At 36.0% G+C, this 57,671-nt stretch carries 57 protein-coding genes and 1 pseudogene (1 of these 58 only partly in view); 14 read left to right on the plus strand and 44 right to left on the minus strand.

Annotated elements, in window-relative coordinates:
* From WAK64_RS06395 to WAK64_RS06420, 6 genes are all read right to left on the minus strand, one after another.
* Positions 1-197, minus strand: partial view of a response regulator transcription factor gene (locus tag WAK64_RS06395; protein WP_336586121.1) — the 5' portion only. The gene continues 511 nt to the left of window position 1, outside the view; 197 of the gene's 708 nt are visible here — the first part of the coding sequence; the start codon lies at positions 195-197; its stop codon lies beyond the left edge, outside the window.
* A gap of 20 nt (positions 198-217) precedes the next feature.
* On the minus strand, positions 218-952 hold the full coding sequence (locus WAK64_RS06400; protein WP_336586122.1) for an urease accessory protein UreH domain-containing protein: 735 nt from the start codon (positions 950-952) through the stop codon (positions 218-220).
* Between the two features lie 734 nt (positions 953-1,686).
* A complete protein-coding gene (locus WAK64_RS06405) occupies positions 1,687-2,415 on the minus strand; it encodes an amino acid ABC transporter ATP-binding protein (RefSeq protein ID WP_336586123.1) in 729 nt (242 codons plus the stop codon).
* Positions 2,412-3,059, minus strand: coding sequence for an amino acid ABC transporter permease (locus WAK64_RS06410; RefSeq protein WP_336586124.1), 648 nt, complete (start codon positions 3,057-3,059; stop codon positions 2,412-2,414). The genes WAK64_RS06405 and WAK64_RS06410 overlap by 4 nt, the downstream gene beginning before the upstream one ends.
* 258 nt (positions 3,060-3,317) lie before the next feature.
* The gene (locus WAK64_RS06415) at positions 3,318-4,721 is read right to left on the minus strand and encodes a sensor histidine kinase (RefSeq protein ID WP_336586125.1); all 1,404 of its coding nucleotides are present in this window, start codon (positions 4,719-4,721) and stop codon (positions 3,318-3,320) included.
* Complete coding sequence (locus WAK64_RS06420; RefSeq protein WP_336586126.1) at positions 4,718-5,380, minus strand: response regulator transcription factor; 663 nt, start codon at positions 5,378-5,380, stop codon at positions 4,718-4,720. The genes WAK64_RS06415 and WAK64_RS06420 overlap by 4 nt, the downstream gene beginning before the upstream one ends.
* Positions 5,381-5,733: 353 nt before the next feature.
* Between WAK64_RS06420 and WAK64_RS06425 the strand changes: the two genes are divergently transcribed.
* Entirely contained in the window at positions 5,734-6,705 is a 972-nt protein-coding gene (locus WAK64_RS06425) for an ABC transporter substrate-binding protein (RefSeq protein ID WP_336586127.1), read from the plus strand.
* A 437-nt stretch (positions 6,706-7,142) separates the two neighbouring features.
* Positions 7,143-8,042, plus strand: a complete 900-nt coding sequence (locus tag WAK64_RS06430; protein WP_336586128.1) for a 5'-nucleotidase, lipoprotein e(P4) family — start codon at positions 7,143-7,145, stop codon at positions 8,040-8,042.
* Positions 8,043-8,410: 368 nt separating this feature from the next.
* On the opposite strand, the gene WAK64_RS06435 is transcribed toward WAK64_RS06430, so the two are convergent.
* The 10 genes from WAK64_RS06435 to WAK64_RS06480 form a co-directional block, all read right to left on the minus strand.
* Entirely contained in the window at positions 8,411-11,020 is a 2,610-nt protein-coding gene (locus WAK64_RS06435; RefSeq protein ID WP_336586129.1) for a Vps62-related protein, read from the minus strand.
* 1,488 nt (positions 11,021-12,508) lie between these two features.
* Positions 12,509-13,453, minus strand: a complete 945-nt coding sequence (locus tag WAK64_RS06440) for an alpha/beta fold hydrolase (protein WP_336586130.1) — start codon at positions 13,451-13,453, stop codon at positions 12,509-12,511.
* Positions 13,454-13,547: 94 nt separating this feature from the next.
* A complete protein-coding gene (locus WAK64_RS06445) occupies positions 13,548-14,477 on the minus strand; it encodes a helix-turn-helix transcriptional regulator (RefSeq protein ID WP_336586131.1) in 930 nt (309 codons plus the stop codon).
* 399 nt (positions 14,478-14,876) lie between these two features.
* Complete coding sequence (locus WAK64_RS06450) at positions 14,877-15,236, minus strand: YrdB family protein (RefSeq protein ID WP_336586132.1); 360 nt, start codon at positions 15,234-15,236, stop codon at positions 14,877-14,879.
* 46 nt (positions 15,237-15,282) lie between these two features.
* On the minus strand, positions 15,283-15,864 hold the full coding sequence (locus WAK64_RS06455) for a TetR/AcrR family transcriptional regulator (protein ID WP_336586133.1): 582 nt from the start codon (positions 15,862-15,864) through the stop codon (positions 15,283-15,285).
* 4 nt (positions 15,865-15,868) lie between these two features.
* The gene (locus WAK64_RS06460) at positions 15,869-16,582 is read right to left on the minus strand and encodes an MBL fold metallo-hydrolase (protein ID WP_336586134.1); all 714 of its coding nucleotides are present in this window, start codon (positions 16,580-16,582) and stop codon (positions 15,869-15,871) included.
* Between the two features lie 464 nt (positions 16,583-17,046).
* A complete protein-coding gene (locus WAK64_RS06465; protein ID WP_419465905.1) occupies positions 17,047-17,640 on the minus strand; it encodes an SCO family protein in 594 nt (197 codons plus the stop codon).
* Positions 17,641-17,755: 115 nt separating this feature from the next.
* Complete coding sequence (gene coaW, locus WAK64_RS06470; protein WP_336586136.1) at positions 17,756-18,556, minus strand: type II pantothenate kinase; 801 nt, start codon at positions 18,554-18,556, stop codon at positions 17,756-17,758.
* Entirely contained in the window at positions 18,557-18,847 is a 291-nt protein-coding gene (locus WAK64_RS06475; protein ID WP_336586137.1) for a hypothetical protein, read from the minus strand.
* A 321-nt stretch (positions 18,848-19,168) separates the two neighbouring features.
* Positions 19,169-20,113 (minus strand): helix-turn-helix transcriptional regulator, encoded by a 945-nt coding sequence (locus WAK64_RS06480; RefSeq protein WP_336586138.1) that lies wholly within the window; start codon positions 20,111-20,113, stop codon positions 19,169-19,171.
* A gap of 115 nt (positions 20,114-20,228) precedes the next feature.
* Here WAK64_RS06480 and WAK64_RS06485 point away from each other — a divergent pair, with 115 nt between their 5' ends.
* Both WAK64_RS06485 and WAK64_RS06490 read left to right on the plus strand, forming a co-directional pair.
* The gene (locus tag WAK64_RS06485; RefSeq protein ID WP_336586139.1) at positions 20,229-21,071 is read left to right on the plus strand and encodes an alpha/beta fold hydrolase; all 843 of its coding nucleotides are present in this window, start codon (positions 20,229-20,231) and stop codon (positions 21,069-21,071) included.
* A 249-nt stretch (positions 21,072-21,320) separates the two neighbouring features.
* Positions 21,321-21,467 (plus strand): hypothetical protein, encoded by a 147-nt coding sequence (locus WAK64_RS06490; RefSeq protein ID WP_336586140.1) that lies wholly within the window; start codon positions 21,321-21,323, stop codon positions 21,465-21,467.
* On the opposite strand, the gene WAK64_RS06495 is transcribed toward WAK64_RS06490, so the two are convergent.
* The 6 genes and pseudogenes from WAK64_RS06495 to WAK64_RS06520 form a co-directional block, all read right to left on the minus strand.
* Entirely contained in the window at positions 21,456-22,457 is a 1,002-nt protein-coding gene (locus WAK64_RS06495) for an alpha/beta hydrolase (protein WP_336586141.1), read from the minus strand. The genes WAK64_RS06490 and WAK64_RS06495 overlap by 12 nt on opposite strands.
* 129 nt (positions 22,458-22,586) lie before the next feature.
* Positions 22,587-22,715 (minus strand): annotated as a pseudogene (locus WAK64_RS06500) (helix-turn-helix transcriptional regulator); the annotation flags it as partial.
* Between the two features lie 356 nt (positions 22,716-23,071).
* A complete protein-coding gene (locus tag WAK64_RS06505) occupies positions 23,072-23,605 on the minus strand; it encodes a hypothetical protein (RefSeq protein WP_336586142.1) in 534 nt (177 codons plus the stop codon).
* Positions 23,606-23,798: 193 nt separating this feature from the next.
* Positions 23,799-24,260 carry a GNAT family N-acetyltransferase gene (locus WAK64_RS06510; protein WP_336586143.1) on the minus strand — a complete coding sequence of 154 codons (462 nt, stop codon included), beginning with the start codon at positions 24,258-24,260 and terminating at the stop codon, positions 23,799-23,801.
* A 131-nt stretch (positions 24,261-24,391) separates the two neighbouring features.
* The gene (locus WAK64_RS06515) at positions 24,392-27,523 is read right to left on the minus strand and encodes an AAA family ATPase (RefSeq protein ID WP_336586144.1); all 3,132 of its coding nucleotides are present in this window, start codon (positions 27,521-27,523) and stop codon (positions 24,392-24,394) included.
* On the minus strand, positions 27,520-28,665 hold the full coding sequence (locus WAK64_RS06520; protein ID WP_336586145.1) for an exonuclease SbcCD subunit D: 1,146 nt from the start codon (positions 28,663-28,665) through the stop codon (positions 27,520-27,522). The genes WAK64_RS06515 and WAK64_RS06520 overlap by 4 nt, the downstream gene beginning before the upstream one ends.
* Positions 28,666-28,881: 216 nt before the next feature.
* On the opposite strand from WAK64_RS06520, the gene WAK64_RS06525 reads away from it, so the two are divergent.
* From WAK64_RS06525 to WAK64_RS06540, 4 genes are all read left to right on the plus strand, one after another.
* On the plus strand, positions 28,882-29,100 hold the full coding sequence (locus WAK64_RS06525) for a DUF1659 domain-containing protein (RefSeq protein ID WP_336586146.1): 219 nt from the start codon (positions 28,882-28,884) through the stop codon (positions 29,098-29,100).
* Positions 29,101-29,135: 35 nt separating this feature from the next.
* Positions 29,136-29,354, plus strand: coding sequence for a DUF2922 domain-containing protein (locus WAK64_RS06530; RefSeq protein WP_336586147.1), 219 nt, complete (start codon positions 29,136-29,138; stop codon positions 29,352-29,354).
* Positions 29,355-29,463: 109 nt separating this feature from the next.
* Positions 29,464-29,601 (plus strand): YvrJ family protein, encoded by a 138-nt coding sequence (locus tag WAK64_RS06535; protein WP_336586148.1) that lies wholly within the window; start codon positions 29,464-29,466, stop codon positions 29,599-29,601.
* A 136-nt stretch (positions 29,602-29,737) separates the two neighbouring features.
* Positions 29,738-30,151 carry a hypothetical protein gene (locus tag WAK64_RS06540; RefSeq protein WP_336586149.1) on the plus strand — a complete coding sequence of 138 codons (414 nt, stop codon included), beginning with the start codon at positions 29,738-29,740 and terminating at the stop codon, positions 30,149-30,151.
* Between the two features lie 167 nt (positions 30,152-30,318).
* Here WAK64_RS06540 and WAK64_RS06545 read toward each other — a convergent pair whose 3' ends face one another.
* Together WAK64_RS06545 and WAK64_RS06550 are read right to left on the minus strand one after the other, a co-directional pair.
* Complete coding sequence (locus WAK64_RS06545; RefSeq protein ID WP_336586150.1) at positions 30,319-30,861, minus strand: hypothetical protein; 543 nt, start codon at positions 30,859-30,861, stop codon at positions 30,319-30,321.
* Between the two features lie 179 nt (positions 30,862-31,040).
* Positions 31,041-31,544, minus strand: coding sequence for a hypothetical protein (locus tag WAK64_RS06550; RefSeq protein ID WP_336586151.1), 504 nt, complete (start codon positions 31,542-31,544; stop codon positions 31,041-31,043).
* Positions 31,545-31,661: 117 nt separating this feature from the next.
* Here WAK64_RS06550 and WAK64_RS06555 point away from each other — a divergent pair, with 117 nt between their 5' ends.
* On the plus strand, positions 31,662-32,510 hold the full coding sequence (locus WAK64_RS06555) for an alpha/beta fold hydrolase (protein ID WP_336586152.1): 849 nt from the start codon (positions 31,662-31,664) through the stop codon (positions 32,508-32,510).
* Between the two features lie 451 nt (positions 32,511-32,961).
* On the opposite strand, the gene WAK64_RS06560 is transcribed toward WAK64_RS06555, so the two are convergent.
* The 3 genes from WAK64_RS06560 to WAK64_RS06570 form a co-directional block, all read right to left on the minus strand.
* A complete protein-coding gene (locus tag WAK64_RS06560) occupies positions 32,962-33,666 on the minus strand; it encodes an alpha/beta hydrolase (protein ID WP_336586153.1) in 705 nt (234 codons plus the stop codon).
* Entirely contained in the window at positions 33,659-34,300 is a 642-nt protein-coding gene (locus tag WAK64_RS06565; protein WP_336586154.1) for a histidine phosphatase family protein, read from the minus strand. The genes WAK64_RS06560 and WAK64_RS06565 overlap by 8 nt, the downstream gene beginning before the upstream one ends.
* A gap of 392 nt (positions 34,301-34,692) precedes the next feature.
* On the minus strand, positions 34,693-35,157 hold the full coding sequence (locus WAK64_RS06570) for a VanZ family protein (RefSeq protein ID WP_336586155.1): 465 nt from the start codon (positions 35,155-35,157) through the stop codon (positions 34,693-34,695).
* 191 nt (positions 35,158-35,348) lie between these two features.
* Here WAK64_RS06570 and WAK64_RS06575 point away from each other — a divergent pair, with 191 nt between their 5' ends.
* Complete coding sequence (locus WAK64_RS06575; protein WP_336586156.1) at positions 35,349-35,771, plus strand: DUF2621 family protein; 423 nt, start codon at positions 35,349-35,351, stop codon at positions 35,769-35,771.
* Between the two features lie 248 nt (positions 35,772-36,019).
* On the opposite strand, the gene WAK64_RS06580 is transcribed toward WAK64_RS06575, so the two are convergent.
* From WAK64_RS06580 to WAK64_RS06595, 4 genes are all read right to left on the minus strand, one after another.
* On the minus strand, positions 36,020-36,814 hold the full coding sequence (locus WAK64_RS06580) for a divergent polysaccharide deacetylase family protein (protein WP_419465900.1): 795 nt from the start codon (positions 36,812-36,814) through the stop codon (positions 36,020-36,022).
* A gap of 88 nt (positions 36,815-36,902) precedes the next feature.
* A complete protein-coding gene (locus WAK64_RS06585) occupies positions 36,903-37,364 on the minus strand; it encodes a CcdC family protein (protein ID WP_336586157.1) in 462 nt (153 codons plus the stop codon).
* A 100-nt stretch (positions 37,365-37,464) separates the two neighbouring features.
* Positions 37,465-37,827: a response regulator gene (locus WAK64_RS06590; RefSeq protein ID WP_336586158.1), complete on the minus strand. Its 363-nt coding sequence runs from the start codon at positions 37,825-37,827 to the stop codon at positions 37,465-37,467.
* A gap of 106 nt (positions 37,828-37,933) precedes the next feature.
* Complete coding sequence (locus WAK64_RS06595; protein ID WP_336586159.1) at positions 37,934-38,638, minus strand: cytochrome c biogenesis CcdA family protein; 705 nt, start codon at positions 38,636-38,638, stop codon at positions 37,934-37,936.
* 204 nt (positions 38,639-38,842) lie between these two features.
* Here WAK64_RS06595 and WAK64_RS06600 point away from each other — a divergent pair, with 204 nt between their 5' ends.
* Positions 38,843-39,019, plus strand: a complete 177-nt coding sequence (locus tag WAK64_RS06600; RefSeq protein WP_336586160.1) for an aspartyl-phosphate phosphatase Spo0E family protein — start codon at positions 38,843-38,845, stop codon at positions 39,017-39,019.
* 236 nt (positions 39,020-39,255) lie between these two features.
* Here WAK64_RS06600 and WAK64_RS06605 read toward each other — a convergent pair whose 3' ends face one another.
* From WAK64_RS06605 to yneA, 10 genes are all read right to left on the minus strand, one after another.
* Complete coding sequence (locus WAK64_RS06605; RefSeq protein WP_336586161.1) at positions 39,256-40,020, minus strand: N-acetyltransferase; 765 nt, start codon at positions 40,018-40,020, stop codon at positions 39,256-39,258.
* A gap of 421 nt (positions 40,021-40,441) precedes the next feature.
* On the minus strand, positions 40,442-42,238 hold the full coding sequence (locus WAK64_RS06610) for an ABC transporter ATP-binding protein (RefSeq protein WP_336586162.1): 1,797 nt from the start codon (positions 42,236-42,238) through the stop codon (positions 40,442-40,444).
* A gap of 3 nt (positions 42,239-42,241) precedes the next feature.
* On the minus strand, positions 42,242-43,990 hold the full coding sequence (locus WAK64_RS06615) for an ABC transporter transmembrane domain-containing protein (protein WP_336586163.1): 1,749 nt from the start codon (positions 43,988-43,990) through the stop codon (positions 42,242-42,244).
* Positions 43,991-44,321: 331 nt separating this feature from the next.
* Complete coding sequence (locus tag WAK64_RS06620) at positions 44,322-45,332, minus strand: NADP-dependent oxidoreductase (RefSeq protein WP_336586164.1); 1,011 nt, start codon at positions 45,330-45,332, stop codon at positions 44,322-44,324.
* 339 nt (positions 45,333-45,671) lie between these two features.
* Complete coding sequence (locus tag WAK64_RS06625; protein ID WP_336586165.1) at positions 45,672-45,884, minus strand: YneF family protein; 213 nt, start codon at positions 45,882-45,884, stop codon at positions 45,672-45,674.
* An 81-nt stretch (positions 45,885-45,965) separates the two neighbouring features.
* Positions 45,966-46,409, minus strand: coding sequence for a sporulation inhibitor of replication protein SirA (gene sirA / locus WAK64_RS06630; protein ID WP_336586166.1), 444 nt, complete (start codon positions 46,407-46,409; stop codon positions 45,966-45,968).
* Positions 46,410-46,666: 257 nt separating this feature from the next.
* Positions 46,667-48,667, minus strand: coding sequence for a transketolase (tkt, locus tag WAK64_RS06635; RefSeq protein ID WP_336586167.1), 2,001 nt, complete (start codon positions 48,665-48,667; stop codon positions 46,667-46,669).
* A gap of 212 nt (positions 48,668-48,879) precedes the next feature.
* Positions 48,880-49,113 carry a DUF896 domain-containing protein gene (locus WAK64_RS06640; protein WP_336586168.1) on the minus strand — a complete coding sequence of 78 codons (234 nt, stop codon included), beginning with the start codon at positions 49,111-49,113 and terminating at the stop codon, positions 48,880-48,882.
* Positions 49,114-49,193: 80 nt separating this feature from the next.
* On the minus strand, positions 49,194-49,844 hold the full coding sequence (locus WAK64_RS06645; RefSeq protein ID WP_336586169.1) for a YneB family resolvase-like protein: 651 nt from the start codon (positions 49,842-49,844) through the stop codon (positions 49,194-49,196).
* On the minus strand, positions 49,841-50,191 hold the full coding sequence (yneA, locus tag WAK64_RS06650) for a cell division suppressor protein YneA (RefSeq protein WP_336586170.1): 351 nt from the start codon (positions 50,189-50,191) through the stop codon (positions 49,841-49,843). The genes WAK64_RS06645 and yneA overlap by 4 nt, the downstream gene beginning before the upstream one ends.
* Before the next feature lie 153 nt (positions 50,192-50,344).
* Here yneA and lexA point away from each other — a divergent pair, with 153 nt between their 5' ends.
* Both lexA and WAK64_RS06660 read left to right on the plus strand, forming a co-directional pair.
* Positions 50,345-50,965: a transcriptional repressor LexA gene (gene lexA / locus WAK64_RS06655; RefSeq protein WP_336586277.1), complete on the plus strand. Its 621-nt coding sequence runs from the start codon at positions 50,345-50,347 to the stop codon at positions 50,963-50,965.
* Between the two features lie 381 nt (positions 50,966-51,346).
* Complete coding sequence (locus WAK64_RS06660; RefSeq protein WP_336586171.1) at positions 51,347-51,841, plus strand: L,D-transpeptidase family protein; 495 nt, start codon at positions 51,347-51,349, stop codon at positions 51,839-51,841.
* 107 nt (positions 51,842-51,948) lie between these two features.
* On the opposite strand, the gene WAK64_RS06665 is transcribed toward WAK64_RS06660, so the two are convergent.
* Complete coding sequence (locus WAK64_RS06665; RefSeq protein WP_336586172.1) at positions 51,949-53,715, minus strand: M3 family metallopeptidase; 1,767 nt, start codon at positions 53,713-53,715, stop codon at positions 51,949-51,951.
* A 171-nt stretch (positions 53,716-53,886) separates the two neighbouring features.
* On the opposite strand from WAK64_RS06665, the gene WAK64_RS06670 reads away from it, so the two are divergent.
* Entirely contained in the window at positions 53,887-54,792 is a 906-nt protein-coding gene (locus tag WAK64_RS06670) for a winged helix-turn-helix domain-containing protein (protein WP_336586173.1), read from the plus strand.
* 298 nt (positions 54,793-55,090) lie between these two features.
* Here WAK64_RS06670 and WAK64_RS06675 read toward each other — a convergent pair whose 3' ends face one another.
* Both WAK64_RS06675 and WAK64_RS06680 read right to left on the minus strand, forming a co-directional pair.
* Positions 55,091-55,651 (minus strand): hypothetical protein, encoded by a 561-nt coding sequence (locus WAK64_RS06675; RefSeq protein ID WP_336586174.1) that lies wholly within the window; start codon positions 55,649-55,651, stop codon positions 55,091-55,093.
* Positions 55,652-56,059: 408 nt separating this feature from the next.
* Positions 56,060-56,926: an aldo/keto reductase gene (locus WAK64_RS06680; RefSeq protein WP_336586175.1), complete on the minus strand. Its 867-nt coding sequence runs from the start codon at positions 56,924-56,926 to the stop codon at positions 56,060-56,062.
* Positions 56,927-57,671 lie beyond the last annotated feature (745 nt).

Below are 57,671 nucleotides of genomic sequence, written 5' to 3' on the forward strand. Positions count from 1 at the left end.
CTTTCGCATACTTCCCATCCATCCATCTCTGCCATCATAATATCCAAAATGACTAAATGAATGTTAGCAGTAAATTTGGCTAACGCCTCTACTCCATTCGATGCTTCGATAACGACATACTGCTTAGCAAGATGAATTTTAAGTAAATTCCTCATTTTCCATTCATCATCCACTAGTAAAATTGTTTTCTTACTCATATTCACCAGCCTTTAAAAAATCAAATTGACCAATAAGTGATAGTATCTAGTATCCCCAAGACTATCATAAAAACACCAGCCGTGTTTTGAACAAACTTTCCTAACTTCCTCCCCTTTTTCATTAGCGTCCCACTAAACCCTAAGTACCAAATAATTCCTAAAATGATGATCAAAGGGAGAGCGGTTCCAATGGCAAAAAGGGTTGGCATGATGAACCCCATTGGGCTCGAAAACACTACTGGCATTAACGTAACAAAGAATAAAACAAACATTGTCGGACAAAAAGCGAGTGAAAAACTCATTCCTAATAAAAAGGAGCCAATCGCACTTTCTCCTTTTAGATTCTTTGGTAATGAAAAAAGTTTTAACGTTCCTGAAAAGCGAATGAAGCCTATCATAAACAATCCAACGACAACTAAGACTGGCCCCATCATTTTTCTTAGCCAAGGAAAATAAAGCGTTAATTCTTGTTGAATCTCTTTTCCAAACAACCACACTAAGAAACCTAATAAAGAAAAGGCTAGCATTTTTCCGAAAATAAAGCTTAACGCATTTCTCCAACTCATCTTTCGTTGAATGGATTGATTCCCGTAAAGCATAATGGCACTAATGTTCCCGGTAAACTGACAAGGAGCTAGCGCCCCTACAATACCTAAAACAAACGCATAAACGAGCGGAAGTGACTCCAATCCATATAATAGATTAATAAAGGGATCCATTAACCAAGTACTAATTTGACTAAACACACTATACATATTCATCACCTATACTTTGCTACTTCTCATAAGGTTATCATTAATTTTTGAAGAAATATTGAAGATTACTATTTTTTGTTATTCGGATACTTGTCCCAACTTATATACTACCATTTCACTTTTGTAACAGTCATTCATTGAATACAGCGAACGAACAACGGTTCTATAATATATGAAAAAATACTAATTGACGGAAATCATCCAAGAAATAAAAAGCTATGCACACAATATGTGGCGACATAGTCCTCCATCATTATTTGAGCTCCTTAACCAAATAATAATGCCAACAGAGCCTTCAGGAAAATGATGTTTGATTTGACGAACTGGTTAAGGGTCTGGAAATTTTCGTAAAGGACATATAATATGATTCCAAACGGTGAATTTAAACAAGCTAAGTCATTTTTTCAACTTGTTCGTTCACACGAATTCACTCAAACAAATAATAGTTAATGATGTCTTTACCTCGATGTATTCATTCTATATTATAGTTTCTTATAGGTATAAGAGGAGAATCATTTGAGAGGTGATGGTATTGTTATTCAAATGGCAATCGGTAGTCGCTTCTATAACGAGCTCAAGTTAACAGGAATAAGGGAGCTCCTGTTAATTAGGAGCTCCCTTTTACCTTGAGTGCTACAAAAATCTAAGAGAATTTGATAATGGGACAATCCATTTCGTAGCGGAATATTGTTCAACACTACCATTAGAACTAAATGTTTACGCCTTCTTTATCATTAAAAGACTGTTTGTAGAAATTGTTTCGTCCGTTCATTTTTTGGGTGATCAAATAGAGAGATTGGATCACCATACTCCACTATATGTCCATTATCCATGAACAACACTCGATCACTTATTTCTTTTGCAAACCTCATTTCATGTGTAACGACAATCATCGTCATTCCATCTTCCGCCAACATTTTCATAACATCTAATACCTCTCCAACCGTCTCAGGGTCTAAAGAAGAGGTCGGTTCGTCGAATAAAAGAATTTTTGGGTTCATTGCCAATGCTCGTGCAATGGCAACCCTTTGTTTTTGTCCACCAGATAGTTCATTAGGATACGCAGTCGCCTTTTCTTCCAAACCAACCTTTTCCAATAAGCCTATCGCTATTTCCTGCGACTGTTTTGTACCCACATACTTCACCTTCTCTTGAGCTAACGTAATATTTTTAAGAACTGTTAAGTGTGGAAAGAGATTGAAATGCTGAAAAACCATACCTATCTCTTCACGGATCTTGTTCAGGTTATGTTTGTTATTCATTAAATTATAACCGTTGACTATCACTGTTCCACTTGAGACATTTTCTAGTTTATTTAAACACCGTAACAGGGTGCTCTTACCAGACCCTGAAGGACCAATGATACTAACTACTTCCCCTTCTTCAACCGTCAAATTCACATATTTTAATACATCTAACTCACCGAAAGATTTCCTAACATCTTTTACTTCAATAATATTCATTGTAACTGTAGCTTCCTTTCTAATAAATGTGAGACTTTAGTTAACCCATACACCATCACAAAATACGATAAAAGGACAATGCTCCATATTTCAAAACTTGCATATGTTCTTCCGATAATAATGAATCCTTGTTGTGTTAATTCGGCCACTCCTATTGTATAGAGTAGAGACGTATCTTTCAGTGTAATTGTCACTTGGTTCATAAAGGCAGGGATCATTCTTCTAAAAGCCTGTGGTAAAACGATATACCTCATAGTTTTAAACTTTGATAAACCCAGTGTTCGAGCTGCCTCGGTTTGCCCTTTATCAATCGATTCAATCCCAGAACGAATTATTTCTGAAAAGTACACCCCCGCATTTACAGTAATTCCTATCATCCCAGCAGTTAATGGCGCCATTGTAATCCAACTAAAAGAGTTTAATCCAAAATATAGAAAGAAAAGCTGAATGAGTACTGGCGTTCCCCTTATTACATTAATGATTGTAAGTGCTAACCACTTAAATGGTTTAAATTTATGTGAACGAAGCCAAGCAAGTACGAGTCCAAGAATAAAACCTGCTAATAATGTCACCATTGTGACGTATACCGTAACTTTCAGTCCCTCGTAAAAAAATGGCCAGTTACTTATGAATAGATCCTTCATATTATTGTCATCACTCCTCCATTTTCGCTTATAAACAGATCATAAATGATTATCCTGGAGTTTATATGAAGTTGATGTGGAGTTGATGTGGAGTTGAATTCTCGTATTAGTAATCGAGGGAAAAAGATGGAGTGTCTAATTCCAAATAGAATTTTATTTCACAGCTCGAACCTCCATCTCATATCTGAAATGGAGGTCTTAGAGTGGGCTCGTTCTCTTTCACTACTAATATTTTTTAAGCATACTAAATGACGATACTTAGATTGATTCTCTTTGACCCTTCGGTATTTTAATGGTAAACAAAACACCATTATTCTCATTCTTTAAATGATAATCTATGTGAAGAACGGTAAAAATACGCTTTACAAGATGCAGTCCAAGTCCACTCCCACCTGTGTGCTTATTACGAGATTTCTCTACTCGCTTAAATGGTTCAAAAAGATCCTTTAGCTGGTCGTCCTCAATGACTACATCTGAATTAAATACATCAATTTGAATAGTAGATTGGTCTTGCGTACAAGATAGGATGACTTCTGCCCCTTCAGGAGAATACATCATTGCATTATGAATAATATTACGGAGGGATTTATCTAACAACATCCGGTCTGTATAGACGAGGTACTCTTCTTCCATCTTTACAGTTACTTTCAGTTGTTTTTCCGATGCAAAATAATGAAAGGATTGAATAATATTTGTCAGCATGTTAGACATATTGATTTCCTGAAAGACGGGATTAAAACCAACTCGATCAATCTTTGACAAATACAGAATTTCTCTTACTAATCCTTCCAATTCTTCTACACTCTTAAAGGAGCGTTTCAAATACGTATCTCGATCCTTATAAACCCCTATATTATAGAGCATCCCTTCTAATTGGCCCTTCACAACGGTAATCGGTGATTTAAGTTCATGTGAGATAGCCGCAAACAAATCCTTTCTCTCCGCTTCAAGTTTTCTCTCGTGCTCAATATCTTCTTTTAACTTTTCATTCGCCTTGTGAAGATCTGTCATAACTGCTTGCAAGTTATTCGACATCGTGTTCAAGTTCCGCCCTAATTCACCGAGTTCATCCTTTGATAAATAGTTGCTTTTCACAGAAAAATCCAAGTTAATCATTTTTTTTGATACCTCATTTAGTTCAAGGAGAGGCCTCGATAACATTCTTGCATAAAAGAAGGAGCCTATAAGCGCAATAAGGAATATGATGACGACCATATAAGGGAAGAAACGTAAAATGGCTGTTTGTGCTTCTTCGACTGATTGCAATGTTTGAGTGACTTCAACTAGAAAATCACCTTCTTCTAATGAGACATCTTGACGAACATTATTAATTTCAATATCGTCAACTAGCTTTATTTCGTACACAGAATTTTGTTGTAGTTTATATTTTTTATCAGGAGTATACACGTTGACAATGACAAGATTCTCTCGCTCAAAGCTTCCTATTAAAGAGACAAAATCATCTAGAGAACCACCCTCACTTTTATCTACTAGTTCTTGTAAATTAGAGCGTAATTGTGTCATCTTCATATCCTTGTAGAAATCAGGCAGTAGATAATATAAGGCAAAAAAGATGACAAACGAGGCGATTATTAGCATCGCAGTTGTAATACTAAAAATTTTAAATACGATACTCCTACGTAGATTATGAAGATGCTTCATACTATTTTGTACCCTAACCCTTTTATCGTTTGAATATAATCTCCCTCTAACTTTTTTCGAAGGTTTTTAATATGAGTATCAATTACCCTTGTGTCACCGTAATACTGGCTCTCCCAAAGTTTATCCATGATTATTTCTCTCGTTATAACAATCCCTTTATTCTCCATTAATAACTTCAATATTTCAAATTGTTTCAACGTTAGATCTACAAGGCGCTTATTTTCATAAACCTCACACGATTGCAAATAAAGCACAAGATCTTTAACAACTAGAACGGAATCTTTCTTCCCTTTTGTTTTCCTGCTCCTTTTTAATACAGCTTCTACTCGCTTAATAAGGATTTGAAAAGAAAATGGCTTTATCATGTAATCGTCGACCCCTAAATCAAACCCTTTTATTTGGTCCACGTCATCTTCTAGAGCCGTTAACATAACAATCGGCACATCAGATGTATGACGCACAAGCTGACATAGTTGAAAACCATCCATATTGGGCATCATGATATCCATCAAAATAAGATCAAATTCTTTCTTCTGAAACTGAGTGAAACCCTCTAATCCATCCTCTGCAACTTCTACTACATACTGTTGCGTCAACAAAAATTCCTGTATTAATTGACGAATATCTTTGTCATCTTCTACTACTAAAATGGAATACATTAAAACCACCCTATCTATCTACTCGAATTCATCTATTTTGTCCGATTAACTTCCTTTATGCTATTCTCTCATACCAATCTGGAGTTTATGTGAAGTAGTTAAAAACAATCGTTAAAAAAACGTACCCTAGATATCCCCTATGCATGGTCCTATATTCACCTGTACTCCTTTGTTGTTTACATGACCTTTTAAACTTCACGAGAACGACAGTTTACCTTCACGGGAACTACAGATTCCCTACCTATAATGGTACTCATATCAAATAAATAAGGTTGATTTCATCGATTCATCTCAATTTTAAAGGTAAAAAAATGTTCTAGTAAGCGAATCAACCGAAAAAGGAAGGTATGTTCATGAAAAAACTATTCGTCATTTTATCTATTTGCTTTACGATTATTCTGTCAGGCTGTCGGTCTGGTGGAGGAGATAGGATAAATACAGATGGTCAGCAAACTGATAAAGGAAAGGGATATTCGAGTAATAGCAATACCATTATCGTAGGAGTAGAAAATGCAAATTACCCTATCTCCTTTATTGACGAAGATGGTGAACCGGCTGGAGCTGATATCGATTTAATCAAGGCGATTGCAGAAGATCAAGGACTAGACATTGAATTCAAACCGATGAACTTTAATGCCATTATCCCCTCTCTCCAAACCGGACAGCTAGATGCAGCTATATCAATGACTTCATTAGGACCTACAACAGCTAGAGAAAAAGAAGTCGATTTTGGAGATGCCATTACAGCTGCGCGAACTGCTATGATTTCCAAAAAAGGGAGTAATCTAAACAATATAAAGGACCTTAATGATCATCATATAATTGCGGTAAAGTCAGGATCGCTAGCTGAATTAGTAGCTGAGGAAGTAGCTGGGGAAACAGGAGCTGAATTACGACGTTTTGATACAACCGATAAAGTTCTTCAGGATGTCGAAAATGGGCAGTCTCATGTAGCCATTGAATCTTCAGATGTACTTTATTCACTTTTATGGGAGAACCCAAATGATAGCATTCAATTTTTAATTGGCGATCTAATGGGGTTTGTATTCGAAATTATGGAAGACCGAATCCAAGATGAAGGAAATGGTTTTAACTCTGTGGACATAGTAAACGCGATTGCTGTTAGAGAAGGAGACAAAGAATTACTGGATATTGTGAATGCTGGCCTGAATAATATAGAAGAAAATGGAAAAATCCACGACATAGAAAGTAAGTGGCATGTTGTATTGAGTACTGATGCTTGGGCTGACCCAGAATGGAATGAATTTAAAAGACGAGTGAACCCTAATGTTGCCTCAGGTTCGGTAAGTGGTGTTAATGAATAGACTTTAATGATTAATTTCATCTTCATACGCTTAAAAGGGAGAACCATATGATTGGCGCTCCCTTTTTTGTAATGGAGCTTCCTATTGTCATAACAACACACGGTACGTAGTGCTGATTATTTTTTAATTGGTTCTTCAGATGAGAAACGTCCTCTAGATTAAGAATGATATCTCGAGCAATTTCATTTCCTTTACCTTTTGAAAGGAAGATAGAATCATTCTCCGATTAAGGTAGGTAAAGCCTGTAATAATGCTTTCTTCTTCGTTAATCTAGGCATTTCTTGTTCAAGTCTACTATAATCTAATTTTCTAACCTTTCACAAAAGGAAAACGAACAAAGTACAGAAGTTTAATTTCTAGTCTATTTGCATTCATAATTTTCTACAATCGGTTAATAATATAGAGGTCTTTTTCACACTAAACTTGAAGGAGCTGAAATGGCAGTGTTACAAAAATACTTATTTCGTTTTGGGATTATAACAACATTATGCTTTTCCGTCATAAGTGGTTGTGCTGATACTGATACGACGGATGAGCAAAATGAAACTACTACTGATGAAACAAAACCGCCGGAAAATGAACAGAATAATGAAACAGCAGAAACTGCTGCAACTGTTAAAATCCCTGAGCAAAATGTTATGTCTACATTATGGCATCAAACATCCGGTGAACGGAATGCGTTATATTACCAAGGATACTATATTAGCAAAATGATGTTAGATCAAAAATTAACAGAAAATACGGAGAAAAAACGTGCAGTTGTGTTGGATTTGGATGAAACCGTCTTAGACAATGACCCATATCAAGCATATGCAGCTGTTAATGGCGTTGAATACCCAGAAGGTTGGGACCAATGGATTGAAGCAGCCAATGCACCTCTATTACCTGGAGCACTTGAATTTTTAAAATATGCTGATGAACAAGGTGTTGATATTTATTACATATCAAACCGAAAAGAGGAACAAAGGGAAGCGACGATTAAAAACATGGAGCTACACGGCCTTCCACAAAGTACGGATGATCGTGTGCTATTAAAAACGGAAGAATCAAGTAAAAAAGCAAGAAGAGATCAAGTGCTGACAGATCACGAGATTATTCTCCTCCTAGGAGATAATTTAGCTGACTTTGCAGATGTTTTTGATAAGCAAAACGTACCAGAACGAAAGCAATCAGTAGATGAATTAAAAGACGAATTCGGTTCAACCTTTATTGTATTCCCTAACCCAATGTATGGAGATTGGGAAGGGGCCGTATATGAGTATAATTGGGACCTCACCCCAGAAGAAAAAGATGCTAAAAGGAAAGAGGCAATGGAGCCATTTGAACCTGCAAGCTAAAATAAATAAAGGGCTCTTTACGAAATAAAACATCTTATTAAGAAACTCCACTAATGGGTAGAACCCAATCATTTAGTGGAGTTTCGCTTTTTTTCTTGAGTATTAAATATTCCTTATTTGACGAATGCAAACTATTAATTTGTTGAATATCACAATTTCCGTTAACCTACTCATTCCTTGATTATAGGTAAAGTAAGTCAATGTCTTGATTTTCAACTCTTATACCCTATGTTGGAATAACCATTGTAGTCCCTTCGGATTCATATCCATAGGGGAAAGTGTCGTACCTTTTTTATATCGTAACTTTTTAGAAACAACAGCAGGTATCATTCACTTGCTGTATATTAGAAAATACCTCATTGTTCATTTCAGTTTTTTAAGTAAAGATTAGGTCCCGAAGCATGTACAGAATGGGTTGTCCCATTATGTTTTCCAGGCCAAATGACTAGTGTAAGACCATCATCTGTGGTAAAAGCATTCTCAGTTGTTATGGTGAAATATTTCCAAGAGTTTGTCACTTCAACCACTGCGCCTGTTGATTCTGTATTGCTTGTATTTTGTATTTTTATTTGTGCTTCATGAGGTACATCGGCTTTCATCCATACACCAAAAGTATATTTGTTCCCTTTTTGATTAATATCAATATCATACAAAGATACCTTACCATTGATAGTAGATGGTGTTAATGTCTGTGCAAAACTCCCATCAGGTGCAAACATAATACTACGAGCATCCACATCAACACTATTTTTCCTCCAATTATTAAAATTCATAAAATTAGAATCTACTAAATTTTGATAGGTATATGCTGTTACGACTGGACTTTTATATGATTGTGCTAAGACCGATGCATTCCATCCATCGTTCTCATAATCATAAGAATACATAGAATGGACTCTATATGTGTACTGTTTATTTGGTTCAACCGTATCATCTATAAATTGAATACGGTGCGTACCTTCTGCATCTAATGAAATTCTTTCAATCCGTTTCCCATCGCGCTCTATCACATAATCTTCTATTGTCAAATCTTCATATACTGGACTATCAATAGTAAGGGTAATAGCATCTGTAGATGAATTTGATACGGATACAGTTGGCATGGTAATTTCTTGAGTATCTTCAATTATAATAGAAGAAATTTTATCGTTTAAGTTTTCATCTGAAAAGCTTTCGTCATTATAATTGAAAGTATGTGATCCCCCTTTAAAATCTTCATCCTCAAATACTGTTACACGATAATTATAATTAATAGCCATAGAAGAAAGACAATTGTTTGCTGTTACATCCCCTAATGGAATATCGGCTAGAGATGGGTACTCTCCTGGTTCTAATTTTATATATTCGCCTAAATAATTGTTATCTTTGTATAAGAATACTCCAAGGTCACCTCTAACACTTGATGCAATCCATGTATTATCAATAAAATAAATCCCTGCTGAGAGCGACGTAGCATTTGCTGAAAGTTTATTACGAACCCCCTCTGATTTTAATTCATAATTATAAGTCTGCTCTTTCACAACATCAAAATCAGTAAAAGACGTTTGATCAGATGTTACTCGACCAATCTCCTTCCCATCCCTATAAACTACATAGCCATTAATACCAAATTGATGAGATTGTGAGGCAAGTGGGACCTCGTCCCAGCGTAATTTAATGCCAAAGCCGGATGATTCATCTCCCACTAATTGACTCGTTACATTCTCTGGGGCTGGGGGTGCTGGCATAGTATAATACTCCACAGGTGTCTCATATAGAACTTTGTCCTGATTTTCAACGAATAGTGTTACTCGGTAGTCAGTATCCCAATCTGACTCCTTCTCCCAATGAGTCAGGCCTGTGACGTCATAGTTTGTATATCTCCATACTCCATCAGGATACAACTTTTCACGCTTCAGAGTTAAGGTATTTGCGGACCCGAGTGGTTGAATGATCGACCAATCCACCTCCATGATATTTCCATCATTCGATATACCCTCTAGCTCTATTGGATATACAGGTGGCATCTCCTTTCCTACTAATGACCACTTATTTACTGAACCTTTTGGAATGAGCTCTTCAGTTATTTCAACTAAACTTCCAGCCAATGATGACACATAATACTTATTTAATGAACTGGCGGCAAGAAAAGCCTCAACTGAGGATGGACCATAGGGGTCTTCGTCATGTAAATACACATTGGGTGCAAACTGTCTAGCATAATACATTGCTAGATCCCTATTTTCTACGACTAAATCTGTTATTTCACTACTGTTAGAAGCGCCTGCTTCATTCCTAAACCAAGCATTACCTAATCCAAATTTAGGGCTTTCCGTACCAATGAGAGCACCAGGATCAAAGGGTGGCGTAACTTCCGATCCTGTTGCTCCCCAATATCCTTTAAAGTCCATCCATGGATGTTCGGAAGTATCAGAATTGGGCAGAAGAGCAATCTTATTCTTGATATCCCATAAAGGGCCTTTATTGGTATGATCATCAGGTAAAATAAAATCAACGCCACCGAGTTTCCTTGTATGCGTTCCAATAGTAGGATAATTTGCATGTGAATACTTAGCAGAATAGACATTAAACCTACCATTCGTAAATGAGAATTCACTTGGATTTAACCAACCATTTTCACTTCCATGAGCACTAGGTTTAATTTGAATGATCTCTTCGGCTTCTTTGTCAATAATGACTTTAACCCCTTCCCAGTCTCCTTCATGATAACCCGCAGATCCACCGAGAGGGCCGTTTACGGGGTAAAAAAATCGATAATCAATACCTATTTTCCCATTATACTCAAACACATGTGTGTATGATGGGGCAGAGTCAATATCTCCACTTTCTATTCTTTCATCTTCGATTTTTAGAAAGATCCTTTCAGTCCCCTCTATTATTTCAGCAGAAACAGAGGGAGGATTTAGGTATGAAAAGAGTACTATAGTAATAATTAGTGATAAAACTAGTCTAGGTTTATATTCTTTTATCATTTGCATAAGCTCAACTCCTTAGTAATCGTTTATTTTCCCCATAAATCACGTAATACAATTGAATGAAATGACAAGACCAAACTTGCTAGGAAAACTCAGAGTTTAACTAATTTACCCTCTACATCACAACCACCTCCCCTAATAATTGCTTTATTCTAGTTTCGAAAATCGAATATCTATTTATTTTTTTAAGGAATGTCATAGTAAACGTAATCTGATTCGTATAATCGTACTATGTCAAAAATTAATGGCTCATTTACTAGGACTTTCACACGCTATTATGTGTTACACTCGGACCCTTCTTCCAAGATGCAGGATTATGAAAATAATGCGATATACCGTTAAGAAACAACTTTTCATGCCTTAAAGTCCCAGATTACTCACTTTTAATATTGATAAAACACATAGAATAACTTGGATTTAATTTTTTTTTTAATGGCTTTCTTTAAATAGAAAGCCATTGTAATACATCAATTAATGAGTTTGTTCTCACTAACTTTATTGTTAATATAATTTAATACGGTTTTGGGTACTATCGCGAAAATTAACTTTGCCAGTAGTTACAAGAATGCTGATATTAGTCTTAGAATTACTTTTCGGTCATTACAGCAGCCCCTAGACTTAAGGAGACTAGTTAACCAAGATAAACTTATCGATATTTTCTTTATTGTTAGGTCAATATTAGGTAGGGTTTCAAATAAAGAAATGAAGGGGCAAATACAGGTTCAAATCATCTCTTTCATCGTTTATACCATAATGATCTCGAATTCAAGTAAAAGTTTAATTCCTATTTTTAGTAAAACATAAGATAGAAAACGAAAGTATCCTACGAAAATCTGATTTTTCTAATTATTTTCAACTTCACTTTTCCCCTTCTTTTGATATTTTCTTGTTTTATTAGTTAGTATTTACTAACTTTAATGCGATAAAATGTAATAAATAGTAATATATTCATATAAAACCCACTTAGTAGAGTGTGGATGTTTTTTCATGAATATATTAGTTTGGATTAAAATTCGATCAAAAACATCTTACAAACCTTACTATTATCGCTAACAAAAAGAATCCATAATGAAAAAGGATTCTTCAAAATGGATTCTTCTCCTGAAAATTAAATATTTGTTTTTATAAGAAAGTTCAACCATTTTCTACCTTTCTTATTCCACCATTTCGCCCGATCGTATTATAAGGCCAACCGGATTTATTATATATCTGGTTGGCCTATTTTTTATACGTTATTCTTTAGTAGTCGGGGTAGGACGTTTGCACCGGTGGAACTTGATACCGTCAGCTATACTGTTCACCCCCTACTTGTAGAAACATGTATGACGCTGGTTGGGGCTAAGGCCCCTCATAACAAGAGAAGCTTTGACACTACAAGATAGACAGGGGCTACCGATACTTACTTATCCTGAAATAGCTTACCCAAATTCACTAGCTTCAGTATGATGTCCTTCTAACCAATCGTAAAACTCCTCTTGGTTGTTGAAAAAATTACACCTCCCCCTGTTCCAGCCAGTTTAAAATCGCTTGGTTTGTTTCTTCCGGCTTTTCTTGCTGGATCCAATGACCGCAATCCAGATTGACCACTTCCACATTGGGCACGAACTCCGTTAGGTTTTCAGACTTCGGGATCACATCCCGGTCACCATAGATCATAAGTGTAGGCTGTTGGATGATTGGATTTACGTCCGCCAATAGCCGCCAGTTGCGGTCAAGGTTCCTGTACCAATTTATACTTGCCGTGAAGCCTGATGAGTTGAAGGCGGAGACGAAAACGGCAAGTTCGCTGTCGCTCATTATGGGTTCACCGAGCGGTGTTTCTGCTCTGGCAAGATTAATCATCGCCATACCTGGCTGAGGCGCTCTAGGGGGCTCGTTCTTCCGGTAAATGTTGCGAAGAAATTGGAATGTATTTTCTTCTAATACGGCGTCTGCGACACCCGGCTGTCGATTGAAGTGGACAAAATAGTAGTCGCCGCCAAGTATTTCTTCCATGAACTCGATCCAGGGTCTTTCTCCGCGCTCTTGGTAAGGCAAGCTCAGATTTATCACTTTATTGACACGCTTTGGATGCAATAAGGTCAGCCCCCAAACAACCATTGCACCCCAATCATGACCGACAAAGGTGGCATCTTCGTATTCGTAGTGATCGAGAAGTGCGATGAGATCACCCGCCAAGTGTTCAATGTCATAGTCTGTTACTTCGCTCGGACAGGATGAGTTTCCATAACCCCGCTGGTTTGGGACGATGACATGGTAGCCCGCTGCGACAAGAGCGGGCACCTGATGGCGCCAAGAAAAGGCATGCTCTGGCCAGCCATGACAGAGTACAATAGGTTTCCCTACATTTTGTTGGCCTGCTTCAAAGACTTCGAGTTCCACACCGTTGACTGAAATAAGGGTAGGCTTGGGAAAGTCAGTATTATTAATCATCATATTACCTCCTATAACTAACTGTACTAAAAGACTGTTACAGTTAGCATAGTAGCATAGTGGTGTGACACTAGTATGTCAGGTTTGAAAAATAATTTTATTGATATTTTTCATGCATCGATTTTATTCTAGATGCAACAGCTTGGCGTACCCTTTCAGGACTTAACACTTCTACATGTTCGCCAAAACTGAATATCAACGAGAAATACCATTCCTTCTCTGGAAATTGTGCAGTCACAATCAGTTCACCTGTGTTCAGAATGTCAATATTTTCTTTGTCAAAAATATCTTCAACTCGGGGTCTCACCTGGGGTGCGAATTTTAATGTAATGCTGGTTAAAGAGAACTGTTTCTTTGATGCCTCTTCAATTTCTTGATATAACTTTTCTCTACGCTTGAATAGTATATCTTCAACCTGCAAATCCTTAATGCGTGAAATCCTGAATACCCTGAAATTTGTTTTTAAGTGACAATAGCCAAACAAATACCAAGTATAACCTTTAAAGATTATTGACATCGGTTCTACCTGCCTTGTGCTTGTTTCGTTTGCATAGTTTCTATATATAATTGTAATTAATTGTGATTGAGTGATAGCATTCCGGAGGCTTTTGACCAGCTCTTTTTGTTTTGAGTTGTTTGCCCAGGGTTGCATATCAATTATGATTTGCTCCATATGAAGGTCAAGATGATGAGTTTTATCTTGAGGAATAATATTTCGCAGTTTTTCTATAGATGCTTCAAGCTCAACATCCTCAAATGTTGAGTTAACACCTTTAAGTGCTGTAAGTATGGAACGCAAATTGTTTAGTGTCAGCAACTGATGGTTTAATTTATAATTCTCCCTAATACCATAACCGCCATTATTCCCAGGGTATGATATTATTGGAATACCAGCCATATTAATAGCTTCAATGTCTCTGTAAATTGTTCGAACTGATACTTCAAACTTTTCCGCAAGTTCTTTTGCCGATATTCGACTTCTATTAAGTAATATAACAATGATTGTCAGCATACGGTCTATTTTCATATTCATCTCCTTAATATATATTTCGCCTATTCTAGAGTATAAGGTATTTTTGTCGAAACATTTTTGAGCCTATCATGCTTAGGATAACTGTACGTTTTGTTCCCACGTAATATATAATATTAATTATTATCTTGCTACTACCTTTTTTATTGATTACCATTACATCCTAATAAATTTTAGTCATTTCAATCTAACTTAGCATCTAAATAATGAATGTCAAGAAGAGTTCAGAAGATATTTATTTGACCAACAATAATAGTTATACTACGGTTTACCATAGTGTTAGGTAGGGTAAATTATAACTGACCTCGACCTGGCCCTTTTTTTGAACAAGAAAAAAATCCTGCTAACCTTTCAACAAGATTTATGATCAATCTTTTTATAAATTATTGAACTCTTTTACATATAATCAAAATTTGTTTTATCGTTTTTTTGTTGTTTCCATACAATCATTAACACACGATTGACGATGACTGTTCCTCCAAATAATATTGCCCAATCATAAGCAACTACACTACATAAAGCCCAAAAAGCAAACCCAAATATGAAAGCCTCTAACCCTAACTGCATCCATAAAGGTAAGGTTATGGGGGAAGTAGGGGCAATAAACATCCCCCATATTATAGCAATTAGGAGCGGTCCACCAATAGCTAGTATTAAACTATACATACCCCCACCACCGACTTCGTATCCCCAATAAGCGACTGCTATCAACGTTATTAATTCTAAGAAAAACCGGATGGCCAAGTTCATCTTCATATTGGATACTTCTCCTTTGCACCTATAATAAGAATAAACCTATATATTATCCGTCAAGCTGCTCTCCATGACTTAATCCTTGAAGAAAGGTAACAATGATTACTTCTAGTGATTCCTCAAGAGCAACATCAAGATTAAATTCTCCCTTTCTATTTAAATCGACTAGCCCATGTAAAATAGATCGTAATCCCCTAACCGTATGAATCACTTGTCTTTCATTTAGCGAGAAAACGGAAAACGCTTCTTTTGTTAAATCAACAATCGCTTCTCCGTAAAGTTGGAGGTTTTTATCAAATGGGTCGGGCGCTGAAAGTGATGCTTCATACAGTCCGGGGTATTGATTGGCAAATGCTATATAAGCTGTGCTAATGGCTTGAATGCTCTCCATCCCCTTCTCCTTTTCCGATGTTGCATCCTTTAATTGATGATATAAACGCTTAAGTGAATGGGCAGCCATTAATTGCTTTATTTCTTTTAGGCCATTGAAATGATTATATAAAGACGGAGGCTTGATTATTAGCTCCTTTGCGATTGTCGCCATGGTTACAGCGTTCATTCCACTTTTCTCTGCAATTTCTAATGCTTTGTTCATTATAATTTCTTGATTTAGTCCAATCCTTGATGCCATGGTCCTATGCCCTCCTCAATGAATCTTTCGCTTTGTCGATGGCTCGCTTCATTTCTCTTACAGGTTTTATCGCGATATTGCCATGGCCAACGGCAAGTATTGAGGGTTGATAACTTACGAGCCGTTCTGCTGATTGTATAGCCTCCTCCTTATTCCATGTAGCGAAGGCAGGAAAAGGGAAGCTCCATTGCACCCTTCCTGCCACAGCAAGGCCCCCCTTTGTTTGGAAAGCATCTCCCGCAATTAAGTTGTTATTTCGAACGTCCAAAAATGACATCATCCCAGGAGTATGGCCAGGGGTGTGGATTGCTAATAATGAGCCGATTTGATCGCCATCTATTAATAGCGTATCTGGTTTTGTCTTAAGGTTCTTTGGAATACCACCTTTAATCGGCATTATCGGTTCTCCATTTTCTAAAGAGAGATCACCATTTAGGATTTTCAGTTCCCGCTTCGGTAGGAAAACCTCAACATTTTTCAGTTCATCCTTTAGTCCATCTAGTGCTCCAACATGATCACTATGGACATGTGTCAAGATAATTTTTTTAATTGGTTTTCCTAATTCTCTTGCGGTTTTCATAATCGATTTTTTACTATAGGATAAGGCAGTATCGATTAATGTAAAGGAATCCTCTTCTTCCACTAGATAACAATTGACTGGAAATATATTCGGCATAAAACTAAGTTGATAAAGACGATTTTCTTTAACAATTCTCATTTTTGCGCTCACTCCAAACTAATGGTATTAGTTTCATTATAACTAATATCATTAGTTTAGCAAGTCTAAATGACTTATTTTTTAATTTTTTCTGAATTATTCTATAATTCATTCTTAATCTGACACCAGAACGAAGCACATGAAAGGTAAGTATAAGACTTTAGGAGTTACTAACATTGAAGCTGAAAGACATAGATTTGTAGAAGAGCTACATTCAAAATCAGAAGTTCCAGTTAATCGGATACTTATACAGACCCATGGGGATAGCGACTTGGATTTTTTGAATTTTTAGATAAGAGAGAATAACAAGAACGTATAAGAACAATAGAAGGATAAAAAGGATTTTAGAAAGGAAAATGAGAGGATTAATAGCAAATACAAAAGACTTTACAAAATCAGCCTTTCAAAATAGAAACCCCCTTGTGAAGTCAATCTTTTCCTACACAAAAGGGTCTAATTTTATCTTATTCAACAGGTCCCACTTTCACTAAATGCTTTAAATCGGAAACAATAAGATCGTATTGGACTTCTTCAGCGTCTGCTGAAGTTTTCGTTCCAAAGTAACTTTTAACGACCGTACCATTTTGATCAACGAGGTAAAACCTGACTGAGTGAGTAACTTGATCAGAATCCGGCTCATCAAAAACAATTGTACTAAAGGATTCCGCTGCCAATTGAGAAATCCACTTTTGATCATATCCTGTTAGTAAAAACCAATTATCCTCATTAGCTTCATATTGAGCAATATATTCCTTTAGGACTTCAGGAGTATCCCTCTCTGGGTCCACACTAAACGACGCAATTTGGTAGTCGGTTACCCCTTCATCAGCTAACATCCGTTGGATTTTCGACATATTAAACGTCATTGGGGGACAAACTGTTTCACAATTAGTAAAGATAAAATCAACTAACGTCACTTTCCCTTTTAGATCAGCTAATTCAAAAGGTTCTCCATTTTGGTCCGTGACGGAAAAATCATTTATCTTTTTTTCCATCTCTGGTTCAAAGTCTCTATTACTACATGCTGCTAATAGTACGAGAGCAGAAATCATGATCATGCTGCTCTTCTTGATTGCATTAAACAATGTACATACCCCCTACTGTGTTACCATTCACTTTTGCATGGTCTATACTATCTCATCACAGACAAAAACTCAATGAACAAAGTGTGAATTAAGTAGTGTGGAAATGATAGGCCCCTCTTGCTCCAACAAATGCACCCTTTTCTATAAAGATTGCTTCATAATGAAGCATCTTTTCAAACCGTGATAAAACTTCCTTTAGTAGCTTATTTTGCTGAAGTGTACTTCCAACAAAAACGATACTTTGTAATTGATGCTGCTTCGCCGCCTCAAAAGCTAAACTGATAATCAACTCACCAATCATATTGATAAGTGCTGCGGCTAAATCCTCTTTCTTCATATCGAGGTGATGCGCTTTTTCAAAATAGCTTGCCGTTAAATCTCCAGGAATCGGTGGTACGGTATCATCGTATAGGTCTTGCACGACTAAATCAACTTGTTGTCGCTTTCCCTTAGCTGCTAGGTCCATTATTTCTTGGAAGGATTGCGCATTTGTAAGGAGCTTTCCTAACCCTAATAAGCTTCCTCCACCAAGAGCAGTCCCTGCCACACGTTCTTCGTTTTTTGGATCGACCAAATATATAGATGTGCCTGTGCCAATGCTAACAAGAATAAAACGGTCTAGCTTTCTTCCTTCCTCCCTTAATAACACGCGCGTCCCCTCTGCCATGGCAGTAAATTCTGGGACACTCAATACATTGTCTAACCTATTCATTAATTTTGTTGCTTTCCCACCTGTCACATGAAACTTTGCTTCCCCTGCTGTAAATTGCAGCCATGGCAGCCATTTTTCAATTTGATTCATCAAAAACCATTTATACTGAAAGCGTCCCTTTTCTATATACGTAATTTTTGCTAGTGTTCCCCCTGCATCAATCCCGATTGTTCTCATCTATTCGTTTTCTTTCGTTTTCTTTTCAAATAAATATCGTAAAATAGACCCATTCAAAAATAACAACACAAGAAAAGCTATTAAATAAAATAAGATTCGTACTAATGCTTGAGCTGTATCCTCTACTGTAAAGAACGACCATAACGAACCGACCAGAAAGATGATAAAGCTTATAAAAGTACCTTCTCTATGTGGTTTTTTATACGAATTAAAATCTAATAATCGATACCAGCTCCAGCCAAAAGAAACGATTCCAGCTACGGGAATTAAACTAATATACAACCATGTCATCGCCCGACTCTCCTCCCATTCACTTTCTCTTCTATCGTATTGGAAATTAATTATAAAAGAAAGATATAATCCCAAATATTATGTTTTTTATTCTAGAAATATAAATACATAGGAGAAAAGGTGAAAGAAATACGATTAAAATGATGAAAAGGCTTATAGTACTTGCCTCGCAAATAACAACTTTTTCAATTCCACGCTTCAATTATTCATCAATCGTGTTTTGCTCAAAAAGATGCTATCAAAAGAGTGCTCCCAGCTATGGATTCACTTCTCTTTTCAATGTTAGTTTTTTTACATGTTTTCTCTATATCAATATATCTTTTACACTTTCGAATATTGATTGATTAGCTTAACTGCTTCTTCCTGAATAAATTGGATTAATTCAACTGGTTGCTCAATTATGATTTCAGCACCAAGACTAAGGAACTGCCTTCCTACATAGTGAATATCTGATTCTTTGATTCTTTCTTCAATTGCTCCAGTACCATCAGGATTCATTTCTATCCATTCTCCTAAAGGATGCGGATCTAATATTTTACAGCCAAGTTTCGTTAATTGAGCCTTTAAAGTCAATTCCTTTGTTGAAGAATCGGATTGTTTTAACCATTTTTCGACTGTCATATTAGTAGAAATAGGTTCAATAGACTGTTGACTAACTTTGAGAGAAACAATCCGATCAACGCGAAACGTCACCGTACTGTTACGCCTATAACAAAATGAAAGAGCGTACCATAATCCATTAGACAAAAAAAGCCCGAAAGGAAAAATGGTCCGAGTTGAAAACCCAGAGCGCGATTCATATTCAATCTCCAAATGATTTCTTTCTAGTGACGCTTGCAATATATCTTTTAGATAATAGTTATTAACGCTTCTTCGAGGAAATTCAATTGCTAATCGAGATTTTAATTGTTCGACTTTTTGAAGCATTTCGACAGACATGGTCGCACGTATTTTAGTAAGCGTAGACAAATTTTCATATTTAAATGGTCCGTCATGCTGCTCTATTATTTCATACGATAAGAGCAGCCCGGTCGCTTCTTCAGTTGTTAAAGGTATAGGTGGCAATTCCTGTTTTCTTATAAGACTATATCCGCCATTCGGTCCAGACGAAGAAAATAGAGGAACCCCCATTTCACTTAATAAATGTAAGTCTCTAAGCATCGTTCTTCTTGATACAGAAAACTCATCTGCTAATTCTTGAACGGTAAATCGGTGTTTTGTATTTAATGAAATTAATAATTCAAGTAACCTTCCACTTCTAGACATAAAAATATCTCCTATATTAGTGACGTTATCTGTCACCAATATACGATAAGATATAGTTGAAGTCACGAATTTTCAAAAATATTAACAGATAAGGTAATAATAGGAGGTTATTTTGATGAAGGAACATATGATTGATTCAAATGGCGTTAAAATTAAGGTGTATGAATATAGCCAGACTGGCGAACCGTTGCTACTCCTCCACTATATGGGTGGGAGTTCTGCCATTTGGAGAAGCATTATTCCGAGCTTTATTGAAAAATACCGTGTAATCGCGATAGACCTACGAGGACATGGTAAATCCGATCAGCCTGCAACGGGATATCAACTTGATACCTTTGTTCAAGATGTTCGGGTGGTGCTAGATGCTCTTGAAATTGAAAAAGTCAATATCGTTGGAAGCTCATTAGGTTGTTATATTGGTACTAGGTTTGCATCTATGTACCCTGAAAGGGCTCTTTCTTTAGTGAATTCCGAGGGAGCATTAGTTGATAAATCAGAAAGGGCCAATCTAGAACCAAAAGAAGAGTATTTAAATAAATACTTTTCTGCTCCTGAACAGGAATTTGAGTCAAGGGAAACGCTGATACAGCATATGAAGGAAAACTGGCTTCCTTGGAATAAAGAACGTGAAATGGTGATGAAAGATTTTGAGCCTCGAAAACTAAAGAATGGGAGGGTAACTTTTATATCTAAGAGAGATACGCTTCGACAAATTGCTGAAGATCTTTATGATAAAAAAATAGAACATTTGTATGAAAATATTCATTGTAGCGTGTTATTTCTACCAGCAGAAAAAGAAGGTGAGCTTAACGAGAAGTTAGCGTTTATAAAGAATGTTGAGCGTAAACTAAATAATAGTAAAACGGTTGTTATTCCTGAAACATCACATGCTATGATGTTCGACCACTCAAAGGAACTTATTAATGAAATCAAAAACTTTTTCGACTATACCGTTTAAACAGTTGGATAAATGCTATTTGGTACATAGATAAAAAGACTTACTACTCTATGATGAATTTCTTATAATCATTTCAAGGCAGTTAAAGCTATCTTAATTTATATACAAAGATAGCTTTTTTGTTTTTCAATCAGTATACGACTTCCAAATATTATTACATTAAATAGCCTACATGAAATCTAATTCTTCCTTCTATGTTTTCATAGAAAAATCTCCCACATACTATGTAAGGAGATTAGCTTAAGGTTAATGGTAATTTGCATGGGGAGATACTTTTCTTTCCCTTATATCCCAATGGAAATGGTGAAGTTTAATCATTCAATTGGCCATGAATTAGCGCTAATAGAAGATTCTTTATTTGATCAGCAGGAGCATTTAGTAACTTCATTGAATTAACCATGAGTTTGCAAGTGTTAAAGCACCTTTTGCAGCATCCGTTTCTGCTAACGCGTTTAACATAACAAAATCATGAATAATTCCCTGAAAACGAACAGCTGTTACGTCAACTCCTGCTTCTCTTAGCTTATTTGCATAAGCCTCACCTTCATCACGTAGTACATCTGCTTCAGCAGTAATGATTAAAGCTTCTGGAAGTCCTGTTAATTGTTCCGTATTGGCGCGCAATGGAGAAGCCGTAATTTCATTCCGTTCTTCATCATTTGTTGTATATTGATCCCAAAACCATTGCATTCCATCTCGACGTAAAAAGTATCCTTCTTTGAATTGCTCGTAAGAACCAGTGTTAAATGATGCATCCGTTACAGGATAGAATAGAAGTTGCTTATAAATTTTCGGTCCTTTACGTTCCTTTACCATAAGAGTAATCGCTGCAGACATGTTACCACCAACACTATCCCCTGCAACTGAAATTTTATTAGGATTCATCCCATAGTCTTGTCCATTTTTTGAAACCCATTCTAAAACGGCATATACTTCTTCAATTGCAATAGGGTATTTCGCTTCAGGGGATAGACTATAATTTGTAAATACTACAGCAGACTGTGAACCAACAGCTAATTCCCTTATTAAATGATCATGTGTATGTGAATTTCCAAAGACCCAGCCAGCGCCGTGTGTATATAGAATGATAGGAAGGTTAGGTGGTGCATCCTTTGGTTTTAAAATTCGAACGGATACTTTCCCTGTTGGTCCACCATCAATCATCATCTCTTCAATATCTACTGGCTTTTTCTCAATAGGTGAAGATTGTACCTCATCAACTGCTTTTCGACCTTCCTCTGGCTCAAGCTCAAATAAAAAAGGTGGATTCTTTGTCGACTCAACAAACTCCTGTGCTTCAGGTTCAAGTACAACCTTTTTATAATTCTGTCCCTTTTCTAGTCTACTCGGTGTATTTGTGTTTTGTTGAGAGTCATTTGTAGCCATTATTTGTCCTCCTGCATTTTACTATTTGCTACTAAAGTATGCTTAGAATAAAGGAAGATTATACACTTCACCATTAAAGATGAACAATAGAATTATTTATTGAAGCTCTCATGATATCAGAAGATAAAATCAGTCTTCAAACAAAAACAATTCTTCTACAGATACCATTAAATTCTTAGCAATGTCTATGGCTAATTTTAAAGATGGATTATATTTTCCGTTTTCAATATTTCCAATTGTTTCTCTCCAAACCCCTACTGCTAGCTATTGCATACATCCCCCATCCTAAAGGATTTCTCCATAGTGTAGCCATTAAATTTCCTTTGGAAAAGTATTTAACGGTATCTCTTTCGTTAGCTAGGTAAAGAATAATTCCTCTCTATCACCATACTTCTAAACTTCAACGTTAAAAACAAACACTTTCCATTCTTCTATTGTTGAGGAACTGAAACCAAACTCATTCTTATCATTCATCATCATCGAGGCTATATCGTTCTCTATACAAATTTTAGTAGGGATACTGATGGGGATATTAGTAACCTCTTACAACCATTTCTTATTCGTACTCATCACCACTATTGAGATGCCTACTTATCGTTAATGATGAGCATTTATTATTCAACCTCTACCACAATGCTTTCATACAAGTCATCGTCTATATATACGAGGACTTTCCATACTCCTTTTGATGGAAATCTTAAATGCGAGGGCATATTCACGATACCTGGTCCTAATTCAGCCCCTTTATGAAAGGTACCTGAAAATACATCAATAAGCTCTTTTTCTCCTTTTTTTATCGCTTTTACATCTACTGGTTTATCGTAAATAGTTTCATTTCCAAAATAAAACCAAAAATACTTTTGCGTTTTATTCGCTACCGTTGGTAATGGACCAGTAAAGCCTAGTGTGCTTTGATTCCCTACCACCTTATAACTTTCTTGACCATTTTCAAGCACAACCGAATGTTCAAAGATTGAAGACAGATCCCAGTTGTCTTCAAGAATCTCATCTTCAATCTCATTTGTGCTTACTTGTCTAACAGCCTCTTGCACTGTTGCTTCTTCTTCACTTTCCCCTTCATTATTCGTACAAGCAATTAAGGAACCTATGATGATTAGCATTAATAAAGCTAAAAATAATTTATTCACATCCCATACTCCCCCTCCTATATTAGATGATGTAGCACTAAATAGTTCTATTGCTACTGTTTCATCGGTTGGATACATCTCACATTAACATTTTATCCCATTTATGTAGTTCATTCTACGAGAAGTTCCCTTTATACCGTCTACTCAATTTTAAGTAATCCAAGATTGGCTCATTGTTTGAAAAGAGATTGAATTATAAGTGCATTTTTAACCCTTCATGTGTTGGTTTAAAGCCCAACGCTTCATAAAAGTGTAAAGCATCCTTTCGTTCTTTATCTGTCGTGAGTTGAACGATGTGACAGCCACGTTCTTTTGCACGTTGAATGGCCAGACGTATTAGTTCACTTCCTATTCCCTTCCCCCTTTCAGAAGATAAGGTTCTAACCCCTTCTATCGTAGCTCTCCAACTACCTTGATGTGTTAGGTAGGGTGTAAATGTAATTTGTTGAACGCCAATCACTTCGTTGTGACGGCATGCGACAACTAATTCATTATTAGGGTCCGACGTAATGGCTTGAAATGCGTTAATGTAACTTACTGGAAGTGGTTGTTCATACCGTTCTCTTTTACTTCCTAAAGAATCCATAGCAAGCATCTTAACAATTTTATCTAAATCTTGTTCAGTAGCCATTCTAAAGTTAATTTCTCTTTCCATTTACTTTCCTCCTTCATCACCTTTATGGTTCTATGCTACCTCACAATAAACTATAAGTTAATAACAAAAAATTAATACATGGAAAAAGGCTGTCGACAAAGTCGACAGCCTGACAGAAAGCTTTTATTTTTTTATCTTAAGACAAAATGCGTTGTACTCCCTGCTTGAGTCGATACAACTTCCAGTCGAGCATCAATGCGCTCCTTTAATTCTGGAACGTGAGAAATCACTCCTACTAATCGACCACTACTTTGGATATCCATTAATGCTTCAACAGCATGATCTAATGATTCTGGATCAAGTGTGCCAAACCCTTCATCAATAAAAATCGTCTCAAGTGAAACACCTCCAGCATGTTGTTGTACAACATCTGCTAGTCCTAATGCTAAGGCGAGAGATGCTTTAAAGCTCTCTCCTCCAGAAAGCGTTTTGACATGCCTCTCTTGACCCGTGTATTGATCAAACACGAGAATCTCTAACCCACTTTGAACGTTTCCTCTTGCTCGATCCATTTTTCGTAATAGCTGATACCGGCCTGACGTCATTTTCGTTAAACGGCCATTAGCCACTTGAAGAATGTCATCTAGAAACGAAGCAAGTACATACCTTTCAAATGTTATTCGATGAGTATTTTGTCCTCTCGCTATTTCCGCTAAATGTCCAATTATTTTATATGTTTCTTCTAGCTCTTTGATGGTTTCATTAATCTCTAAAACAGCCTTCACAATCGATTCGTTATGCTGAATGGTTTGCTTCATGTTCATTACTTGTTCTTGAAGAACAGCCAATAACTCTTCGCATTCTTTCATTTGCTTTTCTGTTTCTTCGATTTTAGGCGGCAGTGCTTCACCGAGTGCACGATTTAAAACAGAAATTTGGTCTGTAACGGATCGCTTCTCTTCATGAAATTGGCGAATTTCCTTTTCTAAATATTCAATTTGTTCTTCTGACCTTTTGGCTAAAGTGTATGCTTTATAATTTTCAAATCCTTCTTTAGCTAAAATCGAAACAAATAAGTTCCTTTCTTCTTGTAATTCTGCCTCTTTCATCGCTACTTGATCGTTTGCATCCGCCATGCGCACTTTCAATACTTGTAACGATTGGGTAGCATGTTGAAGCTTTTCTTTCGATAATTCAAACACCTCAACAAGTTCACGATAGGTTCTCTCTGCCACGTTAAGGACTTCCTTAAAATGTTCTTGAATCCTCAAATGCTCCGGTACTTGTTGCTCTAGATGTTGTAACGATGCTTTTTGTGAAAGGTAATTTGCATGTGCTTCTTCCCGCTCACGGTGCAATTGCTCTTTAGCTAATTCTTCCTTTTCTTTTCTTGCTTTTACCTTTTGAAATTCGTGTGTTAACTGCTCTAGCGATTGTATTTGTTTGTGGATTTTATCCGTTGCTCGAATCAATCGATCTCGTTCAGATTGTTTTTGATAGATAAGCTCTTCTATTCCTTCTGAAGAAAAGGTTGATATGGTGTCCGAAATATCTTCTTCTAGCTCTACCATCCTCTCCTTAAGTGAAGCCTGCTTTGATTCTAGTGTAATCCTTTCTCTTTCTATATTTGCTAGTTCAACCTCTGCTTTTGAAACAGCCTCTTTTGCCGCATTCAATTCCCCTTCACTAGGGAGCTTCAATTTTTCAAGTGCTGGCTGTGGGTGATGTTCTGATCCACAAACAGGACAAGCATTATTTTCGACAAGCTGTTTAGCGAGTATACTTGCTTGAGCTTGCTTCCATTGCTCCTCTAAATAAGCAAAGGTTGCTATATGATCTGCTAACACCTTTTGTTGATATTCTTGGCGATCAAGGATATTTGTTAAATTATTCGTTAAAGACCTTTTCTTCTCTATTAAATCTGAATACTGTCGCAAGCTCTTTAAAGAACCATCATTTTTTTCAATTTGACGGTCTAATTGCACAGCTTGTAGCTTTATATCACTAAGCGTAGTCAGCTGTTCCTCCATCTTGACCATCTCTTGTATCAGTCCCTTTAAGCTATCTTCCTTTTGCTCACTTTTGGTCGTAAGTTCTTGGACGCGAAGTTGTAGCTTCTCCGTAGCTACCTTTTGAGATGAATAGGACTCCACAGCATTTTGCAACGACATTAAATGATTTTTCTCGTTTAATGCTTTTTCACGAAGCGAATCCTTTTTCACTTCGGCTTGGTACATACTCTCTGCTTCTTGTTGCGCTTTTTCTCCTTGTTCAACATCCTGTTGCAGTTGTTTTACTTTCGAATTAATTTTGTCTAGCTCTTTTTTAAGCCGTAGGCATAGTTCATCCTGTTTTTGAAGCAGAGCAGCTTTTTGTGCGAGTTTTACCTCTTTTTCTTTATTCGTAAAGACTTCCGTCATTCCATTCAATTGCTCTAGGCGATGTTGTAAAGTGGCTCTTTGTTCAAATTGAGCAAGCCTATTTCTTTCTTCGAGCATTTTCTGTTGAAGCTCATCTCGATTTTTTTGGACATTTTTTCTTTCCACTTCTCTTTTATCCAATTTTGTTTTCATCAATTGAATCTCTTCACTAAGTAAAGGTAGAATTAAGGAGACATTTACTTCATCTTCTGTTAGTGCATTCGATAATTCCTCTAGATTAGATACATCCGCATTTTTCAACAGACGTGAACGCTCCGCGCTTGAATGCTCAACACTTTGCCTTAAATCAGTCGCTTGCTCTCTCAGCTTTTCTTGAATTGCTTGATAAAATTCTGTATGGAAAAGTTTCTGAAGGATTTGCTCTTTATCTTTACTATCAGCGATTAATAGTTTACGAAATTCGCCTTGTGGTAGCATTAAAATCTGGCGAAACTGATTTGCATCCAACTGGATAATTTCACTTATTTTTTCGTCTGTCTCTCGAATGGAAGCCGCAATTAACACTTTTTCGCCATCTTCATTATATTGATATAGCTCAGCAGTGGCATTTACTAGACGAAAGCCGTCTCCGCGTGTTTTCTTTCTTTCCTGCTGAGGTGACCTGCGAATTTCATACGTTTTCCCTTTTAAACTAAAAACTAGGTGGACTTCTGTTAAAACATCGGCTTTCGCAAATTGACTACGCAACTCCAATCCGATGCGGTTATCTCCACTTGCCTTCCCGTAAATTGCAAAGGAAATACCATCAAAAATCGTTGTTTTTCCAGAGCCTGTTTTACCTGAAACAACAAACATCGTACGACTTTGTAATTGTGTAAAGTCGATGACCTCTATTCCAGCATAAGGACCAAAAGCTTGCATCGTTAATCGAAGTGGTTTCATCGACTTTCAACCTCCCTTTTTACATGCTGCATAATCTTACTCATCGTAACTCTTTTTGATTCAGAAAAAGTTTGTGTCGTCATCTCTTCATAAAATTGTTGAAATAAATCTAAATCAGATTTCTTATCGTGATGAGAAGGCGAATACTCTCTTTTTTTTCTCGCATCTACATTTTCAATTTTCCGCTCTAAATGAAGAACATTCGGATATACTTTTCTTAATTTATTGATTGGGTCAATCAAAGCTCCTTCGTCTAGAAGATTAACCTTTAAATAATCGTCCACCTTCTGTGATTGATAGTAATCTGGATCCAATAATTCGTCTAGCATTCCTTCGATTTCACGCATATCCCGCTTTGGTTGAAGACATTTTTCTTCTATTGAAAAGCCACCCTTTTCATTAAATTCAATAATCGAAACGCTCTTTCGCTGCTTCGCCTCTGAAAAAGAGTACTTCATTAATGAGCCTGAATACCGAATGGAATCATGTTTAATCGCATCAGGGCTATGTAAATGACCTAAAGCGGTATAATCAAACGGAGCAAAAACGTCTGAAGCAACAGCCCCCGACCCTCCAACTGAAAGTGTTCTTTCAGAATCTGTTTCTTTTCCTCCCAGTACAAAAGCATGTCCTACAAAGACATTTGTTTCATTTGGATTCATTTGGTTTTCAATTTTTCCAACAATAGTCTTCATCGCATCTTGATGAGAATGAATACTGTCATCCTCCAATAGTTGGCGTACCGTTCCTGGCTCCGCATATGGAATGGTGTAAAAATTCAATCCTCCTAATCTAATAGGACTAAATTCGGAATCTAGTTTACCTTGTAAATAAAAATGATTCTGTTTATACCAAGAAGAACCAAAATGCAACCGCTCTGCAGAATCATGATTTCCTGAAATAGCAATGACGGGTGTTTTCAATTCGACATTTATCTTAAATAATATTTCGTCTAATAACTGTACGGCTGCTGTCGGCGGAACACTTCGGTCGTATAAATCTCCAGCAATGACAACCGCATCGGGACGTTCCTCCTCTACAAGCTGAGAGAATTCGTTTAATACTTCTCGTTGATCATCTGTCATATAAAGGCCATGAACGAGCTTGCCTAAGTGCCAATCGGCTGTATGAATAATTTTCATGTTGCCCCCCTAGAATCGAATATTTACTATCTATCATACCACACTCAAAACATACGTTCTTTTTAATAGATTCCTCTTTTTAATGATAGGCAATCTTTTTTTCCTACAGAAGGAGAAAACCTGCTTTTTCTGCTAACATTCTCTCTTCTCATCGTATTTTATGGTATCTTTTTTTCCTTCTTCAGCCTATATAAAGGGTGAAAGGGGGTGATAAAAATGGCAACAGCTGATCTCAAGGATTCTCGTTTACGCTTAGAGTATGATTACGGGTTTGATAGTGAAGGAAAACCGATTATTAAAGGAAAGTCGTACAGTAATGTTCAACTAAATGTTAGTACTGACGAAATTTATGCTTCCGCCCTAGCAATTGCATCTTTATGCTCTAAGTCACTGTTTAAAGTAGAGTTAAATGAAGCATACGACCTAAATGAATAAGGAATAAGAGATTAAAAAGAAGAGGGGTGAGACACGTGGCGAAATCATTGGAACTTCATTTTTTATCAGAAGAAGGGAAAACTGTTAGATTATCATTGGATGATCCGATTGAACCTGTAGATGAGTTGGCTGTGAAACAAGTAATGGATACAATCATTGCCAATAATGTTTTTCAAAGTTCATCTGGTGCTTATAAAACTGCTAAAGCAGCACGCCTATTAGAGCGCAATGTGACAGAATTTCCACTAGAGTAAAGAGCGATAGCGAGAACGCTCCTTGTCTTTTGGGGTAAAAAGACATTTAAACGTCAGTGTCAGTAGAATATTCTGGCACTGGCTTTAATAAATGAAAGGAGGAATTAAGTTGACTGAATTACTGCCCTTAATCTCCGAGGTTGGTTTTCCTATTATCGTCACGCTGTATTTACTTCATCGAATTGAGCGAAAGTTAGAAGATGTTATCGTGTCCATTAAAACCTTACCCGACCGACTAAAAGGGTGATAATTTCCAAATATGATCATAAAGTCTGATGAAACCTACACATTTTATGTTATAATTTCTAATTAATGGAGAAGGGTGCTGAGATAGCTCTTTTCCATTAATTCATTACTATTGTAAAGAATGCCAGGTGAAAAGATTGATTTTACACAAAAAAACATTACTAACCGTTTCTTTTCTAACAATTGTTGCATTATTTTCATGTTTGTACGCTTACGATCAAGGAAAAAATCTTACTACAGAGGATATATTACAGCTTTTTAAAGAGGAAGGCATACATTTCAAACTATCCACTTCCGCTTTTCAACTGCTGCAAAATAAGGAGCCTACAGTTTATGAATGGGAGAAGGAAGAGCTTATTATTTATGAGTTTGAAAACTCATACATACGTGAACAGGCTTATTCAGAACTCGTACTTGAATTAAGGACCAAGAAGAAAATAGAAATTTTAGAAGTGAGTAACCTGCTAATTTTATATTCTCCAAATGGGGAAAAAAGTATGATGATTCCCAGTGTAATCAGTTTATTAATTAACGATAAATGGGAATTATGACCCCTCTTACATATGCGCTTATTCTTTCTAAGCGTTTTTTTTTTGCCTATATTTTCTCATAAAATCTTTGTTGAAGAAGACGAAAAGTGCGTTAGTAGCACTCTAGACATTAAAAAGACCTGAGACATTCCTGTCTCAGGTCTTTTTTGAAGAGATTACTCTCTCTATTAACCTATTTGACCAATAAGTCCTACGTTTTCATGTCCAGCTTCTTCAAAAATAACATTAAGCTTTTCTTCAGCTTCTGTTAACTTAGCATCTGCTGCTTCAAAGTTTAGGTCTGCTTCTTTCTTTAATTCTTCTGCTTTCATATCATAAGACTCAGCAAGAGTGTCTAGTACAGCTTGGAAGTCTTCCTTATAGTCTCCTAAATCGTCTGCAACTTCAACGTTACGAACAGCTTCTGCTGTTTTTTCAGCAGCTTCAGTTGCTGCGGCATAGTCAGCAGCTTCTTTATTTTCTTTAAGTACTTCAGGATCTTCCTCAGCAAAAGCATGCTCAACAGCATTTAACGCAGAGTCTTGAGCGTTAATGTCGTTAGCAACAGATAAATATAAATCTAAAACTGCTCCTTCAGCATCAACTTTTGTGTCGTCCATTGCTTCTTCTTTTTCTTTGTCTTTTTCACCTTCGTCAGCTTTTTCATCGCCAGCACAACCAGCAAGGACGATTAATAGTGAAGCAAGACCTAACCACCATAATTTCTTCATACGGTATTCTCCCTTTCCTGTTTATATGTAATTGGTACGAAAAAATAGTATCACGTTGTTTAGTTTGTACAACGTGTATAACTATCGATTAAATCTTACCATTGAATTCCCAATAGGTAAAGAGATTTTTCTAAATTCTTCAGAATTTTACGTCTATAATTTTACAATTATTTAATTTACTACCCTCTTTCTTCCTCAAAGGTTATCTCAACACCGTATTCTTCACCGAGTCGCTTCATTTCATCATCGTGCCTTGCGTATAATTCTTCCATTTTAGTTTCAATTTCATCGTATTTTAGCGTTAATTCTTTATCGCCAGTTTCATACGCTTCCTTATCTGTTTTAACGGCTTGTATGTTAAGTTGATAGGCTTGAACAATAAGAGTTCGTATTTCTTGCATCTCTTCTGTTTCAATTGGTATCGCTTTAATTTCTTTGATTGCCTGTTCATAAGCTGGAATGTATTGTTCTTCTATATAAGTAAATGCCTCATCATTTTCTTCCTCCTCAACATAATCCTCTTTATAACTTCTTTCTTCCACTGCTAGCTGATCGATAATCTTATTCATGGAATCTATATAGGTTACCATCTCTTTTCTAACATTGACTTTTTCAACAAACTGACATCCCGTTGTCAAAGTTAGCAATAATAGAAAAAGGAAGAATGCTAGGAATTTCTTCACGATTATCCCGACTTTCTTTTTAATCTTTAATATGTCACAATTTTAGAGAATTATTTCATTTTTTTACAATTAGCAAATCAATCGTTATTTTGTCATAAAGGAGACTTGAGATAATAGATGAAAATTTGGCAAAGAAAAATAGTTAATACGAATCGAGGCTCATTTGAGATATTTATTAAAGGGAGCGGAAAGCCCCTTTGTGTAACACACTTATACTCCATCTTCAATCATAGTGGTGATTATTTTGCTGACTCATTCACGTGTTCATTCCAAGTTTACTTAATAAACTTACGAGAAACAGGATCTTCTGTTAAGGCTATAGAACCTTATCAGCTTAGCATGCTAGAAACCGTATTTGACTTAGAAGCCATCCGCGAGGCACTTGGACTATCCTCGTGGACATTTGCGGGCCACTCGACGGGTGGTATGCTTGGGGCTGTTTATGGCATCTTCTGTTCTAAAAGCTTAGATCAGTTACTATTAGTAGGCGCTGCTGCACGTGATTACTTTACTTTTTCATCAAGCTGCATCTACCACCAAGAACACCCAAAGTTCCAGGAAATGCAGCAATTAAACATCCAGCTAAAACAGAAACATCTTTCTCCAAAGGAAAGAAAAAAATCCAAAATTAAACGAATAAAGCTATCTCTTCATCAACCAGACAAGTATAAAACGTATTTTTCAAAAGAAATAAACAAAGGATTGTCAGCAGCGAGAATGGACTATTTTAATCGTGAGATTCAACTATTTGACATTACGAAAAAACTGAAACTCATCTCCACCTCAACGTTAATCGTTTGTGGTCGATTCGATGTTCAATGCCCCCTTGAATATTCAGAAGAAATGCATGAAAAGATTCCTCAATCTACTCTAATTATTTTTGAGAACAGCAATCATTATCCTTTTTTAGAGGAAGCTACTCGTTTTACTGAAGAAGTCGTCCATCGCTTAAGTCATGCAGATTAGTAGAGTCATTACTCAGCCTTAATTTTATTGTGAAAATTGAAAGGTAAAGTAACTTACCCGCTAATTAATCATTATTTACAAAACCCTCATGAAAGATAGAAACATCTCAACATGAGGGTTTATATTACTTCACTTAGTGTATTTTTCTTCCTTTGGATAATTAAACCTAAGAACTCTCTCGTCCTAAAGAAAGAGTTCACAATTATTTTCAACGTACCGATCACAGTCTGATTGATGGCAGAAAATAATTTAAGGATGGATTGATTGTAGCAGAAAATTCAGAAAAGTGAATCCACATAGAATGACCTATGAATAGCTACGAGAAGGGGAATAAAGAAATAAACCAGATCGTTTATAAAAGGTTATGTAAATGGTTTCTTACCAACCAAACGTGTTTAAAGTTAATTCCCTTTAACAAATAGGGAGGGAGTCATTCCCCCCCTTATGTAATTCATCTTTCATAATGACGTTCCAGCCAATCAAATAGATCCTGTTCCATCTCCAATGTAATCGTATGGTTAACATCTTTATACGTTATGAAGTTTACAGTATCCGTTGAACGCCTCAAATATTGCTCATATTCTCTCTTCGATTGTATTGGAATGACTGAATCAAGATCTCCATGTAAGAGTAAGATAGGAGCTTTATTCACTCTTTTTTCTAGTGGATCATATGTGAGGAATTTCTGTAATTCGCCCCCAGATAAGGGGGCTTCTCCGGAAAAAGCACGAATGTTATTTTCAAATGAACAAAACGCTCCTGTTCCGTTAATGTTGACGAGTCCACCTAGATAAGGAATAGAAGAAAATATTCCACTCGCGATAAATCCCCCGAAAGAACTTCCAATTAAGATAATGTCCTCTCGTTTCTCATAGAATGGTAGTAAAAACTCTCTCGCTTCATCTATCATCCAGAAAACAGCCTTCCAGAAATACTCATTCAGCACTGATTTATCATGGTAGTTCTGAAGAGGTGAGCGGGTATCGTGATACAATAGCTCAGGGATAACGACTTGAAACCCTTTTGCCGAAAGGCTTTTCCCCCAATTATCATAGCTAGCAACAGATGAGCCCCAACCATGATACAAAACGATCGTCCTCCGTTTATCAGCATCTGTCACAGGATAAAGTTTATATGGAATAGTATGCTTATTCATAGTTAGATCCTGTCAATTGTTTTTCTACATGACTCATATCTCCGACCAATTCTAAGTGGAACTCCCCATTTTGGACTTTGATCAACGTTAAACTAGTTCCCTCAATAAAAGGTGGGTCCCATAGATACTCTAACGATGTCTGTTTAATCATGGTCAGAATCACTTTAATCACCACTGCATGAGCGACAATTAACACATTTCCAGTTGTATGATTTTGTGTGATTTCAAGTAAAGCCTTTTCAATTCTTTGTTGAAACACTTGCAATGCTTCGCCTTGATGAGGCAAATGATTGTATGTATGAGGGCTATTCCAAAAAGCATCAAATTCCGCTGGATACTCCTCTTGAATTTCATCACTTGTCTTCCCTTCCCACTGACCGAAATTAATTTCCTTCAAGGCATCCGTTGGAGTAATCAAATCATATTGATGGTTCACTAGAATTTTTGCCGTCGTGCGTGCCCGATTACTAGAACTTGTATACACAGCGTCAAACGGAACAGAAGTCAAGCGCTTTCCTAAAGCCGTTGCTGCGTTCACACCTTTTTCCGTTAACGCCGAATCCTTTGTCCCTTGCAAACGATGTTCTGTATTCCATTCTGTTTCTCCATGACGAGTTAAATAAATACTCAACACTCTGCATTCCTCCTTCTATCATTCATGTGATTAATTCTTCGGTAGACCTGGCCTTCATCACTAGTAAGCTATGATATACTTACATTCATCTTCTAGTCCTATTATCTCAGTCTTCCTTTTTGTTTAATAAAATCTTCCCTTTTACTGCTTCACTTCTGTAGTCAAAGCTCTCTTCGTTAAAATTTGTTCCCCTCAAACTCAGGTTCACCTTACTTCTTTATCTCTTCCAAAAACAAACATCTCCACTTAATCGTATTTTCTTCCCCATTATCTCTTGGATTACCTTCCTCATTACGAATCAGAAATTTTCCCCTGCCGCTTTAACCTAAAATCAAAAAGAATGTCACGAATTGTTAGTTACGTATTATAACTTTTACACGACTGTCGACATCCTAAACAGTCTTCACTATTTGATTTAAACCTAAAATAAACTTATATCCCAGATACCCTACTATTCCACCAGCTGTGTTAAGTATAATGTCATCAATGTCACAAGCCCCTAGCTTTGTGATATACTGAACGACTTCAATCGTGAGAGAAAAGAAAGCGGATAATAAAGCAACTGAACGTAATTTTTGTAGCTTAGTCCACAATATCGGTACCAAAAAGCCAAATGGCATAAAGGCAATGATATTTCCAAAGAAATTGTCTGTCAGTATTCGAAAATGAAATCGTTCAAACGTTACTATATAATCTGAAATCGTATTTAGCGGTAGGAGATTAACGCTTCGCTCTTCTAATGAACCCACATAAGATCGGTATTCAGAAAAGTAGAGTAAGTAGAGAAGAAATGATAGATAGGATAGAAATAAAGCGAAAACGATTGCCCTGCTAAAAGGTGTTTTCACATGCACCATTAAAATCCCCTTTTTAGATAGTCTATCTAACAGCATACAGGAAGTCTCTGCTAAAAAAAACTATTTCTTCCGGTATATTTTCTTCTGTATTTTTTTCACCCAGGTCACCACATTTCATTCCTTGTCACTAAAGGGGTTGTATTCTATAATGAGAGAAGAAGAAAAGTGCAATTAACTGGAGTGATTGTTATATGGAAGATTGGTTTATATACTTTTTTATACTATGGGGATTTATTTTAATTTCCTTATTTGCTATCGGTGGATTTTTTATGTTCCGAAAGTTTTTAAAACGACTTCCCAAAGAGGATGGTCGTTCCATACTTGATTGGCAAGATCATTATATAAAAGAATCTCTTCACTTATGGCAGCCCGGGGAGAAAGCCTTATTAGAAGAACTCGTAAGCCCAGTCCCAGAGCTATTTCGAGATGTAGCACGACAAAAAATTGCTGGTAAGATTGGTGAACTTGCATTAATGGAAAAAACATCATTAATCTCCCAAGACCAAGTGATTCGAGGCTATATATTAGCTACTCCTAAAAGAGATCATAAATTTTTAAGAAAAAAACTAGCAGAGATGAAAATTGACACCTCCGCTTATAACAGCTTATTTTAAAGGACGTGTATTATGGCACCAATACTTGTTATACCCATCATGTTGTACATTATTTTCTTTGCTCTCGGTATTTGGCTTTGGAGAAAGAAGAAACAAAATAAGAACTCAAATTAATTCAGGGATCCATACTTACCCAATCAACTACATGAATAGTTAAAAAAGACTACCAAAGTAACTTTATTTGGTAGTCTTTTTTAATCAGTTATCTTCCTTCAGCTGTCGCGTGGACAATCCTATTTTTGGATTCGCTATTCAAATCGTTCATTTACCATTTCATACTCAGGGATTAATTCTGACAATGGAACAGATTGTGCTTCATCTTTATAAACAGGGATAAACTCTTTTAAAACGCTCACCATTTGCTTCCCGGTAATGCCGACATGCCCAATCGCAATAATTTCCTTATCTTGTTTTAATCGTTTAACAAAAAGGTTCGCTTGCTTCGTAATGTGTTGGGTTGTATAGATATCGTCAAAGAACATCTCATTTTCTAAAAAAGGGACGCCAAGTTCTGCAGCTAGCTTGGGTACTACACTTTTAGGCGTCGTACGGCTGTCTAAATAATATAGTCCTTTCTCTCGACAAACACGAAGCACGATTCTCATCACCCGTTCATCTGCGCTTGCTTTTGATCCCATATGATGATTCATTCCTACAGCATAAGGGACAGATTTGATGGCTGTTTCAACTCGCTGACGAATTTCTTCGTCACTAAGATCTGTCGTAATGGCATTAGGCCCTAGCCAACTACGCTTTCCTCTATTAGGCTCCATGGGCAAATGGACAATCACTTCATGTCCCAACTGATGCGCCAATTTGGCATCTCGCTCCGTCGTTTCCATAGAGGGCATCACAGCCACCGTTAATGTAAGCGGAAGCTGTAGCATTTCCTTTGTTCCCCTCATGTTATTTCCAAAGTCATCAATCACAATCGCAAATGCTTTCTTTTTTACTTCTAACGGATTTGGTTCATTCTCTTTTCCCATGGCTGTTTGTCCAAAGATGACGAATAATAATAATAAAACGATTTTCGCTTTTTTCATTGTAACCCTCTTTTTTCCGTTAGTATAACTCAATCTGGAGTAAATATAAAAACAGACGCTAACTTTTATTAACGTCTGTTTCACGATTTTATATAGACATTTGTTTAGCTAAATTCCGATATTGAATATACATGGCAATCCGCCAGGGGACAATCATGCCAAACGCTAGTATCCAAAACATTCCACTCAATTCACCAAAATTAATTGTCGAACTGAGCAATGATTTTCCAATAATACGAATAAGTAAAAGTCCAATTAAAATAAAAGCAAAAGCTTTTGATCTTTTCAAAAAGATTTCATTTTCTCTCACTTCAAATTTGGACGTTTTAATAAGTAAAATGGAAAAGAGAAACCCTACGATAACGGCTTCCAAAACATTTTTCAACTCTACCCTAAAAATAGGAAAAATAAACATTAAAGCCCCAGTACTCATAAAGATTGGTGGTAATATTATTTTCTTGCCGTTTACAGGCTTTTTACTCGCTTTCATTCTAATTAATAGGACAAAAATCCCCATAAACACGGCTACTATCGAGGTTATATAAATCAATTTGGTCACCCTTTAACATAAATAGATTTTCTTCTACTCTCTTTTTATCATAATATGATGAAAGAAAGCCATCTAGGTGGCCTCCTAAACGGCTTTGAAATTATTTCGTCATCAATTTGTTGATAGCCTCTCTTACTCTCGTTTCATCAAATGGCTTTATAATATAGTCTTTAGCACCAACTTCAATGGCTTCAACCACCATTTTTTGTTGCCCCATTGCCGAACACATAATAACTTTCGCATCTGAAAATTCGGAAAGTATTACCTTTAAGGCATCCAACCCACTCATTTCTGGCATGGTTATGTCCATTGTCACAATATCGGGCTTGAGCTCTCGGTAAAGATCAATCGCTTGTTTACCATTTTCAGCTTCACCAACAATATCAAAACCGTCTTCGATTAACATATTTTGTAAAGTCATTCTCATAAATTTTGCATCATCTACTATTAGTACCGTCGTCACTGATGCTCCCCCTTCATCCATCTAACCATTACTTTTATCCTATCTATTTCATTTACACTATAGCATTTATAGTATAAAATTCCTATTCCTGTTCAGAAAGCTTGCATTAAAACCCCTGAAAGTCGCCAAATGGGATAGATACTATACGGATGATATATTCAAGTCCATTAAAAAACAGTATTACACCCATTATAATCATTAGATAGCCACCAACCTTAACAATCTTCTGATTATACTTCTTCAACCAACTCATTTTACTAATAAAGAAAGCAAGCGTGAAGAACGGAATTCCAAACCCTAATACGTACGCTATCATTAGAAACATAGCAGAACCAGGATTATCAATCGCTAGTGTAAGAACAGCACCTAATATTGGACCAGAACATGGGGTCCACCCAGCTGCAAATGCCATCCCAATGAGAATCGATCCAATATAACCTGAAGGTCTCGTTTTAAACTCTATTCTACGATCCTTCATTAAAAACTTTGGTGTAAACAGTCCAAGTATCATTAACCCAAAAGTAAAAATAAAAATGGCTCCGATTTGTCGTATAACATCTTGATAATTAATAAAAATGACTCCTATATAAGAAGTACCAAAGCCGAGTGCAATAAATATCGACGAGAAGCCGATTAAAAAGAAAAGTGTATGTAATAGACTTCGCTTTCTGAGCATTCCGTTTTCTTCTTTTAACTCAGTAACACTCATTCCAGTAATATACGATAAAAAAGCAGGGAATAAAGGCAAAACACAAGGGGAAATAAAGCTTAAAAACCCCGCTCCAAATGCTAATAATACATTTAATTCCATAGAATAGAACATCTCCTAAAAAACCATTATCTCCACTATTGTATCAAATTCAAACAGGAAAGATGAGAAAAAACATTGTGAACATTGTGTGGCAAGAAAAGCTTAATAGGATTTCTTTGAATTCATTTCAATTATTTGGTATAATCCTAACATACATCATTCCCTTACCAATTTTCATACTACTACTAGAAAGGACAAGTGAACGTGAGTAAACAAATTCTAATCGAGAAAATTGAACAAAAACGACTCGATCTTTTCAAAGTTGCATCCCTTCACGGTTTAAACTCCTCTGAAGCAATTCGATATAGTCAAGAACTTGATGAATTATTGAACTGCTACAATGAACTCTATTTGGAGAAGAAAATGGTCACTTCCCTTTAAATCTTTTGTTTTTCTATGATGCTTGATGACATATCTTCTCACCTTTTCACCTCAGTACTCTACACTCTTCCCCTTTATAAACGGATACTGACTTATGTATTGCTCACTATATTGGGAGTGGTCTTTACCATGACCAATTAGAGACAGGAAATTCCTTACGCAATGACGTTAGTATCAATTTTTTAACATCTCCCTATCCTTCTAATCTTCCCCAAGCTCGTTCTTTAATTATTTTTTTATCGTTGAAAATAGAAGTAATACGATTCTATTTGTCTTTTTATCTTACATCCGTTCTTCCAAAAAACTTTCTGCATTTTCAAGTTTTGTTCATGTGTACTTCCTATGTAATAGGTTGCTCCCAATTGTTTTAAATAACATAAGGATTGCTCGTGAATAAGAGCACTATGTCCTTTCCCTCTTTGTTCAGGTACAATACCGAAGTAGAATAATCTTCCTTCATTCTTCGTGCCTGGTTCAATGATTGGCATAGAAATTCCAATCGGAGTATCCTTTAGATAAACGACATGGCAACAATTCCTCCATCCTTCACCCAATTCACTTTTTAATGAGTCGATATGTTCATCCATTGTTAACGTAGACGTAGTATTATCAGAATCTGACATACTTTTCATCCAGTTATGCTTAAATTCATCGATAGAAATGCTACCCTCTCCTAAAGAACGCCATTGATATTCATGATGAACGCTACGCACTCCCTCTAAATCTCGATAGACTTCTATTTTGGAAGCAAATACCTCAAACCCAATAGAACGTAACAGTTTTGATAATACATGATAATGGTTAGATTCTTTGTTTATGTGAACACCCATTCTTTTTACTCCTGCATTCTCACCAACACGAACTACGCTTTGTATCATATCGTACAGTTCTTCCTTACTTAAGTTTATCGTGGTATCTTCTTCGATAGCTATAAAATTCGGTAGGCCATTTAATACTTTAAATCCGTTATTTTTATTCATGACATTTTCAAAGTCTCTCAACTTAAATCTCCCCTTTAATGAAAATGAGAAAAAGATGCTTTATTGATTTCTCATTAACCTCAATGCTATCCCTTCATCTTGAATAACTTCTCCTCCAATTTTTTAGTCATTATTCCTTAGTAACGAATCGGTCATTTTAAGAATAATTGTTTATTAGCGTTGGCTTTATTTTCATAAAGCAATCGAATAGATTTCTCGTTCACATCTTCTTTTCCCTCTACAGTTTTATTAAGAAGAAGAGCAAACACGAGAACTGTTGAGTTTATTCCATTACTACTCGTTTCCAATAGCAGGTAAAGGGTCAAACATAAAATTCCCGTTTCAATGCCAAATTGAAAGCACCTGATAAATTAACAGCCCAATTAAAAGTAATTGGACTGTTTTGGTTCATGAATAATAAAGGTATTATCATACAGTTGAACTAACGAACGACGTCTTCCATCGAGTTAACCAATCCATTTTGTAATAAATACATTTTATGGTATAACCCCTTTTGTCCGAGGAGTTCCTGATGAGTTCCCCTTTCCACAATTTCTCCATGATGTAGCACTAATATCTGGTCTGCATCTTGAATAGTAGAAAGTCGATGAGCAATGGCAATCGTTGTTCTTCCTCGTCGCATTTTTTCTAAAGCAGCCTGAATCGCTTCTTCTGTTTCCGTATCAATATTGGCTGTCGCTTCATCTAGTACAAGAATTTTCGGCTTCGCTGCCATCGTTCTTGCAAACGCAAGCAGCTGTCGCTCACCACTTGAAAAGGTGGAGCCTCTTTCCTCTACTTGATGTTCGTATTGGCCTGGAAGGTTCTCAATAAACGAATGAGCTTGAACAAATTCTGCCGCTTCAACAATCGCTTGGTCATCAATATCTTTATCGTGCAATCGAATGTTATCCGCGATTGTTCCGAAGAACAGAAAAGGATCTTGAAGGACAAGTCCTAATTTATCACGAATTTCATCCATCTTATACGCTTTAATGGTACGACCATCAATTAAGATTTCCCCTCGCTCAAATTCATAAAAGCGCATCATTAAATTAATAATGGAGCTCTTCCCACTCCCTGTATGACCGACTAAGGCTACCGTTTCACCAGGTTTTGCTTTAAATGATATATTTTTCAATACATCTTGTTGGCCATCATAAGAAAAACTAACATTTCTAAATTCAATTTCCCCTTGATGAATCGATACATCATCCTGTTCTTGTTGGTGTGGTGTCACTTCATTATCATCTAAAAGCTTAAACACCCTTGAGGCAGAAACAATTGCTTGTTGGAACATAGACAAACGCATCATTAATTGATTGATTGGTTCAAAGAAGCGATCAAGATAGTTAATGAAAGCATATAGCACTCCAATTTCTACGGTATTTGAAAAACTAGTAATACCGAAAAAATTTAAGACTAAAACTAAGGAAAAGATATAAATAACGTCCATAGCTGGCCTTAAAAGTAGTCCATCTAGCCTAATATTCTTCATACCAGCTTGATAGTGCTGCTCATTTATATCTCCGAATTCTTGGCGTAAACGTTTTTCTTGTCGCAGTGCTTGAATCATACTCATACCTTGAATAGATTCACTTAATTTCGCATTTAATTGACTCAAGCGTTCTCTCATATCTTGATAAAAAACAGAACTGTATTTTCGATAAGTTTTCATGATGAAAAAAATGATAGGTAATAAGAACAGACAGAATAATGCAAGCTTTACATTGAGCGAAAACATCGCAATAAAAATACCGATTAACAAAAAGCCACTTTGAATAAATGATACAAGTACACTTACGAACATATCTTTAATCGCTTCTGTATCATTCGTCACTCTAGATACGATGCTTCCTGCAGGAGTTTTGTCAAAATAGCGCATTCCTAATCCCTGCACTTTTGAAAAAACTTCAATTCTTAATTGTTGTATAATTTTAAGCGCGACCTTTTGAAATGTTAATAATTGAAAATATGAAATAATGACTTTTAACACTAAGATGGATATATATGCGCCAGCTAACAAGACGATGGGCTCATATGGAAACGTTCGTGGTGTTAAATAATCGTCAATAAAGATTTTCACTAAAATTGGGCCTACTACTTCTCCTACAGTCGTGAAGATCAGTAAAACAAATGCGATCAAAATTGATTTTTTATGTGGAGAAGTATACGTTAACAACCGTTTGAAAACTTCTCGCTGAACTTTGGAGTCCATTACTTTTGTTTTCTCTTCCATCACTTAACCTCCATGCTCGACAAGTTCTTCTAGTTGCTGACGTACATACATCTCGTGATAATGACCATGAAGATCCATTAGTTCTTCATGAGTACCACGCTCAATTATTTTTCCTTCTTGAAGAACAATAATTAAATTCGCATGCTGTATTGCACTTAGACGATGCGATGTAATAAACGTTGTTTTCCCCGAGCGGTTCTCCTTTAATGATCTTAAAATAGACTCCTCCGTCTTAGCATCTACTGCACTTAATGAGTCATCAAGCATCAAGACTTCAGGATTCATTAGTAATGCCCGAGCAATGGATATCCTCTGTTTTTGTCCACCCGATAATGATACCCCCCGCTCACCAACGACTGTTTCGTAACCGTTTGTAAACGTTTTGATATCCTCATGAATATGAGCTAGTGAAGCCGCTGATTCAATATTTTCTTTTGGTGTAGAAGGGTCCGTAAAGGCAATATTTTCAGCAATTGTAGTAGAAAACAAGAAATGATCTTGTGGAACGTATCCCACTGATTCACGCAAACCTTCTAATGTGTAATCATCAAGGGAATGTTCGCCAAATTTTATAGAACCCTTATAACCTTCAAACTCTCGAATTAACAGCTTTAATAACGTCGTTTTGCCTGAGCCTGTTTTTCCCACAATCCCCAACGTCTCTCCACGCTTAACAGAAAAATGAATATTTTCCAATACAGGTTCGGATTCATTAGGATAAGTAAAGGAGTCAAGCTTATACGAAATCTCCCCTACTGGATTTGATGTAATGGCATTTTCTTTATCTTTAATTTCTCTCGTTTCTTTTAATAACAAGGACACTCGATCATAGGAAGCTCTGCCTCGCTCAACAATGTTAAATAACCACCCAAAAGCAAGCATCGGCCAAATTAATAATCCTAAATAGGTTGTAAATGATACTAACTCTCCAATCGTCAATTCACCGTTGATCACATAACGAGCACCAAACGATACGGATAAGAAGAAAGATACCCCTACAATGACAGCAATCGTTGGATCAAACAAAGAGTCAACCCTTGCAACAGAAATATTTTTTTGTACGACATCCTCCGATTGATCACGAAAAGATTCAATATCCTCTTTTTCTTGTCCAAACGTCTTTAATACTTTAATCCCACTTATACTCTCTTGTGTTTTATCATTTAATGAAGAAAATGCCTCCTGTGCTTTGTGGAATCGTTTATGTAACAAGCTTCCATAATAATTTGTTAATAAAGCCATAAAGGGCATTGGGATAAGAGCGATTAGTGTAAGCTTCCAACTAATCGTTGTCGCCATTGCGATAATGACAAATCCTCCGGTTGCCAAGGAATCCACAAGCGTCAAAACACCTGCTCCAGCCGTTTGTTGAATGGCCTGAAGGTCATTTGTCGCATGTGCCATTAAATCCCCTGTTCTCCTTTTTTGGTAAAAGGATGAAGACATTTCGGTAAAATGGCGGAACAATTGATTTCGTAACTGCCGTGATAGCTTTACAGCTGAACCAAAAATTCGAATTCTCCATTGGAAACGCAAAATATACATAGTAATGGCTGTTACAGCTAAAATTGCACTCCACTTCCATATTGACCCTACAGTAAATTGTCCTCTATTGATTTCATCCACCACAAACCCAATGACTTTAGGTGGAACTAACTCAAACATAGCAACAAATAAAAGCATAATAATGCCAACAATATACGCCTTCTTTTCTTGCTTAAAAAACCACATTAAGTCTTTAAATATACTCATCTAGTGGCCCCCTTTCCGCTTCTAAGATTTAAGCCTTCAATTAGTTTATCAAAAATTTTTTGAATATAGAAGCTACTCTTACATATTTTCTTCACATTCGATAAAGATGTTCATTTGCCATATTGGAGGATTCTCAAGTGCTTCTGTATTTTATAGGAGTTGAATACTGATTTAACCGAAAGAAAACACAGAATATTCCTATTCCTCGTAGCAATAAACTTAAACGGAGATTAAAATCTACTATAAAACTTTAAATAGCAGTGGACAAAAAAGCACCTCCGAACAACCTTCCGTTCGGGGGTGCTTTTTCATTATAATAAATGGTTTTACCTTATTTAATAGACGGTTCTGCTACTTTTACGAGTAGCTTTCCTAGATTCGTCCCTTTAAATAATCCGATAAATGCTTCAGGTGTGTTTTCAAACCCTTCAATAATCGTTTCTTCATATTTTAGTCTACCTTGTGTTAGCCACTGTGCTAATTGCATAATGCCTTCTTCGGCACGTTGAATATAATCACTAACAAGAAAGCCCTTCATAAGAACACGATTTTTAATTAAAGTTGTTTGAATACGTGGACCAATATCCTCTTGTAGGTTATAGGCTGAGATGGCACCACATACAGGAATTCTTGCATTTACATTTAAATGTTTAAATACTTCGTCTGATACCTCTCCACCTACATTTTCAAAATAGACATCAATACCATCTTCACAGGCGTTACTTAGTTCTGTTGCAAAATGCTCACTCTTATAATTTATCGCAGCATCAAAATGAAGCTCATTTAAGAGGTAATCGAGCTTTTCTTGGGAGCCGGCAATCCCCACAACTTTCGCTCCTTTAATCTTAGCGATTTGTCCAACAACCATCCCAACGGCACCAGCTGCGCCAGAAACAACAACGGTTTCTCCTTCTTGAGGTTGACCGATATCAAGCAATCCAAAATAAGCAGTTAACCCTGTCATGCCCAGTATTCCTAATGCTGTTGAAATCGGAGCGATAGAAGGATTTACCTTTTGAAGCTGGGATTCATGTGCAACTTGATAGGTAGCCCACTTTTGCATCCCTACAACAATGTCACCCTTCTGAAATTTTTGTGAATTAGATTCTATGACCTCACTTACTACGCCACCCACAATCGTCTCGTTAAGTTCATATGGAGCAGCATACGACTTTTCCTGCCTCATTCTGCCACGCATATAAGGGTCAACAGAAAGGTATAATGTTTTTGTCAGTACTTCTCCCTCTTGCGGAGCTTGCGAATCCCCCTCAATAAAGTTGAAATTTGCATGGCTAGGAACACCCTCTGGCCTCGACGCTAATTGAATCTCCTTCATTTTCATTTCCCATCTACTCCTTTCAAAATAAATACATCATCACACTGTTTGATTATATAATAAAATTTTCCAACAAGAAAACAAGATGAATTATTATTACAAAAAACATTAACCTCACATGTACATTTGTTTATAAACGATTATTTTCATTCAACAACTATTCTGAGAATGCTATAAACCCTCGAAAGGGGAATAAAAAACCACTTTCCCCTGTATACGTATGTATTTTGTGGGGAAAGTGGTTTCATATCCGATGTCAATATTCTCTCAGAAGGATGATTTACTTCATAAAGGAATTAGATACAACGGCGACAAACTATCGATAGGTGTCTAACTAAGACACCGTTATTTCATTTGTTTGTTCATTGCATTCATCATTTGATTGATTTTCTTTTGCGATGGTTTTTGACCCATTTGCATCATCATCATTCGTAGCATTTGTTCATTAATAGGTGGGTTTTTCTTTAAGTAGCTCATCATGTATCGACGAGCGATAAAAAAGCCAATCGCAACACCGGCAACTAGTGCTCCTAAGCCGACCAAAATATAAGGTAGCATAAACCTTTCCTCCTTCATGTTGTTTCTATCAAAGTGTACTAAACCCTTTCAAATTATACAATACTTCATGTCGATTTTCCTCTAATAAACAAACTTTCTTTCCTTAATTGGCTTAATCCACCCAAATTGTTCATTTTCAAGGTCTATCGCTAGTAGTTTCCCCTCAAATTTCTTTAAAATTTCAAAAAATACAGCTTCCGCATCATACATTCCTTCCGCATGGATGTGAAAGCATCGATCGTATATTTCTAAGCATGCGCTACTATTATATTCTGGATAATGAATGAGATATTGATTCTTATTTTGCAAGAGTTTTTTTTGTAGAAGGCACTGCTGAATTAAGCGATGAGTTAGGAGATAAGGTAGGGGTTTCGTAATATACTCTATTTGCTGCTTAAGCATTTGCTTCAGCACTCCTTCAGCCTGTTGATAATCGTTAAAAAGAGTAAAAAACAATCGTTCTCTTCCATAAAAATAAGCGGCCACTTCATCTTGAATCCAATAAATAGAAAAACTTCGTATCATTTTCTCACCCTTTTCCCCTTTCTTTTAATTATAAAAAGAGTCAATGAGAATAGGTGTTGAATAATGATAGAAATCTCCACTTTTTTTGTTGAAATTAGTCGGCTAGTGTATGATCCGTTAGCCATCTTGCAAATGAAGAAAGACCATACAACTAGACGAGTCTAGAATGTATGGTCCTTTTATCTTCAACTAGTTTTATCTATTGTTTTAGGCAATTCAAACTAGTTAATGTTCCAACCCTATTTTGTAGTTAAAATTTAAAATAAAGCTTTAACTCGGGAAACAACATTTTCTACTGTGAAGCCATATTCCTTCATAATTTTATCTCCAGGAGCAGAAGCACCAAAGCCATTAATAGCTAAAATATCTCCTTCATCTCCAACATATCGATCCCAACCTAGTGGAGCCGCCATTTCAATGGCTAAACGCTTTTTCACTGTTTTTGGAATAACGGAGTTTTTATATTCAGCAGACTGTTCTTCAAAACGATCCCATGCTGGCATACTAACGACAGATACATCAATTCCCTCTTCTAAAAGTGCTTTTTGTGCTTCAACTGCTAATCCTACTTCAGAACCGGCAGCAAGTAAAAGAGCATCTGCTTCTGCTTTTCCACTAGCTGAAATAACATAAGCACCTTTTTCGACCCCTTCTGCTGCTTTATCTACCGAACCAGGAATAGTTGGTAAGTTTTGACGAGTCAAAACGAGAAGAGACGGCTTATTTTTAGAAGAAACGGCTGATTTCCAAGCTGCAGCTGTTTCATTTCCATCAGCAGGGCGAATGACAGAAAGGTTAGGGATTGCTCGTAAAGATGGTAACTGTTCGATTGGTTCGTGAGTTGGGCCATCTTCCCCAACAGCAATACTATCATGTGTAAAGACGTATGTGACTGGTAAGCCCATTAATGCTGATAATCGAATAGCTGGACGTAAATAGTCACTGAACACAAAGAATGTTCCTCCAAATACGTTTAGACCACCGTGCAATGCCATTCCATTTAACGCTGCTCCCATAGCAAATTCACGTACGCCGAACCAAATATTTCGACCATCATATGATTCAGGAGTAAAGTCTTTCTCCCCTTTAATCATCGTTTTATTCGATCCAGCCAAATCAGCAGATCCTCCAATAAAGCTCGGCAAGCTCTGAGCAATAGCATTCAGCACTTCACCAGAAGAAGCGCGGCTTGCTAGGCTAGAACCTTCTTCATAAACTGGTAAATTCTTATCCCATCCTGGAGAAAGTTCACCTTTCATTGCTGTTTCAAATTGCTTGGCTAATTCAGGATAACTCTCTTTATATTGTGAGAATAATTCATTCCATTTTTCCTCTGTTTGCTTACCCTTTTGAACAATTTTCTCATCAAAACGGTTATAAACTTCATCAGGAACATGGAAATCGTTCTCAAATCCCCATTCGTAGGATTGTTTTGTTAGTGTACGTTCTTCTGCACCTAATGGAGCACCGTGAACACCTGATGTTCCAGCTCTATTCGGTGATCCGAATCCAATAACCGTTTTCACTTCAATTAATGTTGGACGATCAAGGTCTAGACGTGCTTCTTCCAATGCTTTCGCAATTTCATTGACATCTGTTCCATCTTCAACACGAAGGTATTGCCATCCGTATGATTCATAACGCCCTTTTACACTCTCTGAAAATGAACGATCTAAATCACCATCTAGTGAAATATCATTAGAATCATATAAAACGACTAGGCGTCCAAGTTTTAAATGCGCAGCAAGTGAAGATGCTTCAGCAGAGACACCTTCCATTAAATCTCCATCTCCACAAATTGAATATGTAAAATGATCAACTATATTAAACCCATCCTTATTGTACACTCCTGCTAAATGACGTTCCGCCATCGCCATCCCAACAGCCATCGCAATCCCTTGACCTAATGGACCTGTTGTTGCTTCAACCCCAACTGTATGACCATACTCAGGGTGACCAGGCGTTTTACTACCCCATTGACGGAAGTTTTTAATTTCCTCCATCGGAAGGTCATATCCTGATAAATGAAGCAAACTATATAGCAGCATTGACCCATGTCCTGCAGAAAGAACAAAACGGTCACGGTTCATCCAATCAGGGTTTTTAGGATTGTGATTCATAAATTCTGTCCAAAGGGTATAGGCCATTGGAGCCGCTCCCATTGGCATCCCAGGGTGACCTGAGTTGGCTTTTTCAATTGCATCAATTGATAATGTTCTAATTGTATTAATAGCAAGTGCATCTGTTTGATTAAACATAACGCTACATCCTTTCATGTCCTAATTTGACTCAGTTTTAATATTAATCCTCTTTGCTAGTTTATACAACAACAATGAGTTTATTGTAATAGAATTGATGATTTTTTACTTATTATCAATTTTGGATAGCTAAAGGGATGACATCTTAAGGGTAAACCACCATATATTCCCTTTGGGTAAAGAACAGAAAAAACCGAGGTTAACCACCCGGTTTAGTGCAGTTTCTTTCTATCCAAAATGTCTTTTACTTTTTTCGGTGTGACATCGTCGCCATTTGGATCGTAAATTCGTGTATTTTCAATCGTCTTTTTCATTGAGTTTCTAAAATTAGCTAAATACTCTTCCCTGAGTGATTGTCTTTCCACCGCTTCTTCTTCTGACAAGGAATCTTCCTTGGCTTTTTTGGAAAGTTCATTTAATCTTGCCAATTTATCTGGAGTTAACATGCTTTCAGCTCCTTTCTAGATGTCGATATGTCACATCGTTGTATGGACATGTTACAAGAAACTTACCTAATTGACAAGTATCATGATTCCTCTTTTTTTTCCATGTACTCTTTATACCTCCGATGAACGGTAGCCTTAGAAACATTAAAACCAAAGCCTCTAAGGGTTGCAGCAATTTCGGAAAAGGTTAATTCATTTTTTCTTAAGCGAACGATTTCTTCAATAGGAATTTCCTTTCTTTCACGTCCATCAAGATTCCCTCTATTTTTTAAGTTGTTTTGTGGCTTGAACCCTTTTTCAACTGCCCGTTTCATCCCTCGTTTAATTTTTAAATTATGTAACTTACGCTGATGCTCTTCCACCATACTTACAATTTGAATCACCATCGAATCAGACTCTGAAAGCTGGAGTTCTCCTTTATGAGAAATACTATAAAGCTTAATATTTTCTTTTAATAAGCAGTGTATTAATGCAATTTTTGCATTACCTCGTCCGATGCGAGTTTCATCTTGTATTAACACAGCTGAAATTTCGTGTTGCTTAATTTCATCAAGCAATAAAAAAACTCCTTCTCGATCCAGCTCATACCCGCTCGCTTGATCTTTTATCACTCTATGAATATGAAACCCCCACTGTTCTGCAAGTTTTACCAATTCTTCTTCCTGCCGTTCCAAGGATGATTCTTGCGTATCCTTTGTGGTACTTACTCGACAGTATATTATACAGTTCATTGTGAAAACGACGCTCCTTTTAGTGCATACTGTGGCTTATCTAGTTGGAAATCAGATAGCTCTTCTCTATTCACAGGAATAATAATTGAATCTCCCTCATAAAGGTTATCATCATCTAATTGATTATGATCTAATACCCACGAGATAAATTCTGGTGTACTCATCTTATGATACTCTTTAAAGTTGTCTGAGATCGCCCAAAGGGAATCTCCTCTAGTAATGGTTATATGTAAATAAGAATCTGTATTTGTTTCTTCTAACTGATTTAACATAGCGAAACCTGATATAAATGTCAAAACTAAAACAAAAAGTACGTAATTATATTTCTTCATTAATTTTATAAGCATTTCACAACGCCTCCACCGAATATTTGTTCGTATAACTGTATTATAATCAGAACGAACGTTCGATGTCAACCGAAACTCGAACTTATGTTTGTATCTACTAGAAATTCATGGTATACTAATTTTAATAGAATGAGGAGATTCGAGGTGCTGAAGATGACAAAATTATCTAAAAGACAGCAAGATATTTTAGATTTTATTAAACAGGAAGTAAGAGAAAAAGGATATCCCCCTTCCGTACGAGAGATCGGTGAAGCTGTAGGACTAGCTTCTAGCTCTACTGTTCATGGACATTTAGAAAGATTAGAAAGCAAAGGGATTATTCGACGTGACCCTACAAAGCCTCGCGCGATCGAAATACTAAATGTAGAGGAAGATCAAATTCCAAGGCAAAAAGTTGTAAATGTACCGTTAGTGGGGAAAGTAACTGCGGGACTTCCCATTTCGGCAATTGAAAATGTAGAAGAATACTTCCCATTACCAGAACGACTAGCTCCCACGGACGAGCAAGTATTCATGCTAGAGATTATGGGAGATAGTATGATTGACGCAGGAATCCTCGATGGTGATTTTGTCATCGTAAGACAACAACACACAGCCAACAATGGCGATATTGTCGTAGCCATGACAGAAGAGGATGAAGCAACGTGTAAACGCTTCTTTAAAGAGGATAATTTTATTAGACTTCAACCTGAAAACCCAACAGTGGAACCGATTATTCTTCAAAATGTGATTATTCTTGGAAAAGTTATCGGAGTGTATCGTCAAGTTCACTAAAACTTTTCCCATCATACAATTTTCAGGCTGTCGACAGAGTCGACAGCCTTTTTCCGCTATTGCTAACGAGTTTAATATGTGAGTTTCAAAAAATTGCCTCATCCATAAACTGATAACCTTGCCATCCTCAAGGCTTTTTTTAAACTATTTTATTGGGCAATTTAATAATAAATATTCCGCTTAGCTCCTTTCTCATTTTGGTTTTACCGTTCTCTAACCGTAAAGCGAAGGACATTTCTCTTTCCAACGTATTTACCTTTCCAAAAGCTAGTTCCAGTAAATTTTCATGTTTCTAGAGTTATCGAATATGTATATATAGTCTTTGAATCTCTCACGACTGATGTCGCGATTGTTCACAATTACAATAAAGGAGGAGTCATCATGCTGCATACGGTTGTTCATGGTGAAACGTTGTTTTCCATTTCACAAGATTACCGAAAGCCCATGAATGTTATTCTTTCAGCCAATCCCGGCATTGACCCAGACAAACTATATGATGGCCAACAAATAACTATTCCTGGATTACCAGATCCAATAACTTTACCTTACAAAATTGTCGTCAATTTAACTACTCGCACACTTACATTATTTAAACAAAATTCTATCATGAAGACATACCCAGTTGGAGTCGGAAAAATGTTGAGTCAAACTCCCATTGGGAATTATGTCATTATTAATAAAGCACCTAACCCAGGTGGCCCCTTTGGAACGATGTGGATGAGCTTATCAAAGCAGCATTATGGAATTCATGGCACGAATAACCCAGCTTCTATAGGGAAATATGTCTCAAAAGGATGTATAAGAATGTATAATCGAGACGTAGAGGAATTAGCTGAACTTATTCCTATCGGGACCTCCGTTACAATAGGTTGGTAAGAATACTAAAGAACATTACTTTGGAACAGGATAATTATTTTTCATTTGAAATAAGCTACCGGTCTAATTATAGACAACCGCTGATAGAAGAGCCTATCTGATGAACCTTAACTAGTTGAAAGCTGAATATATTCTTCCATATCCTTAATAATATGATCAATCGATTGCTGCCAATATTCCGGACTAGAAAGATCAATCGTAAAGTAGTCATATACTAATTCTTCAACGGTCCTTACTCCAGTTTCACTTAAGAATCCTTTAAATTTCGTAGAAAATTCACTACCCTCCTGTTTTGCAATTGCTAACAAACCTAAGCTTAATAGATAACCAAAAGTATAAGGATAATTATAAAAAGGAACGGTAGATGCATAAAAATGCCCATATTTTATCCAAACAAAAGGTTGATACTGTTCTAAGCTATCACCATAGGCTTTTTTCTGAGATTCTATTGATAATTCCTCTAACTGAGTAGGACTTAATGGGCCATCTTTACTTTTTTCATAGACTAGTTGCTCAAATATAAATGCTCCTCGAATGGCCAATAAATAATTTAAGCTATTTTGTATTTTATAGTTAAGTAAAGATTGTTTAAGTTCTACATCACTCGTCACTGTCTTTAAATGATCAACAAAAATTAATTCAAAAAAAATAGAGGAACATTCTGCGATACTCATTGGAAAACGTTCTTCTAAAAAAGAAATAGAAGGGCCATCTTTTAATTGTTTGAAATGCCATGCATGCCCTAGTTCGTGTGCTAGTATCCTTGCACTCTCTATCGTTCCTTCGTATCGTAAAGATATTCTAGATTCTCCTTCACTTAAAAATGGAGCACAAAAACCTCCAGAAGGTTTATTTGTTCTTGGCTCTGCATCTACCCAATTATCTGATATTACATGAAGGGCAAAATTAGCCATTTCATCGTCAATATTTTTTAATGAATTAAATATTTCTTCTACGGCCTTTGAAAAAGACATTTTACTTTGCTTATCTTTTTGTGAAGTCATCAATTGATGCCATGTTAGCTTATCTAGATTATTCTTTTTAAAGTCTAGATAACGAGAAAATCTTTTAAAATTATTATCTATTGTTTCCCACATTGTAAAGAGTGATTTTCTAGAGATTCCATTTAACTGAAGTGAATTTGATAAGATATCGTCTTGTTGTAGCGTATCGTTTTGGAGCAGACGTAACCGTGTAAAATTATTAAAAATCGTAGCAAAAAGATCTTTTTCCTGATCTAATTTACATGTTTGAAACTCAAACGCTTCCATTCTTTTGATTGGGTCATCATCGTTCATCGCTAAATGATTTAATTCACTAAAAGAAACTACCTTTTTATCATCATAAATGAATTCAACCTTTAATTTACTTTTAAGCTGAGTATACATAGCTTCCCATTGATTCAATTCATTTTTTGTTACGTTAATCATCTGATTTTCAAGGTCATTATAAATACTAGTGGATAAATCAAATGTAAAGGGCTGCACAAAAGAGAGACTATACCATTCACTTTGGATTTCAACAGGAAGTTTACTTATATATTTTTTCCAATCTAGTAATATAGAATGAACATCGTCTTTGAGGGTAGTTATATTGTTATGTAATGAAGTAATAATAGAATGGTCTTTTGATTCAGAACTAAGACAGTAACAATAATATTCCGCTTTTTCAAGCCTACTGCGGACCTTAGAGAAGATTTGCAGCATTTTTTCATCAAGTAAACTTTCAGCGTTGACCGTTGAAAAAGTCTCTTCTTTTAAATGATGAATTAACATTTTAATTTCATTTAATTCATTGGCTAACGTTTCATCCATTTCATTTGGATATAATCTTTGTAAATTCCAACGCGTCGGCTCATAAAAAATTTGTCTCATCAATACAACCTCCTATTTTATATAATTAAGTTCTTCAAAGTAAGAACTTATTTATAGTTCAATAATATTAGAAATAAATATATATGTAAATAAATTCAGAAATTTATCTTATGTTCTATTAATGGATTTTTTGATATTCTATATTTATATTTTGCTAATGGGAGGTAAGTAATGTCATATCGTGTAACATTGGATGATTCAATCGTTTATGAATTACTATTAAGTTTTTTATTATATAAAAGGAGGAAAAACTTAAAATATTTGTATAGAGGTACTAGTTGGGTTGAAGAAGTAAATGGTAGACTAACTGATCAATATAAAAATAAACTTGAACAATTTGATGATGTATCGTTTGGGGATGTACTATGCTTAATCATTGAAGGCTGTCCTCAAAAAGAGGATATTCATTCATTTTTAAATTGGTTTGAGGAAGCATCAATAACCACACTGTATGAGTTACTAGCACCACATTTTAAAAAAGAGGATTCTCATCTATTGCTGGATTTAGAAAATCAAAAAAAGGATTATCTTTATTTCCTGTCAGAGTGGTATTACCAGTACTTTAAATTTGAAAATATAGAGAACGAAATAGCGGGCGAGACGTTAAAATTTAGTGAAAAAGCCGAAAAATATTCACCAGAAAAAATGGTCGAGGCGTTTGCTACTGGCCTTAAAATAGAAATTCCAACAATTAAACACGTTGTTCTAATTCCGTCTCTTCACTTTCGTCCGCTCCATACTTTTAGTATTTTTAAAGAAAAAATGTTTGTGTGGTACCCTGTAAATTTAAAGGAATCAAGAGAAGATATTTATAACATTTCAAAAGCACTAGCAGACAAAAAACGTTTACAGATACTTCAGTTTCTTTCAAGAAATAAATATAAATTTACGGATATTCTAAACTACATAGGCGGAGCCAAAGGGAACCTCCATCATCACCTTATGATATTACGATCTGCAAATCTTATACGCGTACACCTGTCTAGTAATAATCAATTTTATCTCAGTACACGTACAGAATTTGCTACTGAATTAAACGAGAAAATGTTAGATTTTATTCAAAATACTACTGATTAGTATTGCTTGTAAAACTAAGTACCAATTTTTCAAGAATAATGGAACGAGAAAAAGCCGATGTCCTTAGCGTACGGAAAATCGGCCTTTTCTATTTGGAGTATGAAATTCGTGTTCTGTTTGTGATATCCTTATATTTATTTTGACGATATTGATTTGTCACAATGTGTAAATTACCGATTTATTCAATTACCACTAGTCATTAAAAAGTAACTAACCACTATGCCACAAAAGCGTCCAATTTGGGAAGACTTGAATTCATATATGTTGGGGTTCTTTCTCCACTCTAGCCCCCGACTATTTAATACTTGTTCTCATAAAGCAATTCCCCTTCATTTGAATAAGCAGAGGCAGTAGTTTCTCTTTCATTACCATCATTCTGGTCTGATAACAAATACCAATACCTTCTCTCGTTATTTTCTATTATAATTGCATCCTTCTGAGTTTTGTTATATTTAATTGTAATCTTACTGATTTCAGGGTCAAATACTTCACCTAAAAATACCGTTGAATATAAGCTTTCTTTACCTAAATCTACTTCACCTATATGCCTCGTTGATTGATTAAAAGAAAAGGGCTTTATATCAGTATCAATAGTATTCATAAAGCCTCCACTTCCTTGAAAATCCCAGCCATCCTCTTTTTTAGAAAAGTGGAGAATTCCATATCCATTAGAGAGCTCATAAAGTGAGAATGCCGTTTCTTTCATTTCTTGAGTATAAAAAATAGCTGTAGTTGGTATATCACTTTTTAATGACGCTTGTTGTATTGTATTAAAGTCTTTTTTGGTCTCGTCAACTACATTCCTACAACCTGAAATAATTATTAATAGTACACTAAAAGATAAAAACCACCGTTTCAATTTCATATCCCCTAATCTTTAATTTAATTCAATCTTTTCTATTGACGAACTTAATTTCGTAGGTTGTTGACCACAGCATGTGTCCTCTCAAATAATGTTTCCCTACCCAATGTATCTTTTTCATGAACTATTTATTATTAGCCTTACTACCTTCACTGATATCGACTACCCTTCAAAATGTATCCTACTCTTTTATGTATTAATAGGGTGACAGTCGGCTTTCTACTCTTGCACACTTTTCTTACTCTTTTTCAATACCATTAAAAGAATTCAAAATTTCTTTTAGCTCTACAAGTTATATTTCACTATATACTATCAGATAGGCTAATCGCTGAAGACTTGAATTTGAGATTATTTTTAGACTTAATCATTGAAGCAATCTTTTGTTCAATACGAATCCTACTATTCTTAATTAATTGGATGATACTTTGATATTGGGAAAATATCATCCAGCTGCTCAAGATCATCTTTATCTAAATTCCAGCTTAAAGCGTTCAAATTATCATTAATATGTTTCATATTTAGTGCCTTTGGAATAGTAATAAGTTGTTCTTGCCTTAACACCCAATTCAGAGCCACTTGATACGCTGATGCGTTATATTTAACAGCTATTGAATTCAATACATCACGTTCCATTGTACCGACCTCTGGAAATCCATTCATACCAAAAACTTTCGGGGCATAACCGAACGGAGAATACCCCATTACCGTTATGTTATTTTCCTTACAGTACGGCAAAACATCTTTCTCCATTCGTCTATCATTTAAATGATAGACTACTTGATTGGAAATTAATGGGACACTATCTAAATAGTGCTGAGCTTCTTTCATTAACTGAGGTGTAAAATTACTTACACCAACATACTTCACTAATCCCTTATTCACTAACTCAGCCATCGCTCCCATCGTTTCCGAGATTTCATATTGTTTGCTTGGCCAGTGCTGTAAATATAAATCTATCTGACTCGTCATTAAACGTTCTAAACTGGCTTCTGCTGCACGCAGAACACCCTTATATGAACAATTTTTTGCAGATACTTTTGTAACAAGAAAAACATCTTTTCTTACATCCTGAATTGCTTGACCTACAATTTTTTCAGCTCCTCCATTCCCATACTCTTCCGCAGTATCAATTAATGTGAGGCCATTTTCTAAACCAAAACGAAGTGCTTCTATTTCTTGTTTTTCGTTGGACTTATTCTCCCCATACTTCCAAGTCCCCTGTCCAATTGCAGGAATTCGTTCCGATGTGTTCCCAAGTCTACGATATAACATAGATTCCTCCCATTCATCATTTCCAAATAAATACTAGCCAATTTGTTTATAAAGAATGACTAGCGATTTCAAAGCCTTATTTAGTGGGCAATTATTTTTCATTCTAAACCTCTGATAAATAATCATTAAATTTGTCGTGAAGTTTAAATTACCTTTTAAAGATTCTTTAGTTTCTTTATCAATCAAATTTAAAGAAAAAATAAATTACCATTATATCCGTCAATCATCACCATAAAGGAATAAATTACAGATTCAATGATTTCGTTCTGCTGTTCTTTTAGATTCATTTTATCTTAACCTTAATCTGTATTAAGGATACTTCCACATGATAATCTTTAAGCGACTAGTTGAACTTGCTTTTCATTTAACACCATAACACCCCACTTAAATAATATTGCTCCTTGTTCAGGTCCATAGCTCAATTCTTAATATGTTTGATCTAATTCTTGCGCAGGATTCTATAGTTCTCAATTTCAATAGAATCTAAAAAAGAATCAAAACAGTCTACAAGAAAAGCCACCAATTACTTGAAAAACTTATCTATCATTTTCTTCTAAGTATTTTTATATACTCTAGCATTTTTTAAATGATTTTGATGATACTTTATTTCTTTTATTCCTCTTCAGGTAGTGCATTTCACATTCCTTTACAGATTTGATTTCGTAAATACAAACCACGAAGTAGACTTCCTACAACTATGAAAGAGTATCGTTAGTACAAACTCCATTTTACGTAAATGTAACAA

The organism is Bacillus spongiae (assembly GCF_037120725.1).
GTDB classification, from domain to species: Bacteria; Bacillota; Bacilli; order Bacillales; family Bacillaceae_K; genus Bacillus_CI; species Bacillus_CI spongiae.

Excerpts from the sequence above, each read along its gene's own strand:
- WAK64_RS06440 (WP_336586130.1), bottom strand. The coding sequence starts at position 13,453 with ATGATGATTAATAATACTGACTTTCCCAAGCCTACCCTTATTTCAGTC.
- WAK64_RS06475 (WP_336586137.1), bottom strand. The coding sequence starts at position 18,847 with ATGACATGGTTGTATATTAGTTTAATTCCCGTAGCTGGAATCGTTTCT.
- WAK64_RS06575 (WP_336586156.1), top strand. The coding sequence starts at position 35,349 with ATGGAAGATTGGTTTATATACTTTTTTATACTATGGGGATTTATTTTA.
- WAK64_RS06495 (WP_336586141.1), bottom strand. The coding sequence starts at position 22,457 with ATGGCTACAAATGACTCTCAACAAAACACAAATACACCGAGTAGACTA.
- lexA (WP_336586277.1), top strand. The coding sequence starts at position 50,345 with ATGACAAAATTATCTAAAAGACAGCAAGATATTTTAGATTTTATTAAA.
- WAK64_RS06455 (WP_336586133.1), bottom strand. The coding sequence starts at position 15,864 with ATGGCATCAAGGATTGGACTAAATCAAGAAATTATAATGAACAAAGCA.
- WAK64_RS06555 (WP_336586152.1), top strand. The coding sequence starts at position 31,662 with ATGAAAATTTGGCAAAGAAAAATAGTTAATACGAATCGAGGCTCATTT.
- WAK64_RS06520 (WP_336586145.1), bottom strand. The coding sequence starts at position 28,665 with ATGAAAATTATTCATACAGCCGATTGGCACTTAGGCAAGCTCGTTCAT.
- WAK64_RS06410 (WP_336586124.1), bottom strand. The coding sequence starts at position 3,059 with ATGAAGGATCTATTCATAAGTAACTGGCCATTTTTTTACGAGGGACTG.
- WAK64_RS06665 (WP_336586172.1), bottom strand. The coding sequence starts at position 53,715 with ATGAGACAAATTTTTTATGAGCCGACGCGTTGGAATTTACAAAGATTA.
- WAK64_RS06465 (WP_419465905.1), bottom strand. The coding sequence starts at position 17,640 with ATGATCATGATTTCTGCTCTCGTACTATTAGCAGCATGTAGTAATAGA.
- WAK64_RS06525 (WP_336586146.1), top strand. The coding sequence starts at position 28,882 with ATGGCAACAGCTGATCTCAAGGATTCTCGTTTACGCTTAGAGTATGAT.
- WAK64_RS06640 (WP_336586168.1), bottom strand. The coding sequence starts at position 49,113 with ATGTTAACTCCAGATAAATTGGCAAGATTAAATGAACTTTCCAAAAAA.
- WAK64_RS06485 (WP_336586139.1), top strand. The coding sequence starts at position 20,229 with ATGAAGGAACATATGATTGATTCAAATGGCGTTAAAATTAAGGTGTAT.
- WAK64_RS06405 (WP_336586123.1), bottom strand. The coding sequence starts at position 2,415 with ATGAATATTATTGAAGTAAAAGATGTTAGGAAATCTTTCGGTGAGTTA.
- WAK64_RS06560 (WP_336586153.1), bottom strand. The coding sequence starts at position 33,666 with ATGAATAAGCATACTATTCCATATAAACTTTATCCTGTGACAGATGCT.
- WAK64_RS06515 (WP_336586144.1), bottom strand. The coding sequence starts at position 27,523 with ATGAAACCACTTCGATTAACGATGCAAGCTTTTGGTCCTTATGCTGGA.
- WAK64_RS06670 (WP_336586173.1), top strand. The coding sequence starts at position 53,887 with ATGTCATATCGTGTAACATTGGATGATTCAATCGTTTATGAATTACTA.
- WAK64_RS06420 (WP_336586126.1), bottom strand. The coding sequence starts at position 5,380 with ATGTATTCCATTTTAGTAGTAGAAGATGACAAAGATATTCGTCAATTA.
- WAK64_RS06450 (WP_336586132.1), bottom strand. The coding sequence starts at position 15,236 with ATGAAGATGAACTTGGCCATCCGGTTTTTCTTAGAATTAATAACGTTG.
- yneA (WP_336586170.1), bottom strand. The coding sequence starts at position 50,191 with ATGCTTATAAAATTAATGAAGAAATATAATTACGTACTTTTTGTTTTA.
- WAK64_RS06435 (WP_336586129.1), bottom strand. The coding sequence starts at position 11,020 with ATGCAAATGATAAAAGAATATAAACCTAGACTAGTTTTATCACTAATT.
- WAK64_RS06610 (WP_336586162.1), bottom strand. The coding sequence starts at position 42,238 with ATGGAAGAGAAAACAAAAGTAATGGACTCCAAAGTTCAGCGAGAAGTT.
- WAK64_RS06620 (WP_336586164.1), bottom strand. The coding sequence starts at position 45,332 with ATGAAAATGAAGGAGATTCAATTAGCGTCGAGGCCAGAGGGTGTTCCT.
- WAK64_RS06595 (WP_336586159.1), bottom strand. The coding sequence starts at position 38,638 with ATGGAATTAAATGTATTATTAGCATTTGGAGCGGGGTTTTTAAGCTTT.
- WAK64_RS06425 (WP_336586127.1), top strand. The coding sequence starts at position 5,734 with ATGAAAAAACTATTCGTCATTTTATCTATTTGCTTTACGATTATTCTG.
- WAK64_RS06430 (WP_336586128.1), top strand. The coding sequence starts at position 7,143 with ATGGCAGTGTTACAAAAATACTTATTTCGTTTTGGGATTATAACAACA.
- sirA (WP_336586166.1), bottom strand. The coding sequence starts at position 46,409 with ATGATACGAAGTTTTTCTATTTATTGGATTCAAGATGAAGTGGCCGCT.
- WAK64_RS06660 (WP_336586171.1), top strand. The coding sequence starts at position 51,347 with ATGCTGCATACGGTTGTTCATGGTGAAACGTTGTTTTCCATTTCACAA.
- WAK64_RS06480 (WP_336586138.1), bottom strand. The coding sequence starts at position 20,113 with ATGTCTAGAAGTGGAAGGTTACTTGAATTATTAATTTCATTAAATACA.
- WAK64_RS06460 (WP_336586134.1), bottom strand. The coding sequence starts at position 16,582 with ATGAGAATTGTTAAAGAAAATCGTCTTTATCAACTTAGTTTTATGCCG.
- WAK64_RS06580 (WP_419465900.1), bottom strand. The coding sequence starts at position 36,814 with ATGAAAAAAGCGAAAATCGTTTTATTATTATTATTCGTCATCTTTGGA.
- WAK64_RS06570 (WP_336586155.1), bottom strand. The coding sequence starts at position 35,157 with ATGGTGCATGTGAAAACACCTTTTAGCAGGGCAATCGTTTTCGCTTTA.
- coaW (WP_336586136.1), bottom strand. The coding sequence starts at position 18,556 with ATGAGAACAATCGGGATTGATGCAGGGGGAACACTAGCAAAAATTACG.
- WAK64_RS06445 (WP_336586131.1), bottom strand. The coding sequence starts at position 14,477 with ATGAAAATAGACCGTATGCTGACAATCATTGTTATATTACTTAATAGA.
- WAK64_RS06680 (WP_336586175.1), bottom strand. The coding sequence starts at position 56,926 with ATGTTATATCGTAGACTTGGGAACACATCGGAACGAATTCCTGCAATT.
- WAK64_RS06415 (WP_336586125.1), bottom strand. The coding sequence starts at position 4,721 with ATGAAGCATCTTCATAATCTACGTAGGAGTATCGTATTTAAAATTTTT.
- WAK64_RS06545 (WP_336586150.1), bottom strand. The coding sequence starts at position 30,861 with ATGAAGAAATTATGGTGGTTAGGTCTTGCTTCACTATTAATCGTCCTT.
- WAK64_RS06510 (WP_336586143.1), bottom strand. The coding sequence starts at position 24,260 with ATGGAAAGAGAAATTAACTTTAGAATGGCTACTGAACAAGATTTAGAT.
- WAK64_RS06625 (WP_336586165.1), bottom strand. The coding sequence starts at position 45,884 with ATGCTACCTTATATTTTGGTCGGCTTAGGAGCACTAGTTGCCGGTGTT.
- WAK64_RS06645 (WP_336586169.1), bottom strand. The coding sequence starts at position 49,844 with ATGAACTGTATAATATACTGTCGAGTAAGTACCACAAAGGATACGCAA.
- WAK64_RS06490 (WP_336586140.1), top strand. The coding sequence starts at position 21,321 with ATGGTAATTTGCATGGGGAGATACTTTTCTTTCCCTTATATCCCAATG.
- WAK64_RS06400 (WP_336586122.1), bottom strand. The coding sequence starts at position 952 with ATGTATAGTGTGTTTAGTCAAATTAGTACTTGGTTAATGGATCCCTTT.
- WAK64_RS06615 (WP_336586163.1), bottom strand. The coding sequence starts at position 43,990 with ATGAGTATATTTAAAGACTTAATGTGGTTTTTTAAGCAAGAAAAGAAG.
- tkt (WP_336586167.1), bottom strand. The coding sequence starts at position 48,667 with ATGTTTAATCAAACAGATGCACTTGCTATTAATACAATTAGAACATTA.